Here is a 54,926-nt window from a genome sequence, read left to right as displayed (position 1 = left end):
CGTGCAGGCCGGACCCCGCGATCCCTTTGATGTCCGGGTTGGCACAGACCAGGGCCAGCTTGCGTTCGCCGGCCGCCGCAAAGGTTTCATCGAAGGCATCGCCGGCCGGCAGCCGGTCGCCGAAGCTGGCCAGCAGCATGAAATCGGCCTCGCCGACATCGTCGACGAAGGCAATATCGAGCCCTTCCAGCAGCGCGCGGTCGGCGGCTCCGCCGAGGGCCAGGCAGCGCAGCGGGGCGCCGTTGCCGCCCTGGCCGAGCAGATCCTGCGGGGCCTCCGCCAGCGCTTCCCGCGCCACCTCGCCGGAGGTGATGAAGTCGTCATAGAGTTCGGGCGGCAGGCCGATGCGGGCCAGGCGTTCGCTGTTTGGCTGCTTGCGCCGGCCGGAATTCGACAGGATGAGGACCCGCTTGCCGGCCTCGCGCAGCGCGGCCAGACAATCCAGGACCCCGGGATAGAGCTGTTGTCCGTCGTGCAGCACGCCGTACTGGTCGAGCAGATAGGCATCGAAGCGCGATGCCAGGGGCCCAAGCCCCTCGATCAGCCCTGGACTGCCCGTCGACGTCATCGCAAGGCCGCGAAATCCTGGGTCTCTGTCACCAGGGCGCGGCTGTGGCGCGCGATCATCAGCTCTTCGTCGGTGGGGATCACCCAGATGCCGATGCTGCTTTCGCGGGCGTTGATGCGCGCGCTGTTGGCCGCATTGGCTTCGTCGTCCACCACCAGGCCCAGCCATTCCAGGCGCCGGCAGATCTCCTTGCGGACCACCGGCGAGTGCTCGCCGATGCCGGCGGTGAAGACCAGCGCATCGACCCCGCCGAGCGCGGCCACCAGCGAGGCCGCCTGTTGGGCCACACGGTCGCAGAACATGGCAACGCTCTCCCGCCCCTCGGCCGAGTTGCCGTCTAGCAGATCGCGCATGTCGCTGCTGATCCCGGAGAGGCCCAGCAGCCCGGATTCCTTGTAGAGCAGCGCCTCCAGATCGTCCGGGCCCATGCCCTTCTCGCGCATCAGATAGATCAGCACGCCGGGGTCTATGCTGCCGCAACGGGTGCCCATGATCAGGCCGTCGAGGGTCGAAAAGCCCATGGTGCAGAGCTGGCTGCGGCCGTTGCGGAAGGCGCAGAGGCTGGCGCCATTGCCCAGGTGGGCGACGATGGCGCGCCCCGTTGACGCAAAAGCGTCAAATTTCGGCAAAGTCCAGGCGATAAATTCGTAGGAAAGCCCGTGAAAGCCATAGCGCCGCAGTCCCTCCTGCGCCATGGCCCTTGGCAATCCATAGAGTTGATCGCGGTTGGGAATGGTCCGGTGGAAGGCGGTATCAAAGCAGGCCACCTGCGGCAGGCGGGCGTCGCGCTCCGACAGCGCCTTGATGGCGGCCAGGTTGTGCGGTTGGTGCAGGGGCGCCAGCGGAACCAGCGCTTCCAAGGCGGCCATCACCCCGGCGTTGACGAGCTGCGGCGCATCGAAGGCGGTGCCGCCGTGGACCACGCGGTGGCCCGCAACCGCCAGTTCGACATGCGGCAGGGATTCGCCGATCCAATCCAGCAGGACGTCATAGAAGAAGCTGTGGCCGAGGCCGGCGCCGTCGGCCCAGGTTTGACCGCAGTCGCCGGGAGCTCCGGCGATCTCGGCCTTCAGGCGCGGACTCCTGCCGATCCCTTCGATCACGCCCTTGGCGAGCGGACGCTCCTCTGCCGCCTGCGCCACGTCGTAGAGCGAGAACTTGATGCTGGACGAGCCCGCGTTCAGCACCAGGGTCGCTTTGGTTCTGTCAGTCAAACGTATGTACCTACCCGTCGGCGCGCTGCCGGCCCGGAACCCGAAATTGGCCCCTGCCGGACTCTCCCAAAGCCGCGCGCCCCCAGGCGGCGGCACCCCAGCGCCTCCCTTGGTAATAAAGCCTCTGATCGGGACTTGCCATATTTTGATAATTTTACGATTATCAAAATATGGACGAGCAAGCGGCAACCCAAGCCTTGGCGGCCCTCGCGCAACCGACCCGTTTGGCGGTTTTTCGCCTGCTGGTGCGCGCCGGACCGGGGGGGCTACCGGCTGGTGGCGTGGCGGAACAGCTTGGGGTCCAGCCGGCGACGCTCTCCTTTCACCTGGCGCAGCTCGAGCGGGCCGGGCTCTTGGACTCGCGGCGGCGCAGCCGGCAGATTCTCTATGCCGCGCGTTTTTCGACCATGCGCGCGCTGGTGGCCTTCCTGCTGGAGGACTGCTGCAACGGGCACCCGGAGATCTGCGCCGGGCTGCTGGGAGATCTGGTGGCCGATGAGCCGCCGCCTGAAGACGCCCCGGCCGAAGACACCCCGGCCGCCTGACGGGGTGCCCGAAGGGCTGCCGGGGCGCGAGACGAACAGGAAGTGGGGTTGGCGACGCGTCAACGGCGTTGCGACGAATTGAATCGAGAGGAACGGCAACCATGTCCGACAAGACCTACAACGTGCTCTTTCTCTGCACCGGAAACTCGGCCCGCAGCATCATGGCCGAGGCCATCGTCGACCGGGTCGCTCCCGGCAAGTTCAAGGGCTACAGCGCCGGCAGCTTTCCGACCGGCCAGGTGAATCCCTATGCCGTGGACCTGTTGAAAAGCTTCAACCATCCGGTCGACCACCTGGCGAGCAAGTCCTGGGACGTCTTCGCCGAGGAAGGCGCGCCGGCGATGGACTTCGTCTTCACTGTCTGTGACAACGCCGCCGGCGAGGTCTGCCCGGTCTGGCCCGGCATGCCCATGCGCGCCCATTGGCCGTTTCAGGACCCCGCGGCCTTCGACGGCCCGGAGGCGGAAAAGCGCCAGGTCTTCGCCGACGTCTACGGCCAGATCTACAATCGGGTCAGCATCTTCGTGAACCTGCCCATCACGGCGCTGGACAAGCTCAGCCTGCAGAAGCGCCTCGACGAGATGGGCACAGATCTCCCGGCCTCGGCCTGAGTTCACGAGGCCCTGCCGATGACCTTCTGTCTGCCCCGCCGCCTGGTTGCCGAAGCCCTCGGTACGGCCCTGCTGCTGGCCGTGGTCGTGGGCTCCGGCATCATGGGCGAGAGCCTGGCCGGCGGAAACACCGCCATCGCCCTGCTGGGCAACACCATCGCCACCGGGGCGATCCTGGTGGTGCTGATCCTGATCTTCGGCCCGATTTCGGGCGCGCACTTCAATCCGGCGGTGACGCTGGCCTTCGTCATGCGCGGCGAGTTGGAAAAGCGCATCGCTCTGTTCTATGTGCTGGTCCAGGTGGCCGGTGGCCTCGCCGGCATGCTGGTGGCCCATGCCATGTTCGCGGAGCCGCTGCTGCAGGTCTCCGAGAAGCTGCGCACGGGGCCCGCCCAGTGGTTCGCCGAGTCGGTCGCCACCTTCGGCCTGGTGGCGACGATCCTCGGCTGCGTCCGCTTTCGGGCCGAGGCCGTACCCTTCGCCGTCGGGCTCTACATTACCGCCGGCTACTGGTTCACGGCGTCGACCTCCTTCGCCAACCCGGCGGTGACCATTGCCCGTAGCTTCACCGACACCTTCTCCGGCATCCGCCCGCTGGACGCCCCGGCCTTCATCATCGCGCAGTTGGTCGGTGCCGCGGCGGCGACCCTGCTGTTCGGCTGGTTGCTGGTGCCGAAGAAGACGGCAGCCGCCCAGACGGCAGATCCGGCGGCCGAACAGGCGGCGGAGTAGACAGGAGTTCTGGTTTGCCCGACGCTTGCGCTCTAGGATGAAATCTCGTCCCGGTTTGAGCGCGAGAGGCACCCATGAAGGTCGACGGCACGCCCTACAGAACCATCTGGCTGAACGACGACGGTTGGTCGGTGGAGATCATCGACCAGACCAAGATGCCGCACCGCTTCGAGACCGTCACCATGAAGACGGTTGCCGACGCGGCCCATGCCATCAAGGCGATGCTGGTGCGCGGCGCACCCCTGATCGGCGCGACGGCGGCCTACGGGGTCTGCCTTGCCCTGCGGGACGACGACAGCGACGCCGCCATCGACCGGGCCTACGACCTCTTGATCGCCACCCGGCCGACGGCGGTCAACCTGCGCTGGGCCCTGGATGAGATGCGCGAGGCCCTGCGCAACCGACCGCGCGGCGAGCGCCTGGCGGCGGCCTACAAGCGGGCGGCGGAGATCTGCGACGAGGACGTGGAGATCTGCCAGTCCATCGGCCGTCACGGGTTGAAGCTCATCTCCGAGATCGCCGCCAAGAAGCCGGCGGGGGAGCCGGTGAACATCCTCACCCACTGCAACGCCGGCTGGCTGGCCACCGTCGACTGGGGCACCGCGACGGCACCTATGTACATGGCCTTCGAGGAGGGCATTCCGATCCACGTCTGGGCCGACGAGACCCGCCCGCGCAATCAGGGCGCCTCGCTCACCGCCTGGGAACTCGGCCACCACGGCGTGCCCCACACGGTGATCGCCGACAACGTCGGCGGCCACCTGATGCAGCACGGCCAGGTCGACCTCTGCATCGTCGGCACCGACCGCACCACCGCCTCCGGCGACGTCTGCAACAAGATCGGCACCTACCTGAAGGCCCTGGCCGCCCACGACAACGGCGTGCCGTTCTACGTGGCGCTGCCTTCGCCCACCATCGACTGGACGGTGCACGACGGGGTGGCGGAGATTCCCATCGAACAGCGCGGCGGAGAGGAGGTCTCCCAGATGACCGGCCGCACCGCCTCCGGCGCCATCGAGACCGTGACCATCACGCCGGACGGCAGCCCGGTGGCCAACTACGCCTTCGACGTGACGCCGCGGCGCTATGTGACCGGCCTGATCACCGAACGCGGCGTCGCCAAGGCCTCCCCCGAAGGGCTGGCGGAACTTTTCCCCGAGCGGGCCGGCTGACGCCGCAGCGCTCTCAGATCCAGACGTCGTTGTCGGCGGTGCGCTCGCCGTCTTCGTGGCCGGTGTTCTTCACGCCGCGCGGCTCGATGATCATCACCTTGGTTTCCTGCTCGGCGTAAGGCTTGTGTTCGAGCCCCTTGGGGACCACGAACATCTCCCCTGCGCCGATGGTGACGGCACCGTCGCGGAAGTCGATGCGCAGCTCGCCTTCGAGGACGATGAAGGTCTCGTCGGTGTCCTGGTGATCGTGCCAGATGAAGTCGCCTTGCAGCTTCACCACCTTGAACTGGTAGTCGTTCATCTCGGCGACGACCTTCGGCTGCCACTGCTCGCTGAACAGGGCGAACTTCTGGGCGAAGTTGATCGCTTGATAGCTCATCGGGCCTCTCTCGGATCGGGGGACGGGCAGCGTGCACCGAAGTCTATCCGGCCGCGGCGCCGGCGCAACGCCCGTCCGCCGCCTACTACGAGGGGCCGCTCCTGCGGAAGGAGGCCGCGTCGACGGATCGCACCCTCTGCGCAGTCTCAGGGAAAGTTGTCGCTTGCCGCGGGTCGCTTGATCGCGCTCACTGGGGGGCTATCTGCGGGTTTCTCGCCGGGATCTGGTTCCTCTTCCGGCGCCACCAGCTTGCGGTAGAGGTGCCAGGTGGTATGGCCGAGGATCGGCAGGGCCACGAAGAGGCCGATGAAGAAGGGCCCGATGGCGATCAACAGCAGGATCATGATGACGAAGGCCCAGCCGATCATCGGCAGCGGGTTGGAGACCACGGCCCGCACCGAGGTGATCATGGCGGTGACGAAGTCGATCTCCCGCTCCAGCAGGATGGGAAAAGAAACCACGGTGAGCGAAAACAGCACCAGCGCCATGGCGGCACCAATCACATGGCCGACGGCAAGGAAGGTGAGCCCCTCCGGGGTACCGAGGACCACGGCCACGAACTCGTTGATGGAGGTCGGTGCGCGCAGGCCGATGAACAGCGCGATCAGGATGCGCACCTGATACATCCAGACCACCAGCACGAAGAGCGAGACGAAGGCCATCCAGCCCATCTCGCGCTTGCGCTGCGCCACCACGACGCCGAGGATGCTGTTCCAGTCCAGCATCTCGCCGCTTTCCCGGCGCCGGCTGACCTCATAGAGCCCGACGGCGACAAAGGGCCCGATCAGGGCGAAGCCGACGGCCAGCGGATAGGAGATGTAGCCCATATCCAGGGCCGAGGCGGCCAGCACGATGAGCATGCCGCCCACCGCATAGACGCCGCCGAAGAACAGCCCGAAGGAGGGCGCGGCGCGAAAGTCCTGCAGGCCCTTTTCCAGGGCGTCGACCACGTCGCCGACGCGAATGGTCTGGACCCGCGGCGGCCGCTTGGGCAGGTCGCTGGGCCTATCCAGGGCCTGGTCGGCCGTGGTGGGGTCGTTTTCCGGGCTCATGCCTGATCCCTTAGCGCAGTGGCGATGCTTTTCCTTTGATCTGGATCATGGAAGGATGCCCGAGTGGTGGACTTGACGCGGGCTTGGATCGCCTATGATGACTCTTACCATGTCTGCGGAAACCCTGCTGGCCTTTGTCGCCGCCATGTTCCTGCTCTCGCTGACCCCGGGGCCGGGGGTCCTGGCGGTGGTGGCGCGTGCACTCACCCACGGCTTTGCCGCCGGCCTAGCGGCCACTGCCGGCCTGGTGGTTGGGGATATCCTGTTCCTGGTGCTCGCCATCGCGGGCCTGAGCGCGCTTGCCGCGGTGCTGGGCGAGTTCTTCCTGGTGGTGAAGATCCTGGGCGCGGCCTATCTGATCTGGCTCGGCGTGAAGCTCTGGCGCAGCAAGGCGCAGCTCCCCGCCAAGGCGGCGCAGGCAGAGCCTGGCAATGGGCAACGGCGCCACGGCCGCTCCTTCGCCGTCGGCTTCCTGGTGACCATCGGCAACCCGAAGGCCATCCTGTTCTACGGGGCTTTCGTGCCGACCTTCATCGATGTGACCGTACTCGGCTTGGCTGATGTTGCCGTGCTCGCTGCCGTGGTGACGCTTGTCTTGTTCTTGGTTCTGGGAGCCTATGCCTTCGTCGCTGCGCGGGCCGGCCGGGCGATCAGGAGCGTACGGGCGATGGCCTGGCTGAACCGGGTCGGCGGCGGTCTTTTGGTGGGAGCCGGCGTTGCGGTTGCAACGCGGTAAAGAACTCGTTGTGGTCGCAACGCGGTAATCGCGCCTGCGGCGCGCCATCGCAAAAGGGAGGAAATGATGGCTTTTGCGGGGATCAACTATCTGGCGGTGGTGGTGGCCATGATCGCCAGCTATGTCTTCGGCTCCCTCTACTACATGGCGCTCAGCAAGCCCTGGATGGCGGCGGTCGGCAAGGCCGAGGCTGAGCTGAAGGCGAACATGAGCGCCGTGCCCTTCGTCACCGCGGCCATCGCCCAACTGGTGATGGCCTTCATGCTGGCCGGCATGATGGGACACCTGGGGGCCGAGGCTGTCAGTCTTTACGGCGGCCTCACCACCGCCTTCTGGGTCTGGATCGGCTTCGTGCTCACCACCCTGGTGGTGAACCACGGCTTCCAGGGCGCCAAGCGCATGCTCACCGTGATCGACGGCGGCCACTGGCTCGGTGTTCTGCTGATCCAGGGCGTGGTGATCGGCCTGTTCGGGATTTAGGGCTTTCGTCCGCCGTCTACCAAAAAAATCCCCCTCACCCAGCTCCGCCTAAGCGCGATCTTTCGATCCCGCTAAGGCTGCGCAGCCCTCTCCCACCAGGGGAGAGGGATTCTCTCCGTGCCGCGATTTGGTTTCCCTCTCCCCTCGTGGGAGAGGGAGGGGCCCGCGTGAGCGGGAGGGTGAGGGGGATGGCTCGCTTGGTGTGAGCGGAGGACGCGCCGGTCAGTCTACGAACATGGGGCCGGGGTTGCTGTAGAGGTCCTCGTAGTGGACGAGGCTCTGCTCACCCTGCAGGGGGCAGGGCGTGCCGTCGCGGAAGGCCCACTCGCCACGGTCGCAGTTGGCCGCGGTGACATAGCCGTTGATGTAGAAGCGCCGGTCCATGGTGGAGCGGTTGGGGCCGGAGCCATGCAGGGTGTGCACGTGCCAGAAGGCGAGGTCGCCGGGCGCCATATCCAGCACCAGCGTCTTCTCCGCATCGGCCCCCAGGCGCGCGAGATCGCCGGTGTCGAGGGCCTGGTTCATGGCGCGCTTGTCGCGTTCGTAGGGCAGCTCGCCGAGGCGGTGGCTGCCGGGGCAGACGATCATGGCGCCGTTCTCTTCGTGCTGCGGGTCGACGGCGATGCCGGTCTGGATGTAGGAGGTGGCGAGGTCGCGGTAGGCGGTGCGGGGATGGCGCGAGCGCGAGTCCTGATGGAAGCCGAACTCGGCATCGGCGCCCGGCGGCTTCCAGTGCATCTGGTTGATGATCTGCTTCAGGTCGCCGCCGATGAGCGGTTCGAGGATCGCCAGCAGGCGTGGGTCGCGGCGCACCCGCTCCAGGGTCTCGTCGATCCAGCCGGGCCACTGGACATAGCGCAGGATGCGCCCCTTGCGCGGGTCGTCGGCGAGGCAGAAGAAGGTGTTGCGGTCGCGCCAGTTCCGTCCGCCGGCCAGTGCGCGCGCCTGCAGCCGGTCGAAGGCGGCGGCCATCTCCGCCACCTCCGCGGCATCGAAGACGCCACGCACGACGGCATAGCCTTCGTCCCAGAACTGCGCGGCGTGGTCCTGGCCCATCTGCCCTCCGGCTGACCCAGCGAATCGGGGCTCCTTCGGACCCTGCTTACCATGAAAGCTTTGCGGAATCCTTGCCGAAGGCACCCGAAAACGGGCCGGTTCCGTCAATACATGAAACACTCTAGGTTAGGCACCCCGCCAATCGCGGGACCGCTACCAGAGAGGGGAATAGATCATCATGGTTGCCTTTTGGATCGCCCACGTCACCGTCACGGACGAAGAGGTCTACGGCGAATATGCGAAACGCGCCACCAAGGCGGTGCAGGGCCACGGCGGGCGCTTTCTGGCCCGCGGCGGACGCCACGTCACCAAAGAGGGAACCGACCATGCCCGCAACGTGGTGGCGGAATTCCCGAGCTTCGAGGCCGCCGTCGGCTGCTACGAGTCGCCGGAGTATCAGGAAGCGCTTACCTACGCCCTGCGGTCCTCCGAACGCCACCTCTCCATTGTCGAGGGCGCCTGAAGGCCTGACTACCCGGCGTCGGCCTGCGCGGCGGCGGCGGCGGCCGCGGCCTTGCCGCCTGTGGCGAGGTTCTGTTCCGCGCCGGGCCGGCGCCGTTCGAAGGGGGCGAGGGCGGAGAGCTTCAGCCAGTCCGGCAGCGCCCGGGTCAGGGCCCGCGGGCCCTCAACGCGGATCCTGCCGCGGGCGATCTCGTCCTTCAGCGAGCGGAAGCCGCGCCAGGCTTCGATGAAGAGGCGCAGATCGGCCGTGACCGTCACGTCGACCTCATGGCCGGGGTGCTTCAGGCACATCTCCACCTGGCCGTCCGTGTTGACCAGCCAGAAGCGGCGGTTGTCCTTGGTGGCGCCGGTGAATGCAAACTCCAGCACCGTGCGGCCCGGCGGCATGGCCTCGGTGTTGAGGCGGGTGTGCATGCTCCACAGCAGGAAGCCGGGGTCGAGGTCGTCGGTGGTCATGTCGCGCGCCCAGCGCTGGCCCCAGACCGCAAGATCCATGATCACGGACTCCAGCTCCCAGCCGGCTTCGGTCGGCAGGTATTCGTAGCCGCGTCCGCCGGGCAGGGGGCGCCGCTCGGCCATGCCGGCGGCCTCGAGCTGGGCGAGGCGCTGGGACAGCAGGGTGGCGGACATGCGCGGCACGCCGCGGTGAATCTCGTTGAAGCGGCGGCAGCCGTCGATCAGGCGGCTCAGCACCAGAATCGACCAACGCTCCCCCAACACCTCGCAGGCCAGCGCAAGGGGACAGTACTGACCGTAACCACGGGGCATGGCGGTCTCCTTTCGGTGCGGCTGAGGGCAGGATGCGCCGCTGGCCGCCCAGCGTCCACTCCAGATTTAGGAGTAGTCTGCGGCGCCCGAAGCCGTCAGGTTTCCGCCGCCGCCTTCAGGAACGGAGTGCTGCCCGATGAGCCAGCTCCAACGTCAAGCCCGTCCCGCCGCCCAGCCCTTGGACCCCGCGGCCCTTGAAGCATTTGCCGGGCGTCTGCGCGGTCGCCTGATCGACCGCCACACGCCGGACTACGAGGAGGCCCGCGTCCTTTGGAACGCCATGATCGAGCGCCGGCCGGCCCTTATCGCGCGCTGCGCGGGGGTGGCCGACGTGATCGAGGCTGTGCGCTTCGCCCGCGACCAGGGGCTGGCCCTGGCAGTGCGCGGCGGCGGCCACAACATCGCCGGCTCGGCACTCTGCGCGGACGGGCTGGTGATCGATCTTTCGGCCATGCGCGCGGTGCGGGTCGATCCCGCCGCCCGGCGCGCCTGGGTTCAGGGCGGCGCCCTGCTGGGCGACCTCGACCACGAGACCCAGGCCTTCGGCCTGGCGGCACCCGGCGGCGTGATCTCCCACACCGGCGTGGCCGGCCTCACTCTGGGCGGCGGATTCGGCTGGCTGTCGCGCCAGCACGGCCTGGCGGCCGACAATCTGGTTTCTGTTGAGATCGTAACGGCGGAAGGCGCACTCCTGCGGGTGAGCGCCGAGGAGCATCCGGATCTCTTCTGGGCGCTGCGCGGCGGCAGCGGCAATTTCGGTGTCGCCGTCACCTTCGAGTTCCGGCTCCATCCGGTCGGGCCCGAGGTGCTGTTCGGGCCGACCCTCTATCCGCTCGACCAGGCCGCCGCCGTGCTGCGGAACTATGCCGAGGTGGCACCCGAACTGCCGCGCGCGGCCTGCGCCTGGGCCACTCTGATCACCGCCCCGCCGCTGCCCGTACTCGCGCCGCGATATCACGGCACCAAGATGCTCTCGGTCATGCAGTGCTACGCCGGCGATCTGTCGGAAGGGCAGGCCGCCCTGGCGCCGCTGCGGGACTTTGGGGAGCCCGCCGGCGACGGCGTGATGGTGCGGCGCTTCACCGAGGCGCAGGCGCTGCTCGACCCGATCTACGCGCACGGCTGGCGCAACTACTGGACCTCGGCCAACTTCCGCGCCTTGAGCGGACGCGCCATCGACCGCTTCGTCGATTTGGCCGAACGCATGCCGACGGACCAGTCTGATGTCACCATCTCCCACGTCGGCGGCGCCATCAACGACGTAGCCCCGGAGGCCACGGCCTATCCCCACCGCGACGCGAATTTCGTGCTCAGCCCGGGCGCGCGCTGGATGGAGCCGTCGGACGACGTGGGCTGCCTCGCCTGGATCGATAGATGCCGCGAGGTGCTGGCGGAGGAGTCCAGCGGCGGCGCCTACGTGAACTTCATCGCCGAGCAGCGGGGCCGCGAAGAGGAAGCCTACGGCGCGAACTACCGCCGCCTCGCAGAGGTGAAGCGCCGCTACGACCCCGGCAACCTCTTCCGCCACAATCAGAACGTGGCGCCTGGAGCGGATCATGTTTAGACAGAAACACTTTGGTGTTTGCGCCTAAACATGTGAATCCGCTCTACACTTGAGAATGAGAGCAGAGTCACCAGGCTCGGTGGATCGCTTCCGCGATTCCACCGAACCTGGATCTGCTCTAGGGACGGCTCGTCAGCAGCTTGATCCCGGCAAAGAGGAAGAAGGCGCCGAGAACGCCTTGGATCCAGCGGCGCGCCCTGCCATAGAGCCGCACCATCACCGCGGTGGAGAACGCAAGGGCGTAGAGACAGTGGATCAGCACCGACAGCAGGCTGGTGCCGGCGACGATCACGAAGCCGACCCAAAGCGGCGCATCGGCCTGAAGGCCGAGGGAAATGATGGCGATCCAGGCGAGGGCCGCCTTGGGGTTGGTCATCTGGACCGTGAAGCCGCGCAGGAAGTAGTCCAGCGGGCGGCGCCGGGCGCCGGCCATCTCGGTCGCATGGATGTCGTGGGCCGAGGCGGCGGCACGGAAGGACTTGTAGGCCAGCCAAAGGAGGTAGAGCCCGCCGACGATCTTGATGACGGTGAGCGCGGCGGCATAGGCGGCGAGCAGCGCCGAGAGCCCTGCGACGGTCAGCAGGGCCCAGCAGAACGAGCCGGTGGCGACGCCAAGCGCCAGCGCCGTCCCGGATCTCCGGCCGACCGCCATCGACGTGCCGAGGACGGCCAGAACGTTGGGGCCGGGGCTCATGATGGACAGCAGAAAGGCCGAATAGGCCAGGAGAATACCGGGAAGGTAGGGTGAGATCTCTGCCATCTGTGCTGCCTTCTGCAAATCCGCCACCGAGACGCGCTAGGCATAACAAAGCCGTGCTGACACCGTCCTGTCAGGAGGGATGCATGCGGATCGGGTATGCGGAATTCAAGAAGACTCGCCGAACGCCTCTTGTTCCCGTCTCCAACGAAGAGGCCGACTCGAAATACTCGATGAGCCGATTGCGAACGCTCTGTCGAAGCAGCGTCTCGCCGATGCCGTCAGGCCTCTCGTTGCGGGCGGTTCATTCGTCACGAACGATCGGAACGCTGTGAATCTTGGAGAAGGCGGACAGCGTCACCAGGGCCGAAACCGCGTATTCCGCCCAAGCCTTGACCGCATCTTCGACAGGTGGAGCCTTCTCCATAGCCCAAGGCTCCTTGCTTGAGCTGAGCCGGCCTCCGTCTTCCCGCGCCAGTATCTTCCCCGTCGCCGGCGGACCAAGGCGTACGATTTCCAACGCCTGGTCTGGCGCCAAGGAGAGGCTCTCACTGACGAGGCCGATGGCCTCTTCCAAGGCGGCAGTCGTCGTGACCACCAGGCTCCTTCCGATCGGATCGTCTTCGGAGGTTATGCGCGGCTCGCGGCCCGGCACCGTCATATGAGCCTCAAAGATCGCCATCGGCCCCATGTAGTATCCGCGCTCGCTGGCTTCTGATATGGCGGGATCCGACCATGGGTCTTGAGGCAACTTCTGAGGTCGCTCGAGGTCTTCCCGGTGCAGATAGGCCGTCCAGAGAACCAGCGCCGCGAATCCATCCTGGGTGAGCTGAATCGTCTCGTATGGACCAGTGAAGGATTCCTCCCAGCTCGGGTGTGGTTCCAGATGAAGCTTCGGCGCCAATCGGCTTGCAAAGTCCCGGACAGCGGATCGCGCATCGTCATCGCTGAGCGATAGCGGGTCCATCCCGCCCTCGAAGACCAGCTCGTAGGGCATGCCGAGCTCTCGGCTGGCAACGGCCGCCGCCGTCTCCCAGCGGCGGGTGTAATACCGCTCAAGAGGCCCCGCATAGAGATCGAGCATGGATGGTCTACGCAGGCGCGCTGCCGCGCATTGCCCGGGCCGCTGCCGTGACGTCCTCGATCTTCGTGTAGGTCGCGGTGTTGACCATCATGTCGCGGGCGAGGGTCAGGCAGCGGGTTTCACAGGCGGCGCGCAGGTCCGGGTCTTCGATCCACTCCAGGTCGATGTTGTGGGCGAGGCCGAGGATGCGGCGGGTCATCTTGGCGGCGGCAAAGCCCAGGCTGTCGGCGAACAGGCGGTCCAGGTAGGCCGCCCGCTCCGCTTCCAGGGCCTCGGCGCTGGCACCGTCGGCGAAGAGCGGGGCGGGATAGGCATCGCCCCCGGCCCCCCCTGATTGAACCCCTTGGCGCCAGAGCGCCAGGAACTTTTCGCGGAACCCGGTCCAGACGCCTTCCACCGTCTCCAGCACCCAGGCCTGGTAGTCTTCGCGCGGGTCCTCCGGCGTCGCGTGGCCGTCCTGGCTGAAGTAGTTGATCAGCAGGTTGGCGATGATGGCGCCGATGTCGAAGCCCATGGGGCCGTAGAAGGCGAACTCCGGGTCGATCACCCGGGTGTCCTCCTGCGTCACCATGACTGAGCCGGTGTGCAGGTCGCCGTGGATCAGCGCCTGAGTGTCGGAGAGGAACTTCACCTTGAGGCGGGAGATGGCGACCTTCAGCGCCGCGTCCTCGCGAAAGGCCCGGGCGATGCCGTCGAGCTGCGGGCTCGTCCAGCGGTTGTTCTCGGCGATCATGTAGGGCTCGGTGAAGATCAGGTCCTCGGTGATCTTGCAGAGCGCGGAGTTGCCGCAGAAGGCGGCGACCGCAGCTTTCTTTTCGGCAGCCGGCTGGGCGAGATCGGAGGTGAAGAAGAGGGTGCGGGCCATGAAGTCGGTGATGGCCTCCACGAAGCGCGGATAGCGGATCGCCTTGATCATGCCCTGGCGCATGATGATGTGCGGTTGCAACAACTCCATGACGATGAGCGCCAGGGTCTCGTCGTAGTGCAGCACCTCCGGCACCAGCCCCGGCGCGTGCTTGGCTTCGGTGGTGAGCGCCATGTGCTCGAAGTGGGCGCGGCTCAAGGGGAGCGGCCAGCTTTCGCCGATGAGGCGTACATAAGGCAATGCTTGTTTGACGGCGACGCCGCCGGCCGGGCCCTCGACGATGAACACCAGGTTGAGGTTGCCGTCGCCGACTTCGCGCACCTGCCAGTCGGATTCGCCGCCGCCAAGCCGCGCCGCGACGGCGGGAAGGCCGGCGAGATAACCCGGCAGGCTGGTCTCGTTTTTCGGTGCGTAGCCCTCCGGTACCGTAAGCCCGCTGGCGTCCATCGATCCTCCCCTTTCGGCTCTGCAACAACGCCGGCCCAGGCTTGGTACCTTGACTCGGCTATGGCGAGCGCAAATGATACCAAGCGCGTGCCGGAGTGCCAGACCGGCCAGGGAAAGCGAACCAGAACAAGGCGTTGGGGAGGACACTGAGGATGCAGGCCTCTGCAGCCTCGGCCACAAGGGGGGTCGTGCGGAGCATTGCGACAATCGATTGTGCGCGGGCGCTTCTGGGGTCGCTTCAGAGGGTGCTGCTGAGCGTCGCGCGGCCGCGTTTCGGGGTGTCCGCTTGATGGTCGACGGCACCGCGCCGGGAGACCTGGCTGGCGAGCCGGCGGCGGCGGAGCGGCCGCGTCTGGACCGCGCCGACCCCGCCACCTATCCGGAGTGGTTCCGCAACAAGAAGCCCCGCGCCAACCTGATCGTTGCGCGCTGGGTGCCCATCGCCCTGGTGGGTCTGCCGGTGCTGGTGCTGTTCTGCATCGTCGTCTACCCGACGGTGTGGATGTTCTATCACGCCCTCCACGACACCAACATGATGCGGCTGTTCCAGGGGAACTGGAACTTCATCGGGTTGGAGAACTTCGCCACCGTCCTCGAGTCCGCGCGCTTTGGCGATTCCATCGTCCACCTGGGGATCTATCTCACCTTCGGGGCCTGTTTGCAGGTGATCCTCGGCAGCATTCTGGCGCTGATCCTCTACGAGCTGGTGAAGAGCAACTTCTTGCGGGTGGTCTTTCTGGTGGCCATGGTGCTGCCGATGATGCTGCCGCCCTCCATCGTCGGGGTCTTGTGGAAGTTCCTGCTCACCCCGTCGAACGGCGCGATCAATCAGGCGCTTCTGAACCTCGGGCTCATCGACCAGCACATCGAATGGTTCAACGCCGGGCTTTCGCTCTGGACCATCATCATCGCCGATGTCTGGAACTGGACCGCGCTGCCGCTGTTGATCGTCTACTCCGGGCGGGTCTCGCTGCCGCCGGCGGTCTATGAGGCCGCGCGGGTGGACGGCGCCGGCGCCTGGACCACCCTCAGGCGCATCACCCTGCCGATGCTGAAGGAGGTGATCGCCATCGCCTTCATCGTCCGCTTCATGGACGCCTTCAAGTTCGTCGACCTGGTCTTCATCATGACCTCCGGCGGGCCCGCCCAGTCCTCCGAGTTGCCGGCCTACATCGCCTTCCAGCGCGGCATCCGCGAGTTCGCCATCGGCGAGGCGGCGGCCTATGCCATTCTCATCTTTGCCGTCTCGGCGGTGCTCATCATCCTCTTCCTGAAGTACCTGAAAAAGGTGCTGAAGGCGCAGGGATTCGCATGAGGGGGGGGTGCATGAGCGGGTTTCGCGTGAGGACGGGCGGATGAGCAAGGCCAACTACCGCCTGGTGAAGTTCCTGTTCCTGGCCCTCATGGGGCTCTGGCTGCTGATCACGCTGTTTCCCTTCTATTGGCAGATCATCACCGCCTTCAAGTCGGCCGCCGAGACCAACCGCACCATCCCGACCTTCTGGCCGGAGGTCTGGCATCCGCAGAACTTCGTCTCGGTCTTCGCCGAGGCCTCCAACTTCGATGCCCTGGTGGACAGCTTCATCATCGCCACCGGCAACACCCTGGCGTCCCTGTTGCTCGGCACCCTGGCGGGTTACGCCTTCGCCCGCTTCCCCCGTCAGGCCGGCGGCGAAAACCTGGCCTTCTGGGTGCTCTCCAACCGCATGTTCCCGCCGGTGGCCGTGGTGCTGCCGATGTTCTTCCTCTTCGACGCCACGCCCTGGGGCACCGACAGCCACCTCTCCCTGATCATTCTCTACCTGGTCTTCAACATGCCGTTGGCGACCTGGCTGATGATGGTCTTCTTCCGCGACACGCCGCGCGAGCTGGAGGAGGCGGCCTACCTCGACGGCTACACCCCCTTGCGCGCCTTCTTCAAGGTAACCTTGCCGCTGGTGCTGCCGGGAATGATCTCGGTGGCCATGCTGTGCTGGATCTTCGCCTGGAACGAATACCTCTTCGCCAACCTGCTGGTGGGCACCGACGTGCGCACCTTCACCATCGTCATCCCCACCTTCACCCACGGCAGCCAGACGCTGTGGAACCTGCAGATGGCCTTCAGCCTGATCGCCATGCTGCCGCCGGTGATCCTGTTTATCCTCCTGCGCCGCTACATGGTGCGCGGCCTCTCCCTCGGCGTTGTGAAAGGCTGACGCGATGTCGAGACTGGAGATCGAGGGACTCTGCAAGGGCTGGGATTTCCCGGTCATCGACCGCCTCGACCTGACGGTGGAGGAGGGGGAGTTCTTCGTGATCGTCGGGCCCAGCGGCATCGGCAAGACCACGCTGCTGCGCCTGGTCGCGGGGCTCGAGCGGCCCGATGCCGGGCGCATCAAGGTGGGCGGGCGCGACCTGACGGATCTGCCACCCTACCGGCGCAAGGTCGCCATGACCTTCGAGAGCTATGCCCTCTATCCGCACCTCACGGTCTTCGAAAACATCGCCAGCCCGCTGCGGGCGCGCCGCCTGCCCAAGAGCCGGATCACCGAGACGGTGGTCTCCGTCGCGCAGTTGCTGCGCATCGAACAGCTCCTCAGCCGCCGCCCGGGGGAGATTTCCGGCGGCCAGAAGCAGCGCACGGCGCTCGGCCGCACCCTGGTGGCGCAGCCCGATGTCTTCCTGCTGGACGAGCCCATCAGCCACCTCGATGCCAAGATCCGCCACGAGCTGCGCCTGCAGTTCCACACCCTGGAGGAGCTGCGCAAGGTGGCGACCCTCTATGTCACCCACGACTATGCGGAAGCCCTGTCCCTGGGCGACCGTATCGGCGTCATGGGCGCCGGCGGCCTCTTGCAGGTGGGGACGGCGCGGGAGATCTTTCAGCAGCCGCAGCACCTTTTCGTCGCCCAGCATCTCGGCCAGCCGAGCATCAATGTGGTGCCGGCGGCGCTCAGTTCCGTGGACGGCGCGCTGCAGTTCGCAGCCGAGGGGGCGGAGCTCAAGCTGCCGGTCGCCGAACCCCACGGGCAGGCGCTGGCGGGGCGCAGCAGCGAGCGCATCACCGTGGGCATCCGCCCGCAGCACGTGAAGGTCATCCGCGACGGCGAAGTGACGACTGACACGACGGGCGGCGCGGCGGTGGTCGACGCCACCGTGGCGATCTACGAGGCCTTGGGGGCTAACGGCATCCTGGTGGCGGAGACCGGCGGCGTGCGGCTGACGGCGCTCACCGCCCCCGATGCCGTCTTCCAGCACGGCGAGGCGGTGCGTCTGGCACTGCGCAACGACGCCTTCCTCTACTTCGATGCCGCCAGCGGCCGCAACGTGATGGTGGCCTAGATCATGGCGCGGGTGTCCCTCAGAGACGTCAACAAGATCTACCGCTCGCGGCACGACGAGGTGCACGCGGTGAGCGACCTGAACCTCACCATCAACGATGGCGAGTTCGTGGCGATCCTCGGCCCCTCGGGCTGCGGCAAGACCTCAACCCTGCGCATGATCGTCGGTTTGGAGGAGATCACCTCCGGCGAGATCTACTTCGACGACGTTCTGGTCAACAAGCTGGACTCCCAGGCGCGCAACGTCGCCATGGCCTTCGAGACCTATGCGCTCTACCCCAATTTCACCGTCGAGGAGAACCTGGCCTTCCCCCTGGAGGTACGCGGCCTGCCCCAGCCCGAGCGCAGGAAGCGGGCGCGGGAGATCGCCGAGCTGCTGCGCATCGACGATATTCTGAACCAGAAGCCGACGGCGCTTTCCGGCGGCCAGCAGCAGCGCGTCAGTCTGGGCCGGGCGCTGATCCGCGATCCGGCGGTCTTCATTCTCGACGAGGTGATGAGCCACATCGACGCGCATCTGAAGTTCCAGATGCTCTTCGACCTGAAGTCCATCCACCAGGAACTGAAGAAGACCATGGTCTATGTGACCCACGACCAGGTGGAGGCCCTGGCCTTGGCCGACCGGGTGGCGGTGATGAGCAATGCCGAACTGCAGCAGGTGGGCAGCCGCAACGACCTCTATCACACCCCCTCAAACGTCTTCGTCGCGGATTTCATCGGCGAGCCGCCGACCAACTTCTTCGATGCCGAACTATTCACCGGGGACAACGGGACCGTGCTCAGGGTTCCGGACTCCGACATCGTGTTTCAACTCGACCAGGGCCATGCCCAGCGCATCGCGCGCTGGAACGAGCGGGAGCTGAAGGTCGGCATCCGCCCGCAGTCGCTGCATCTCGGCGGTGACTCCGCGCGTCCCGCGCTGGAGGCCGAGGTGGCCATCAACGAGTATCTCGGCGAGCTTTCGATCCTGACCCTTGCCAGCGGTGGGCGCAGCTTCCGCGCGCTCGTCGATGCCGACACCGCCGCCCAGCGCGGCGACCGCTTGCGCATGCATTATGCGCTGGACGATGTCATGGTGTTCTCTGCGAAAACGGAGCTGATCATTCTATAACGCGTAACCAATAAGCGCGCTTTCCGGGGCGCAAAACCGTCCGGCCTCATTTGCAGGTTCGGCCAATCCAAGAGGGAGGAAGAAGCGATGGGTCTCTTTAGCGGATTTACACGGCGGAAGTTCCTGCAAGGCGCGGCGGCCGGTGCCGCAGCGGCCGGCGGCATGACCCCGGGCCTGTCCCTCGGCGCCACGGCGGTGCCGCCGGGCAAGAAGCTCTTCAAGGATATCGAGCTCACCTACTTCCAGGATTCCAACTGGCTGCACTCGCCGCTCTGGCTGTCGCCGCACCTGATGAAGGAGGCCGGCGTCGGCATCAAGAGCCGCGAGATGTACGACGGCGGCGATGCGGTGGCCAAGATCCTGCCGCAGCTTCTTTCGCGCCGCCCGCGCTTCGACTGGGTGCAGTTCCCCAGCCTGTTCTTCGGCGCCTTCGCCGAGACCGGACAGCTCGAACCGCTCGACGACTATCTGGCGCAGTACGAAGGCAGCCAGGACTACCTCGACTGGGTGATGCCGGCCTACCGCGAGTTCTATACCAAGTGGAGCGGCAAGACCTACGGCGTGATGCTGGACGGCGACATCCACATCCTCCACTACCGCAAGAGCTACTTCGAGGACTTCGCCCTGCGTAACAAGTTCTCCAAGCGCTTCCAGCGCGAGCTCGAGGTGCCGAAGACCTGGCTCGACTTCGTTGACGCCACCCAGTTCTTCACCGAGGAGCTGAGCAGCGAAGGCATCTACGGCACCTCCATGGTGGTCAACCCGCCGAACTTCGGCTGGGGCTTCTGGATGGACATCGCCGCCTCGGCAGGGGTGAACTACTTCGATGAGAACATGAACCCCACCATCAACCAGGGCAAGGCGGCGGAGAGCCTGGACATCTACAAGGAGATCATCAAGTTCGGCCCGCCGGGCGCCGAGGCCATGGACATCGGCACGACCATCCAGCGCTGGCAGTCCGGCTCCGATGTCATGTCGGTCTGGTGGATCGACCTCTCCGAGTTCACCGTCCAGCAGCAGGGTCCGGAGCTGGCGGAAGACCAGCGCGGCGCCATCGTGCCGGGTTGGCTGAACGACGACGGCTCCATCACCAACCGCGCCATCTCGCTGTGGTGCCGCACGGCGGCGATCCCCAAGAACATCCCGCAGGATGTGAAGGACGCGGCCTTCTACTTCATCTACCGCATGTCCCATCCCGACTATTCCAACGAGATGGTGGCGGACGAGTACTGCGGCTCCGATCCCTATGGCAAGACCCACTACGGCGATGCCGCCGCGCAGCTCTATCTGCAGGCCAACCCGCAGCGCGGCACCGACAACGAACTCTGGTCCACCAACGCCGGCATCTTCAAGAACTTCGAAACGGCGAAGAACCACCTCGATGCCGGACTGGCCAACGTCGAGGTCGGCTATCCGCAGTTCTTCTGGGAAGGCACGCCGGAGTACGCCGATGCCCTGGGGCGCAACATCTCCAAGGCGGTCTCCGGCGAGCTGACCAGCCAGCAGGCGCTGGACGAAGCGGCCGAGGAATGGGCGAAGATCGCCCAGAAGCTCGGCCTCGACAGCCAGAAGGCCCAGTACAAGAACTTCATCGATGGGGCGCGAGCGCTCGGCTACAAGATCTGATCCTGCCCATCGCGGAAGCGAGCACCACCCCCACCCCATCCCTCCCCCGTCGAGGGGGAGGGGGTACCAAATCAGGGCCCCGGGGTTCTCCTTTCCCTCCCCCCTTGCGGGGGAGGGTTAGGGTGGGGGGTCTTTGGTTTGCCTTTCACGGCAGACCTTTGGCCGCTGAGGCTCCCTACGGAGTACGAGTACTATGAAGAAGATTCTGAACGATCCCTTCAGCTATGTGGACGAGATGTTGGAGGGGCTCTGTGCGGCCCATCCCGAATTCTATGCCCAGCCGGAGCCGCGGGTGATCGCCCGCGCGGGCGGTGCCACCCAGGGCAAGGTGGGCATCGTCACCGGCGGCGGGTCCGGCCACCTGCCGATCTTCACCGGCTATGTCGGCAAGGGCCTGTTGGATGCCGCGGCCATCGGCGACGTTTTCGCCTCGCCCTCGGTGGAGCAGATGGCGGCGGCCATGCGCAGGGCGAACGGCGGCGCGGGAGTCCTGCGGCTCTACGGCAACTACGGCGGCGACGTGATGAACTTCGACATGGCCGGCGAGATGCTGGAGATGGAAGACATCGCCTCGTCCACCGTTCTGCTTGCCGATGACATTGTCTCGGCACCGCCGGAAGAGGCCGCCAAGCGCCGCGGCGTCGCCGGCATGGTCTATGCCTTCAAGTGCGCCGGCGCCAAGGCCGAAGAGAAGGCCGACCTGGCCGAAGTCACCCGGGTCGCGCAGAAGACCGCCGATGCCTGCCGCTCCATCGGCATGGCGCTCACCCCCTGCACCGTGCCCCAGGCCGGCAAGCCCACCTTCGAGATCGGCGAGGACGAGATGGAGATGGGCATGGGCATCCACGGTGAGCCGGGGATCTGGCGCGACAAGCTGAAGCCGGCCGATGCCATCACCGACGAGATGATCGACCGCCTGCTGGCCGACATGCCGTTGGGCAAGGGCGCGCGGATTTCCCTGCTGGTGAACAGCCTGGGCGCCACGCCGCCTGAGGAGCTTTACATCATGTATCGCCGCGCCAAGGCACGGCTGGAGGACAAGGGCGTCACCATCGTCATGCCGCTGGTCGGGCGCTACGCCACCTCCATGGAGATGACCGGCGCGACCGTCACCTGGTGCCACCTGGACGACGAGCTGGAAGCCCTGTTGAAGGCGCCGGCGGCCTGCGCCTTCTGGCAGGTCTGATCAGGCGATGGCCGCGCTCACCTCCGCAGGCCTTAAGGCCGCCCTGCCGGGTCTCGCGGCCCATCTGGAGGCGCAGGCGGCTTTCCTGAACGAGGCCGATGCCAAGCTCGGCGACGGCGATCTCGGGGTCACCATGCAGCGCGGCGGGCGCGGCCTCCTGGAGATCCAGGACGATCTGCCGGCGGATGTCGGCATGGCCTTCATGCGCTGTGCCCAGGCCTTCACCAAGATCTCCGGTTCCAGCTACGGCACCTTGCTGGCCACCGGACTGATGGCGGCGGCCAAGGCCTGCAAGGGAAGGGAGGCGGTGCCCTGGTCCGAGGTCTCGCCGCTGCTCGGTGGCGCGCTGGAGGCGATGATGGCCCGCGGCAAGGGCGCCCTGGGCGAGAAGACGGTGCTCGATGTACTGGAGGCGGTGCGTCAGGCAACCGAAGGGCTGGAAGAACCCAAAGACTTGCTGGAGGCGGCCCTGGGCTCGACCGACACCACCCTGGAGCGCATGCGTGACGCGCCGGCGCGCCAGGGCCGGGCGCGGATGTTCGGCGAGAAATCGGTCGGCTTGGACGATCCGGGTATGCTGGCGTTCCGCGCCCTGCTGGAGGGGTTGAAGTCATGACTTCGAAGGGTCCCTATGTCATCGGTGTCGACGGCGGCACGGAGTCTCTCCGCGCCGGCGTGTTCGATCTGAAGGGCGAGCCCCTGGCCTTCGCGGCCACGCCCTACCGCACCGAGTTTCCCCATCCCGGCTGGGCCGAGCAGAACCCGAAGGACTGGTGGGCCGCCATCGGCAGCTCGGTGCGCCAGGCAGTGCAGGAGGCGGGCGTTTCGCCCCAGGAAGTCTGTGCGCTCTGCGTCGACACCACCTCCTGCAGCGTGGTGGCCCTGGATGCTTCCGGCGAGCCGCTGCGCCCGGCGCTCATCTGGATGGACGTGCGCTCCTCCCAGGAAGCCGGCGATGTGGTCGCCAGCGGCGATCCGGCGCTCAAGATCAACGGCGGCGGGGCCGGGCCGGTCTCGGCGGAGTGGATGCTGCCCAAGGCGCTCTGGCTGCAGCGCAACGACGCGGAGACCTTCGCGCGGGCGGCCCACATCTGCGAGTACCAGGACTACCTGAACCTGCACCTGACCGGGCGGCTGGTGGCCAGCGTCAACAACGTCTCGATCCGCTGGCATTACCTGGCCCGCGACGGCGGCTATCAGGCGGGCCTGCTGGAGAAACTCGGGCTGGGCACGCTCCTGGACAAATGGCCCAACGAGGTTTTGCCGCTGGGCGCGGTGATCGGCGGCCTCACCGACAAGGCGGCCGACCACCTGGGGCTGCCGGCCGGACTGCCGGTGGCCCAGGGCGGGGCCGATGCCTTCATCGGCATGATCGGCCTGGGGGTGGTGCGGCCGGGCTCTCTGGCCTTCATCACCGGTTCCTCCCACCTGCAACTGGGTCTCGCCGAGGCGGCCTTCCACGGCAAGGGCATCTGGGGCACCTATGCCGACGGGCTGCTGCCCGGCCTGCACCTGGTCGAGGGCGGGCAGGTCTCCTCAGGCTCCGTGGTCAAGTGGTTCCGCGATCTGCTGGGCGTCTCCTACGACGTGCTGAACGAGGAAGCCCGGGCGCTGCCGCCGGGCTCGGAGGGCCTCATCGTGCAGGACCATTTCCAGGGCAACCGCACGCCCCACACCGACCCGCTGTCCCGCGGCGGGCTGGCGGGGCTCACCCTGAGGCACGGCCGCGGCCATATCTTCCGCGCCATCATCGAAGGCATCGCCTTCGGCAGCGAGCTGATCCTGGAGGGCATGCGCGGTCACGGCTTCGAGGCGAAGAACGTGGTCATCGCCGGCGGCGCCACCCGCTCCGACCTCTGGCTGCAGATCCACGCCGACGTCTCCAACCTGCCGCTGGGTCTGACCAAGGTGCCCGATGCCCCCTCGCTGGGCTCGGCGATCCTGGCGGCGGTGGCGGCGGGCCACTATCCGGATATCGCCACGGCCGCCGATGCCATGGTGACGGTCGAGCGGGTCGTCGAACCCAACCGGGAGGCTCATGAGGCCTACCGGCCTTACTATGAAGCCTACAAGCGGGCCTATCCGGCCCTGACCTCGGTGACGCAGCCGCTGACGGCGCTCAACCAGGGCTAGGCACCGACGCTCGAAGGGAGGGCGAACAGACTATGCTGAAGAACATCGATCCGATCCTCAGTCCCGACCTGCTGCAGGTGCTGGCCGCCATGGGCCACGGCGACGACATTGTGGTGGTCGACGCGAACTTCCCCGCGGACTCGGTGGCCCGCCAGACCGTGACCGGCCGTCTGATCCGGCTGGACGGCGTCGACGTGGTGCAGGCCGTCGGCGCGATCCTCACGGTCTTTCCCCTGGACAGCTTCGTCGAGGCGCCGGTGCGCCGCATGGAGGTCGTCGGCGATCCCGATGAGGTGCCGGAGGTGCAGCAGGAGGTGCAGCGCGAGATCGACGATGCCGAGGGCCAGGCCCTGCCCATGGACTCCATCGAGCGTTTCGCCTTCTACGAGGAGGCCAAGAAGTCCTATGCCGTCGTCGCGACCACGGAGGGCCGTGCCTACGGCTGCTTCCTGCTCAAGAAGGGCGTGATCTTCTTCTGAACCGCGGCGCCGGATCAGGTAGCCGTTTGCGACACGGCAGCCGCTGTCCAGCGCTGGGCATAGTCCTGCAGGCCGGGGAGGTCGAGGGGCGCCACCCGCCGGCGCTTCAGGGGCGGCGTCGACTTTCGCTCCCGCCAGCGCCACAGCAGGGCCGCGCCCAGGGCGGTGCCTTCCGGCTCTTCCGACAGCCAGACCTCTTGTTGCGGCCGGAGGCTGGCGATGATCTCGGCGAACAGCGGGGCGGAGGCAAGGCCGCCGTCGAGGAACAGGGGGCCCTTGTTGCCGCCGATCAGGTCCACCGAGGCCAGGCACAACAGGGCGCCATAGAGGCTGGCCAGGGCGCTGCGCTGGCCGGGATTGGCGGGCGCGGGTCCTTCGATCCGGCCCCTGCCGCCGGCGCCGGGAAAGGGCCCGCCGGAATCGGTGAAGGAGGGCAGGGCGCAGGTCCCCTGGCCCAGCAGCGCCTCCAGGTCCGCCCGGCCGGGTGCTGCCCGGCTTTCCGCCTCGCCGGCGATCAGGTCCGCCTCGCGGCCAGCCATGGCGCGGCAGCAGGCCACCGGAGCGCCCTCCAGGTCGCTGTTGGCGACAGTGTCGTAGGCCTCCCGCAGCCCGACCAGGGGAAAGCCGGGATTGAAGCCGATGAGCCAGGTCCCGGTGGACAGCAGGGTGAAGTCGGTCAGCCCGGCGGCCTTGTAGCGCAGGTAGTTGGCGTTGCTGTCGTGGATGCCGCAGAGCACCCGGCAGTCCGGCGCCAGGCCGGTGGCTGCGGCCACCGCCGGTGTCACGGGGCCCAGCGGCTCCCAGGCAGGGCGCAGGGGGGCGAAGCGCCGGTTCCAGCCGCGGCTGCGCGCGAGACTTGAGAATCCGGTCTTCTGGGGGTCCCAGAGGTGGGTCTGGGCGCCGAGGGAGGTGACCTCGCTGGCCGCCACCCCCGAGAGGCGCCAGGCCCAGTACTGGGCGAAGGGCAGAATGGCCTCCGAGGCTTGGAAGGCCTCGGGAAAGGCGGTTTCCTGCCAGAGAAGCTGGCGCGCCAGGGTGAGCCCGCCGGGGTTGGTGGGGGCATAGACCTCCCCATAGGGCGGCGCGATCCCGGCGTAGGCCGCCTTCACGTCCGCCGGCGGGTCGGCCTCGTAGTCCAGCACCGGCAGCGCCAGCCCGTCGCCGGCGATCAGCGCGGCGGAGGAGCCGAAGGCCGTGGGCACGAGGGCCCGGATATCGTGCTCGGCGGCGGCCTGCCGCAGGGCGCCGAGCAGCCAGGCCCAGATCCCGGCGCAGTCGATGTGCGGGTAGGGCGGGCCCGGGCGGGTGCTGCTGGCGGCACGGGAGAGCCCAAGAATCTCGCCATTCTCGCCGACGATCAGCAGTTTGACGTGGGTCTTGCCGACATCGACGACGGCGACGCTTCCCGCTTCGCTCATGCTTCCCCTGTCCTGCCACCCGGCGGCGCGCCATGAGGTGCCGAAAGCCGCGCTCTCCGCCCCGGGTATGGTTGAACCGCCCCCCGCTGGCGGATAGAGTCCCGCCAGCTTAACTCAGCCAAGTGACGGGGCACCATGGCCAGACCACAGCACCTCAGCCTGCGCAAGGCGATCATCGCCGCCTGCCTGAAGATGAACGACCTGGGGATCAACCAGGGCACCTCCGGCAATATCTCGGCGCGGATCGAAGGGGGCTTCCTCATCACCCCGTCCGGCATCCCTTACGAGAAAATGAAGCCGGAACAGATCGTCGAGATGGATCTGGGCGGCGGCTACTTCGGCGACTTCCTGCCGTCCAGCGAATGGCGGATGCACTACGACATCTACCTCAACAAGCCGGAAGCCGGTGCCGTGGTCCACACCCATGCCATCTACTGCACGGCGCTGTCCTGTCTGCACGAGCGCATCCCGGCCTTTCACTACATGATCGGCGTGGCCGGCGGCACCAACATCCGCTGCGCCGACTATGCCACCTTCGGCACCCAGGAGCTCTCCGGCAACATGCTGAAGGCGCTGCAGAACCGCAGCGCCTGCCTGCTGGCCAACCACGGCATGATCTGTTTCGCCAAGGACCTGGACAAGAGCCTCTGGCTGGCCGGCGAGGTGGAGACCCTGGCCCAGCAGTACTGGGTGGCGCGGCAGATGGGCAAGCCGGCGATCCTCAACAAGCGCGAGATGACGAACATCCTGGCCCGCTTCAAGAGCTACGGTAAACAAGCCAAGGATCTGGCCGAGGGCGAGGCGCTGGCGGTCGAGCCGCCGCCGCGCCGCGACACGCCGGGAGGCGCACAGCCGTCGGCCAAGGCGAAAACCGACGACAAGAAGCAGGGCCGCCGCACCAAGAAGGTGGCGCTGGTGCGCGAACGCGCCGCGCGCAAGCCGGTGGAGCGGAAGGTCGCGAAGAAATCCAAAGAGCCCTCGGCATGATCACCGTCTTCGGCTCCCTCAGCGCCGATCTGGTCACCCAGGTCAAGCACCTGCCGGCGCCGGGCGAGACGGTCACCGGCCCCAGCTACACCGTGGTCCCCGGCGGCAAGGGGGCGAACCAGGCCCTGGCGGCGGCCCGTGCCGGCGCGCCGGTGCGCTTCGTCGGCTCGGTCGGCGGCGACGGCTTCAAGGACCTGGCACTCAGCGGCATGCGCGAGGGCGGGGTCGACCTCGGCGCCGTGCGGGAGAGCCCGGAGCAGACGGCCTGCGCCTTCATCGCCGTAGACGCCCAGGGCGAGAACCTGATCTTCGTCGCCAGCGGCGCCAACCTGGAGTCCCGGGCCGAGCAGCTCGGCGCGGCCGGCCTGACGGAGGGCGACGTCCTGCTGCTGCAGATGGAAATCACCCACGCGGAGAACTGGAAGGCGGTGGACCTCGCGGCGGCGGCAGGGGCCAAGGTGGTGCTTAATCTGGCGCCGGCCGGCCCGATCCCCGAAGAGTCCTTGCGTAAGCTCGACGTGCTGGTGGTGAACGAGACCGAAGCCGGCCAGTTGGGGGCCCAGTTGGGCCTGCTGCCGGACGATCCGGAAGCCATCGCCGCCGAGATCGCCACGCAGTTCGCCCTCGACTGCATCGTGACGCTGGGGCCTGCAGGCGCCCGCTCCTTCGGGCCCTCGGGCAGCTTCTCCGTCCCGGCGCTCGCCATCGACGTGGTCGACACCACGGCGGCGGGCGACGCCTTCGTCGGCGCCTTCGCCGCGGGCCTGGAGCGCGGGCTCGCCATGGAAGAGGCGCTGCAGATAGGTGCCGTCGCCGGCAGTCTCGCCTGCCGGGCCGTGGGCGCCCAGCCCAGCCTGCCCAGCGGCGCGGAGATCGAGGCCCAGCGCGCCAAGCTCTCGCAACCGGCCTGAACGGGGCGGCGCGCCATAGCGGGCCGCTCACTTTGGATCGGAGTCCTTTTCCCGGTCCAGCGCGCTGGGTTTGAAATAGAGCCAGACCAGCAAGCCGATGAAAGCGAAGACTTCGATATTCAGGAGGGTATCGAGGAGATTGCTCATGACCGGTCCAATCGCTCCGACTTCAGTGCCTTCAGCAGACAAATGACAAGCAGCAACACCACGAAGACGAAAGGCAGGGCGCCCAGGGCTATGATCGATTTAACGGCGTCGATGCTGTCGGAAAGGATCATCACCAATCCCAGGGCGCCCAGGATTGCGCCCCAGGTCAGCTTGACCCGCACAGCGGGGTTGAGGTCGCCACCCGTCGAGAACATGCCGAGCACGAATGCGGCGCTCACCACGCTGGTGACAATGAACAAGAAGGCCGCCGCCACGACGGCGGAGACGGTGAGCAGTGGCCAAGGGAAGACATCGAGCACGAAGAAGGTCACGCCGCTGACGTTGTTCCGCACGACCTCCAGAATCGGCAGCTCGGTCTTGAGTGCGCCGTAGATGCCGACGCTGCCGAAGACCCCGAACCAGAGCATGGAGAACGCTGTCGGCACCAGAATCACGCCGCAGAGAAACTCCCGGATCGTCCGCCCCCGTGAGATGCGTGCAATGAAAACGCCGACGAAGGGCGCCCAGGCAAGCCACCAGACCATGTAGGTCAGCGTCCAGGACTGGAACCACTCGCCGACCTGCTCGTCCATGAAGGTAAAGGTGCGGAAGCCATGCACGAGGGCGCCGCTCAGATACTCGCCCGCCGCCTGCAGCACTCCACCCATGATGAAATGCGTGGGGCCGGCCAGCAGCACGAAGACCATCAGTCCGGAAGCGATGGCCATCGCCGTGTTGGAGAGGACCGCCATGCCGCGGCTCAGGTCCACCATCAAGGGCGGCGTATAGGCCAGGCAGAGCACGGCGAAAATCACCAGCGCCAGTTCCATGCCCGAAGTCTGAAGCCCGAGCAGGGCATCGACCCCTTCCTTGATCTGGAAAACCCCCATGGCGACGGACCCGCCGAGGCCGATGGCGATGGCAACGATCGCGAGCAGGTCGCTCAGCCAGCCGACGCTGCGTGTCAGGGCATTGGCGCCGAAGACCTTGATGATCGGCGCACTCACCAGGCTGGGGCAGCCGAGACGAAACCCGAAGTAGGCGATCACCAGACTGGTAAGCGCATAGATCGCCCAGGCGTGGAGGCCCCAGTGGAAATTGGTCACGAAGAGAGCGTCGGCCGCGGCCCCTCTGGGCCCTCTGACCTCCTCGATGAGAAGATAGTGGGTGAGCGGCTCGGCCGTGGCCCAGTACAGCAGGCCGACGCCCATGCCGGCGGCAAACAGCATGGTCAGCCACGACAGGGTCGAGAATTCGGGCTCATCTTCGTCTTTGCCGAGCTTGATGCGGCCATAGCGCGAAAGCGCCAGAACGACGCTGACGATCAGCATGAAACTGACTGTGCCCATGATGAACCAGGCGCGGCTGGTGAACTGGACTTTCACGAGGCCTGCCGCCACAGCGGCCAGCCCGGCCGTATCCACGATGCCCCAGGCGGCGATCGCTCCGGTGATGACGAGGGCGACGACGAGCAGCGGGTTTCTCAGCACGGATTTCTCTCCCACGGCTTGTCCGCTTCGGGGGCCAGCGATAACCGCCCGCCGGCAAGGTGGCAAGAACGGCCTTCCGGCGGTATACGCCAGGAGCCAGTGGCGCGAAGCATGCCTCAGCCCGTGCGCCTGGTTGGGTCGGGCTCGGCGGCTTGGCGCTCCTTGCCTTCCAGGGTCTCCAGCACGTCGGCGTAGGTCTCGAGGGCCGTTTCGCCCTTGGGGGAGAGGGCGTAGATCCCCCGCTCGACCCTTTGGAACCAGCCGTAGACGTCGCGCTGCAGGATCTTCTGCGCTTGCGCGACTTCGGTGATCCGCGCCACCTCGGCGGCCTTGGTGGCGCCCCGGCGGTTGAGCAGTGCCGCACAGGCCAGTGCCGCCTGGCGATAGGCAGTGACGATGGGCCGGCGGTTGGTGCCGCCGGTGTTAGGATCGCCGACTCGCTGGGCGAACTCCTTCAAAAGCAGTGCTTGGCGCTTGCGGTTGGGCCGCGGTGTGTAGGGCAGAGGGTCGAGCAGCGGTTCGACCAACGACCGATCGCTATGCACCATCAGCAGGCCGAGGCCGATGCGTCGGCAGAGCGTCAGGATGGCACGCCGGTCGTGCCGCCAGGCCGCCGCCCGGGCCGGTGCGGGAAAGGCGAGATAGACCTGGTCGCTCACGGCCAAGCGGTCCACCCCCTGCAGCAGCAGGGCGAGGGTGAAACCGGTCTTCAGCTCGACGATCACCGGCGGCTCGTCGCCACGCCGCGCCACCAAGTCGCAGCCGCGCACCTCCGCCTTCACGCTGTAGCCCTGGCCTTCCAGGAAGGCCTTGACCGGCGGATAGAGATCCTCTTCGCGACTCCTGCTCACAGCGCGGGAGTCTATCGCCGGGGACGGGGCTAGGCCAGCGCGCGCCGGTTCCAGGGCATGAGGCCGAGCAGCCGGGCCATGGCGCAGGTGCCGGAGAGCCCGGCGAAGGTGAGGCCGGCGCCGACGAAGCCGGAGAGCAGGAAGAGCCAGGGCGAGACCGTGAAGCCGAGCACCACGCCCAGCAGCACCATCAGACCGGCGGTGATCTGCACCTGACGCTGCATGGAAATCGGCATCTTGCGGTTCACCACCGTTTCCAGGCCGGCGGCCTTCCAGGCGGCGAGCCCGCCATCGAGGCGGCACACCGTGGCGAAACCACTGGCCAGGATGCGCGGTGCCGCCTCGGCCGTGCGGGCACCGCTGGCGCAATGGAAGACGGCAATCTTCTCGCGCTCGCCCGGGAAGTCGGCGGCGTCGAAGCCCGAGAGTGGCAGATGGTGGGCGCCGGGAATGTGCTCGCGGGCGAACTCGTCGCTTTCGCGGATGTCGATGAGGACGGCTTCGCCGCGATCCAGCAGGGTCTTTGCGGCCTCGGCGCCGATGGTCTTGACGGATGACATGGTGGGGGACTCCTCAGGGCTTGCCGGTGGACGGTCCGGCGCAGAACAGGTCGTAGAGCAGGGCGATCACCGCTCGGGCCTCGCGGCCGGCGAGGCGATAGTGGATCGAGCGGCCGTCCCGCCGCGCTGCCACCAGCCCGTCCTTGCGCAACAGGGCGAGCTGTTGCGAGACGGCGGCCTGCCGCAGGCCCAGATCCTGCGCCAGCCGGCCGACGGTCTTTTCCTGTTCGGCGAGCTGGCAGAGGATCATCAGCCGGTTCTCGCTGGACAGCGCCTTCATCAGATCGGCGGCCCGGGTCGCCGCGTCCTGCATCTCAGAAACATTCATAGTTGCAGATATATGAATATTTATGCTAAGCGTCAAGTGCGGAGACGCGCGATCCGTGCGCACCCGGGCGCTTTCGAGGGATTGTCTGAGACGGGGGCGTCGGGCTAGGAAGGGAACCAGCTCGGTATCAGGGGAGAACGCATGGCACAGCCGGACGTGACGGCCTTTTTCGACGAGGCGACCTTCACCGCCAGCTACCTGGTGGCCGATCCCGAGAGCAGGCGCGCGGCGGTCATCGACTCGGTGCTGGACTACGACCCCAAGTCCGGCCGCAGCACCACCATGTCAGCCGACCGCATCGTCGCCGCGGTGAAGGAGGCCGGGCTGGGCGTCGACTGGATCCTGGAGACCCATGTCCATGCCGACCATCTCTCCGCCGCGCCCTATCTGAAAGAACGCCTGGGCGGGCGCATCGGTATCGGCGCCAAGGTCTGCCGGGTGCAGGAGGCCTTCAAGGCGGTCTACAACCTGAACGCCGAGTTCGCCGCCGACGGCAGCCAGTTCGACCATCTGTTCCGCGACGACGAGAGCTTCGCCATCGGCGGGCTCGAGGCCCGGGTCCTGGAAACGCCCGGCCATACGCCGGCCTGCATCACCTATCTGCTGGGCGATGCCGCCTTCGTCGGCGATACCCTCTTCATGCCGGACTACGGCTCGGCGCGCACCGACTTCCCCGGCGGCGACGCGCGCCAGCTCTATCACTCGGTGAAGCGCATCCTGGCGCTGCCCGCCGAGACGCGGCTGTTCCTCTGTCACGACTACAAGGCGCCGGGGCGCGACGTCTTCGCCTGGGAAACCACGGTCGCCGCCCAGCGCGCCGGGAACCTGCATATCCGCGACGGCATCAGCGAGGAGGATTTCGTGACCCTGCGCGAGGGGCGCGACGCCGGGCTCTCCATGCCGGTGCTGATGCTGCCGGCGGTGCAGGTGAACATGCGCGCCGGCCACTTCCCCCCGCCGGAAGACAACGGCATCTCCTACCTGAAGATCCCGGTGAATGGGATTTAGAGCTTCAGTTGAGCCAAGCGCTATTAGGGGCCATACGAGCGCTGTATTCCAAGTAACCGCCGTGTGTATCAACTTGGAATGAGAGCAGGGAGGCGGGGTCTTTTGACCCTTTCCGCGCCACAACTTTGCACGGAAGAACCCACATTTTCTCGACCTTAGACAAATTTCCCTGACTCATCAATCCGCGAAGCGATCTTCATCATGAAACCACGCACTATGTAGAAGATGTTTTCCGCTTCTTCTTCGGTGTAGGTCTTTTCAACATGCATAGTGGCATTGCGCCATGGATTCTTGACGGCATCCAGACTCGCAACAGCTTCCTCGTAAAAGGCTTTATCAGCTTTTCGGCGCCATCTTTGGCGCGCAACAATAGCTTCATGGATTTTCCTGATTATGGCGCCCCAGTTTTTCTCTGCAGGTTTCGTGGGGTCCGGAATCCTTAGTCCGTTTGCAACCGCCCGAACGCCGACTTCCATCGTCCGCATTAAATGGAATACGCAAGCGGTTGATCGCCCTAGAGCCAGGCACTTCCCTGCCTCTTCGATCTCTTGATAGGCTGACGGATAGAATGATGCGACAGCATTTCCAAACAATGGTTCTTCTGGTTCGTAAAACCGCCCCCTGCTAGATTCCAGAACGAAACAAGGAGTCAATTCCAGTTCGTCTCGCATTCTGAGGAAAAGGTCGTCAGAAAGTTCCTTGAAGTCGCTATACTTAAATTTGTCGTTTGTTCCTAGATTTCCCTGTATTCTGCTGAGCGCTCTCATTGATGCCTTTAAATCGCAGATCTCCAAATACTCTTGCAAACGATCACACGCTTCCAAGTAGATTTTCTTTGAATGTTCGGAAACGGCCGCATCTTCATCAATCCTCTCATGGAATGCCAAACGGGCCAAATAGAGAGTATTAGAAAGTAGCAGACCTGAGTTTAGCTCAAGCATTTTTGGAAAACTCCACAATCAACCAAGCAGGTGCGCCACAGTACACTTCATTGGATTGGTTGCACCAAGTATCCTGGACCCAAAAAAAGGGGCCGGTGCTGGGCCGGCCCCTGTAAGGCAGTCGTTGTGTTTCGACCTCAGAAGTCCATGTCGCCCATGCCCGGGGCGCCGGCCGGCATGGCCGGCTTCTTCTCGGGCTTTTCGGCCACCATGGCCTCCGTGGTGATCAGCAGGCCGGCCACCGAGGCGGCGTCCTGCAGGGCGGCGCGGACGACCTTGGTCGGGTCGATCACGCCGTCCTTCACCAGGTTGGTGTACTTATCGGTCTGGGCGTTGTAGCCCCACTGGGCGTCCTTCTGCTCGAGGATCTTGCCGACCACGATGGAGCCGTCGGTGCCGGCGTTCTCGGCGATCTGGCGGACCGGCGATTCGAGTGCCTTGCGCACGATGCGGATGCCGACCTTCTGGTCCTCGTTCTCCGTTTCGAGCTTCGCCAGCTTGCCCGTCGCCCGCAGCAGGGCGACGCCACCGCCCGGCACGATGCCTTCCTGGACCGCGGCGCGGGTGGCATGAAGCGCGTCGTCGACGCGGTCCTTGCGCTCCTTCACCTCGACCTCGGTGGCGCCGCCGACGCGGATCACCGCCACGCCGCCGGAGAGCTTGGCCAGGCGCTCCTGCAGCTTCTCGCGGTCGTAGTCCGAGGTGGTCTCCTCGATCTGCGCCTTGATCTGGCTGCAGCGGGCCTGGATGTCGCCCTTCTTGCCGGAGCCGTCGACCACCGTGGTCTCATCCTTGGTGATGATGACCCGCTTGGCGCGGCCCAGCATGTCCAGGGTGACGTTCTCCAGCTTGATGCCGACGTCCTCGGAAATGGCGGTGCCGCCGGTCAGGATCGCGATGTCCTGCAGCATGGCCTTGCGCCGGTCGCCGAAGCCCGGCGCCTTCACCGCCGCCACCTTCAGGCCGCCGCGCAGGCGGTTGACCACCAGGGTGGCCAGGGCCTCGCCCTCGACGTCCTCGGCCACCACCAGCAGCGGCTTGCCGGACTGCACCACGGCTTCCAGCAGCGGCAGCATGGCCTGCAGGCCGGAGAGCTTGCTCTCGTGGATCAGGATGTAGGGGTCTTCCAGGACCGCCTGCATCTTGTCGGCATCGGTGACGAAGTAGGGCGAGAGGTAGCCGCGGTCGAACTGCATGCCCTCGACGACCTCAAGTTCGGTCTCCAGGGACTTGGCTTCCTCGACGGTGATCACACCCTCGTTGCCGACCCGCTGCATGGCCTCGGCCAGCATCTCGCCGACCTCGCCATCGCCGTTGGCGGAGATGGTGCCGACCTGGGCGATCTCCTCGTTGGAGCCGATCTTGCGGGAGCGCTTGCGCAGTTCCTCGACCACGGACTGGACCGCGGTGTCGATGCCGCGCTTCAGGTCCATGGGGTTCATGCCGGCGGCCACCGACTTCACGCCCTCGCGGACGATGGCCTGGGCCAGCACGGTGGCGGTGGTGGTGCCGTCGCCGGCGATGTCGCTGGTCTTGGACGCCACCTCGCGCACCATCTGCGCGCCCATGTTCTCGAACTTGTCCTTCAGTTCGATGTCCTTGGCGACGGTGACGCCGTCCTTGGTGACCCGCGGGGCGCCGAAGGACTTGTCGAGCACGACGTTGCGGCCTTTCGGGCCCAGGGTGACCCTGACCGCATCCGCCAGGATGTCGACGCCGTTGAGCATGCGCTCGCGGGCGTCGGCGGAGAATTTGACTTCTTTCGCAGCCATTGGTGCCTTCTCCTCGTTGGGTTAGGCCGGGTTAGGCGGCTTTCTTGGCGGACTTGGTGTTCTCAAGCACGCCCATGATGTCGGATTCCTTCATGATCAACAGGTCTTCGCCGTCGATCTTCACCTCGGTGCCGGACCACTTGCCGAACAGCACCTTGTCGCCCGCCTTGACGTCCAATTCGACGATCTCGCCCTTTTCGTTGCGGGCGCCGGGGCCGACGGCCAGGACTTCGCCCTGGCTGGGCTTTTCCTTGGCGGTGTCGGGAATGATGATGCCGCCGGCGGTCTTCTCGTCTTCGTCGAGGCGCCGAACCACGACACGGTCATGCAAAGGTCTGAATTTCATGGGTATTTCCCCTGTTGCTCTCTGCCTGTCGGGTGCTAGCACTCTCTAGAGAGGAGTGCTAAATCGACCACAATTTGGGGAAATTCCGGCGATCTTGCAAGACTCTTCGCGTGATTTTTTCGCGGCCCCCGCGGCAACTCTGCTCCCGGGCGGCAGGCCCGGGGCTCGCGCCGGGCTGCTGCGCCCATGCCGGCGGCTTCAGGCGGGGATGATGGCGCCCTTAATGGTGATCACGCGCCCGGCGAGGCGATGGCCCGCGGCGGCGGCCTCCGGTCCGCCGGCGCCGCTCAGGCGGGCGGCCAGGTAAGCGCCGTTGAAGGAGTCGCCGGCGGCGGTGGTGTCAACCGGCCGCTCCACGGTCTCGCCACCAACCCAGTGCTGGCGCCCTTCCAGGCTCGCCAGGCAGGGCGCGCTGCCGCATTTCACCACCACCTCACCGACGCCCAGGCCGTGCAGGCGCTCTGCGGTCGCCTCGGGGGAAGGGTCGTCGAACAGCGCCGCCTCGTCCTCATGGGTCGGCAGGGCGATGTCGGCCAAGGCCGCCGTGCTCTGCACGGCCTCCTGCGCCACGGCGCGGTCGCGCCAGAGGCGGGGTCGGTAGTTGGTGTCGAAGGCGATCCGGCTGCCGCTCTGGCGCAGCCTCTCCAGCAGCTCGTGGAGCCGCGCGCGGCTGTCGGCGTCCAGGATGCCCAGGGTGATGCCGGAGAGGTAGATCAGGTCGAAGCCCGCGAGCGAATCGGCAAGGCCGGCTGCCGCGCCTTCCTCCAGCATCGCGCGGGCCGCCGCGGCGCTGCGCCAGTAGTGGAAGGTCCGTTCGCCCTGTGCGTCGGTGCGGATGATGTAGAGCCCCGGCAGCCTGTCGGGCAGGCGGGCGACGAGATCGGTCCGCAGGCCTTCACTCTGCCAGGCCGCGATCATCTCGTCGCTGAAGGGGTCTTCGCCCAGGGCGGTGACATAGGAGACCGCGCCGGCGCCGCCGGGCAGCGAACGGGCGAGATAGACGGCGGTGTTCAGGGTATCCCCGCCGAAGGTGCGCGTCATGGCGGCGGCTGACTGGCCTGGCCCGTCGGTGGGTTTATCGGCCGCGCTTTCCGAAAGTTCGATCATGCACTCGCCAAGGCATGCAATGCGCAGCAACGCTCGGCCTCCCATCCCACCAGCGGTATCCGGTACGCTGGCCTAGGCAATAGCCATTGGGACGGGACAGGGCAAGTTCCGCGCGCTAGCGGACGTTGAGGACCGAGGTCTCGGAGCGGCCCATGACGCCGAAGGCGACGCTGCCGACGAGAAAGCGTTTGAGCCGCGATTTGCCGGAATCCGACACGACGATGAGGCCGTAGTCCTTGCCGGCCTCGACGATCTGGCCGATGGGGTCGCCCACGCCCACCATGGTGTTGGCGACCGGAATCGTCATCTCCTCCAGCATGGACTTTGTCTGGGCGAGGGTTTCCTCGATTCTGGGGCGGGCTTCCATGTCCGGCGCGACGGAGAACAGGGTGATGGGCATGCCGCAATGCTGGGCGAGAACCGCGTCCCGGCGCACCGCATCCAGGGACTGCTCGGAGCCGTCGGTGCAGATCAGGTGGCCGCGGCCGTTCTTGCGCGGCCGCGCGACCATCACCGAGCAGGGCGACAGCATGGCGACCTTCTGCACCAGGCCGGCATTCCAGAAGGAACTGAGCTCCCCCTGCCAACGGCTCGGCTCGCCCAGGATCATCAGGTTGTAGGGGCCAAGCTCGTACTGATCGAGGATGCCGCTGGCCGCATCCGGCGCGACTTTCAGCTTCAGCACGATGGCACGCCCGCTTTCGTGCCGGTACTCGGTCTTGATGTCGCCGAGAGGATCGCCCCAGACCGCCCGCGAACTGGTCATGGCGTTCCAGTCCCGTGCCATCCCTTCTTCCTTGATCAGAATTTCGAAGCCCTTCTTGAGGTAGCGCACCCCCGGCAGGTCGAGACCCCACTCCAGGATGTTCTCCCGCGCCACGCGGACCTGCAATCCGCCGGTCCTCAAGCCCTGATCGATGGGCCGTACGTAACAGAGGATGATGTCGCAGTCGTCGCTATGGCCAATCTGGGCGGCGAAGCGCAGGCCCTCGTAGGACTCCTCCGAGCCGTCGATGCAGACCAGGATGCGGAACCGCCTGCTGCGCCATTCCTGCAGTTCCTCGAGTTCTGCGGGGGTCGGCTGGCCGGCGCGGTTGGGGCGGATACGCATGACGGCCCGCCCTTCAGGTTTCCAGCAACGGCCAGTAGAACGACGCCGCTGCCAGCATGACGACCACGGACACGATCACCATGCGCCAGCCGACGGTGAGGAAGTCGGTCGTCTTCAGATAGCCGGAGGCATAGACGATGGTGCAGGCGGGCGTGCCCACAACCGTTAAGTAGGCGAAAGCCGAGGACACGGCGGTGATGAAGCCGATGACGATGGGGCTTTCGCCGGCGGCCGAGGCGAGGTTGAGGACGATGGGCCCGAGCACCGCCACCGCCGCGCCGTTCGACATGGTGTTGGTCACCCCGGTGGTGAGCGCGGAGACGGCGACCCAGAGGCCGATGCCCTGGTCGGCGCCGATCGGCGTCAGCAGGGTGAGGAAGGATTCCGCCACCCAGGTCGCCGCGCCGGTGATCTTCATCTCCACGCCCAGCGAGATCGCCGCCGCATAGAGCAGCACGACGCCCCAGTTGACGCCGGAATTGAGATCCTCCCACTTCACCAGACCGGCGATCAGAAAGGCGCAGGCCCCCAGGATCGCCACAGTGCCCATGCCGATGTCCACCGAAAGGAAGATCCAGGCCCAGAGGATGATGATGAAGAACACCAGGGAGACCCAGTCGCCGGGCTTCATCGGGCCCTCTTCGCGCACCTGGGTCCGCAGCTTGGCCACTGCCCGCGAGAGGTCGCGGTATTCCGGCCGGAAGGTGAACAGCAGCACCAGGGTGACCAGCGGCAACTGCAGCAGGAACATGGGATAGGCGAAGGTCATCCAGCGCAGGTAGTCGATCAGGAAGCGCGCGCTGTCCGGATCGGTCGGATCGTAGAAGAACTCCTTCCAGTAGCCGATCATGATGGCATTGCGGGCGCCGCCGGAGGGCGTGCCGATCCCGGCCACCGAGGCGCCGTAGCAGATGGAGAAGAGCAGGACGGCCGCCAGGTTGCGCACCTTCTTGGGATCGTCGGAGGTGAGGGAAATGAGGATCATGCCCACCGGCAGCATCATGGCCGCCACCGTGTGCTCACCGATGAAGGAGGCGAGAAGCCCGGAGACCACCGAGATGCCGAAGCAGATCCGCGATGTCTTGGTGCCGGTGAAGCGCACGATCAGCCAGGCGATGCGTTTGTCCAGCTTCTGCTTGACTACCGCCACGGCGAGCATCAGCGAGCCCATGATGAAGAGCACGGAGTCCGTCATCAGACTCTTGGCCACCTTGGTGGAATCAATGCCCAGCAGCAGGATCTGACCGACCACGATCAGCAGGGCGACGGTGGGCAGGGGCACCGGCTCGGTGACGAAAAGAATGGTGGCGACCACCGACATGGTGAGCACGATCATGCCGTCGCGGCTGAGCCCATCCGGCAGCGGCAGGGTCAGCATGAAGGCGCCCAGCGCCATGGCGATGAAGAACCAGCGCTTCTCCCAGAAATAGTAGAGATTGATCTGGGTGTGGATGACCATCACCCGCTGGTATCCCCGGCGGCGCACGCGCAACAGCCACGCGCCAGCCGCGGGATGAGCCCGCAGACTATCCGTCACCAGACTGATATCAGCCACTCCTGTCCCCCAGTCCCCACGACGCCGTGACAGCGAGCCGAGAACTCCCGGGAATGGCATAGGACGAAAATCTCTCCCGAGATTCCCGGGATGGCCCCTAAAGCCGTAAGAAAACGGTAACACGACCCGGTCGCCATTGGCGAATCCGGCGTCAAAGGCTGCTGCTTCGATGCTGTGCCCGACGGCGCCTCCCATCGGGCGCCCGGTGGGGCGACGCGGCTTTACCCGGATACGGTACGTGGCCTTGGGGAGCGGGCCTCAGGCAGCGCGGGATTCTCGTCGCGGCAGAGGCCTCAGGCGGGCGCGGCCCCGGCCGATGGCGCTGCGCACATCGTCTTCCGACAAGCCGTCACGACGCAGCACCGATTGGACGACCGGATCCTGCAGGAGGTCGTCGATCGCCGGTTCCCCGTAAATCCAGGCGGTGGCGGGGCCGGTTCTCTCGGTTGCTGCGAAGGGATGGCTCATGAAGATTGCCTTTTCATCGGTGGGCGTCTGTAGGTGAGACGGCTGACTGGCACGAAGCTTCCCTCTCTGCCTCCCCGGACATATTGGCTCATGGGTATGAGAATGATCTGATCTATTTGTGACATTTAGATCATGTTGGCAAGTTGTTACGCCGTTCAACTGAGAGAATAGGCGAGCAACCGGCGATGGATTTCCGGGACCGAATAGTTGCGCGGCTCTGGGGGCGATGCAGGGACCGCTCCAGAGCCCGACGCGCGCCCGACGCGGGATTGTCACACGCCAGACAAATCTCTCTAACAATGCCGGACTAACGTTTCCAGCGTCGCCGAGACCACTGGCAGCGATGCCGGGTCGGCGCTGTACCGGGCCAGGGGCTGGCGTCGCCAGCGATCAGCAAGGCCCGGCTGCCGACCGCCGGTGGGCCGATGGTCCGCGCGACAGACGAATTCCGATGTCCGGTTCACCCCCCAGACCGGAATGTCCCCCGCGCGGTTCGCCGCACGGGTACCCGGATCCCAAGCTTTCTTGAGATCCCTTGCCTCACAGTGGTTTAGATCCCTAGCCAACTTGCCGGGCCTTGCGCCCGGCAATTTTTTCGTGGTGCTGGGCCCGGCGGACCGGGCCCTGGCGGTGGCCCGGGAGGCGGACTCCGGGGGCCTTTGGCGGCGACACTTTGAACTGGCGCTTCCGCGCGATCATGGTAGCGTAGCCTTCTAAACGCAGTGGTTGCCGGGGTTTCTTCGGCTGCCTGCTGCGTTGCGGAATGAAGCGAACAACAAGAACTCAGGCGAGGCATCTTCATGTTACGCACACTCACGGCCGCGGCTGCGGCCCTGTTGGTTTTCCCCTTTCTTGCGACGACCGCCGTTACCGCTGCGGAGCTGAAGCCTGCGGTGGTTTTCGACATGGGCGGCAAGTTCGACAAATCGTTCAACGAAGGCGTCTTCAACGGCGTCGAGAAGTTCAAGAAGGAGACCGGGGTCTCCTACCGCGAGTTCGAAGTCACCAACGAAACTCAGCGCGAGCAGGCCCTGCGGCGCATGGCGCAGCGCGGCGCCGACCCGATCATCGGCGTCGGCTTCGCCCAGGCGCCGGCCCTGGAAAAGGTCGCCAAGGAATTTCCGAACACCCGCTTCACCATCATCGATTCGGTGGTCGACCTGCCCAACGTGCGCTCGGTGGTCTTCAAGGAGCATGAGGGCTCCTTCCTGGTCGGCATGATCGCGGCCCTGAAATCCGAAACCGGCAAGGTGGGCTTCGTCGGCGGCATGGACATTCCGCTGATCCGCAAGTTCGCCTGCGGTTACGAGCAGGGTGCCAGGCACGTGAACGGCTCCGCCGAGGTGCTGCAGAACATGACCGGCACCACACCGGCGGCCTGGAACGATCCGACCCGCGGGTCGGAGCTTGCCAAGAGCCAGTTCGACCGCGGCGTCGATGTCGTCTATGCGGCGGCCGGCGGCACCGGCGTCGGCGTCTATCAGATGGCCAAGGACAGCGGCAAGTTCGCCATCGGCGTCGATTCCAACCAGAACCACCTGCAGCCCGGCACCATGCTGACCTCCATGCTGAAGCGCGTGGACGTCGCCGCCTACAAGGCCTTCAAGGATGCCCACGACGGGTCCTGGAGCCCTGGCGTGCAGGTTCTCGGTCTGGCCGAGGAGGGTGTCGGCTGGGCGCTGGACGAGCACAACAAGGACCTGGTGACCGATGAGATGAGGGCGAAGGTGGCCGCCGCTTCCGCCGAGATCGTCTCGGGGTCGCTGACCGTTCACGACTACATGAGCGACAATAGCTGCTCCTACTAGGGGCCAATTCTGGCTAGTCGCCGTGCCGGAATCCCGGGTTCGGTCCCAGCCTTGGCCCAGCCATAGGCCTTGGCTGCGATCCTGACCCCGGGGCCCGGCCGGTGCAGGATCCTTCCTTGTCTGAGCCGCAACAGAATCTGCAAGACGGGGCCGATCGGCCAGGCGCGGGAGTCACTGCGCCGCCGGCCATCGAGCTGCGCGACATCAACAAGTCCTTCGGGCCGGTCCACGCCAACAAGAACGTCAATCTGAGCGTTCGGCCGGGCGACATTCACGGCACCATCGGCGAGAACGGCGCCGGCAAGTCGACGCTGATGAGCATCCTCTACGGCTTCTACGAGGCCGACAGCGGTGAGATCCTGATCGGCGGCAAGCCGACGTCGATCCGCTCCTCCCGTGATGCCATTGCCGCCGGGATCGGCATGGTCCACCAGCACTTCATGCTGGTGGACAACATGTCCGTCGTCGAGAACATCATGCTGGGCGCCGAGTCCGGGGCCATCCTGGCCTCCAGCGTCGCCGCGGCGCGGGCCGAACTGGAGCGGCTGGAACGCGAGTACAATCTCGACGTCGATCCCGATGCCCTGGCGGGCGACCTGCCGGTGGGCCAGCAGCAGCGCGTCGAGATCCTGAAAGCGCTCTACCGCGGCGCCGATATCCTGATCCTCGACGAGCCCACCGGCGTGCTGACGCCCCAGGAAACCGATCAGCTCTTCCGAATTCTGGACTCGCTGCGTCAGGAAGGCGTCACCGTCATCCTGATCACCCACAAGCTGCGGGAGATCATGGCGGTGACCGACCATGTTTCGGTCATGCGCCAGGGCGAGATCATTGCCGACCGGGTGACGGCCGAGACCAACAAGGAAGAGCTGGCGGAGCTGATGGTGGGCCGCAAGGTCCTGCTCTCCCTGGACAAGGCGGCCCCCCGGGTGGGCGAGACGGTGCTGCGGGTGGAGAACCTCTCCTTCGTCGACCGCGCCGGGGTGGCCCGCGTCGACAAGGTGAGCTTCTCCGTGCATGCCGGGGAGATCGTCGGCATCGCCGGGGTCTCGGGCAACGGCCAGAGCGAACTCTTGGAGCTGCTTTCAGGGATCCGCCCGGTGACCTCCGGCCAGTTCTCCATGATGGGCGAGGACTTCTCTACCGAGCATCCCCTGGACCCCGCCACCATGCGCGACGTCAAAGCGGCCCACGTCCCCGAAGACCGCCTGCGCACCGGGCTGGTCAAGGCCTTCGCCGCCGACGAGTCGGCGATCCTCGGCTACCACCGCAGCGCCGCCTACAATTCGGCGGTGTTCCTGGACCGCGGCGCCATCGAGCGCGACTGCGGCCAGAAGATGTCAGACTTCGATGTGCGGCCGCAGAACCCCGCCCTCAAGACGGCCAACTTCTCCGGCGGCAACCAGCAGAAAATCGTGCTGGCGCGGGAGATCTCCCGCGGCCCGCGCCTGTTGCTGGTGGGCCAGCCGACCCGCGGCGTCGACATCGGCGCCATCGAGTTCATTCACCGCAACATCATTGCCATGCGCGATTCCGGCTCGGCAGTGCTGCTGGTCTCGGTGGAGCTCGACGAGATCATGTCCTTGAGCGACCGCATCCTGGTGATGTTCGAGGGCCGAATCGTCGGCGAGGTCGCGGCCGATCAGGCCGACGAGCGGCTGCTCGGCCTGATGATGGCCAACGCCGCGCCGGAACAGGCGGGGGCCGCCGGCTCATGAGCAGCGCGCCGGGCAGAATCCCCCGCTGGGTCGACGTGGCTCTGATTCCGTTGGTCAACATCGCCCTGGCCTTCATCGTCTCCGGCGTCATCCTCTGGACCATCGACGTCGATCCCTTCGCCGCCGTGGAGATCATTCTCTTCGGCGCCTTCGGCTACGACGAGGCCATCGGCTACACCCTCTACTACACGACGAACTTCGTGTTCACCGGCCTTGCGGTGGCCGTCGCCTTTCACGCCGGCCTCTTCAACATCGGCGGCGAGGGCCAGGCCTACATCGGCGGCCTCGGCGTGGGCCTCGGCATCCTGCTGGTGGATTCCAGCCTGCCGTTCATCCTGATCCTGCCCTTCTCGATCCTCGCGGCGGCCGCCTTCGGTGCCGCCTGGGCGGCGATCCCCGCCTATCTGCAGGCCTATCGCGGCAGCCACATCGTCATCACCACCATCATGTTCAACTTCATCGCCGCGGCGCTGATGGTCTATCTGATGGTGAACGTCCTGATCCAGCCCGGCTCCATGTCGCCGGAGAGCCGGGAGTTCGCCGAGCAGGCGCACCTGCCCTTCATGCACGAGGTCTTCGGCTGGTTCGGTATGCAGGTGACGCCCTCGCCGTTGAACCTCTCCGTGGTCTGGGCGGCGATCTGCTGTTTCCTGGTCTGGGCCTTCATCTGGCGCACCCGCTGGGGCTACGAGATCCGCACCGTCGGCGCCAACGAGACGGCGGCCATCTATGCCGGGATCGATCCGCGCCGCATCGTCATGCTGGCGATGTGCGTCTCCGGCGCGCTGGCCGGTTTCGTCGGCATCAATGAGATAATGGGCGTGCATCACCGCCTGCTGCTGAACTTCACCGCCGGCTACGGCTTCACCGGCATTGCGGTGTCGCTGATGGGGCGCAACCACCCGGTGGGGATCGTGCTGGCCAGCCTGCTGTTCGGCATGCTCTACCAGGGTGGCGCCGAACTTGCCTTCGAGGAGCCGAAGGTGACCCGCGAGCTGGTGGTCACCATCCAGGGACTGGTGATCCTCTTCTCCGGTGCTCTGGCCTTCATGATGAAGGGGCCCATCGAGCGCGCCTACCTGCGCATCGCCGGCGGCTTCCAGCGCCCGGCGGGGCAGGAGGGCTGAGCCGTGGCAGAGCTGCTGTTCAACCTGCTGCTCGCCATCGACGCCACCTTCCGTGTGGCCACGCCACTGGTGCTCTGCGCCATGGCGGGTCTCTTCGCCGAACGCTCCGGCGTCATCGACATCGGGCTGGAGGGCAAGATGCTGGCGGCGGCCTTCGCCGCGGCCTCCGTCGCCGCCGTCACCGGTTCGGCCTGGCTGGCGCTGGGCGCCGGCATGCTGGTCTCGGTGGCGCTGGCGCTGCTGCACGGCTTTGCCTGCATCACCCACCGCGGCAACCAGGTCGTCAGCGGCGTGGCCATCAACATCCTGGTCTCCGGCCTCACCGTGGTGCTGGGCATCGCCTGGTTCGCCCGCGGCGGCCAGACTCCCTCGGTTACGAACGAGGCGCGTTTCACGCCGATCACCTGGCCCGGCGCCGAACTGCTGGCCGAGGTGCCGATCATCGGCTCGCTCTACAGCGAGCTGCTCAGTGGCCACAACCTGTTGGTCTATGTCGCATTCCTGATCGTGCCGCTGACGTGGTGGGTGGTCTACCGCACCCGCTTCGGCCTGCGCCTGCGCGCGGTGGGGGAGAACCCCAATGCCGTCGACACCGCCGGCATCTCGGTGAGCGCCCTGCGCTACAGCGCGATGCTCTGCTGCGGCGCGCTCTGCGGCATCGCTGGGACCTATCTTTCCATCGCCCAGAACGCCGCCTTCGTGCGCGACATGACGGCGGGGCAGGGCTACATCGCCCTGGCTGCCATGATCTTCGGCAAGTGGCGCCCGGTGCCGGCCATGCTGGCCTGCTTGATGTTCGGCTTCCTCGATGCCGTTGCCATCCGCCTTCAGGGCGTCGAGGTTCCGGTCATCGGGCCGATCCCGGTGCAGCTGATCCAGGCGCTGCCCTATGTGCTGACGGTGGTGCTGCTGGCCGGCTTCATCGGCCGGGCCATCGCCCCCAAGGCCAGCGGTATCCCCTACGTGAAGGAGCGCTAGGGTGACCGAGGGGGAGGGGCCGGAGGATCTGATAGCGGCGGCCATTGCCGCGATGGACAAGGCCTATGCGCCCTATTCGCAGTTTCCCGTCGGCGCCGCGCTGCGCGGGGCGAGCGGCACCATCTATTCCGGCTGCAACGTCGAAAACGCCGCCTATCCGCAAGGCTGGTGCGCCGAGGTCTCCGCCATCTCCGCGATGGTGATGGCCGGCGAAGACCGCATCCGCGAGGTTGCCGTGGCCGGCAAGGGCGAGGCCTTGGTCACGCCCTGCGGCGGCTGCCGCCAGGGCCTCAGGGAGTTTGCCGGCGAGGATCTGGTGATCCACATCTGCGGGCCGGAGGGGCTGCGCCGGACCGTTACCCTGGGCGAATTGCTGCCGCTGTCCTTTGGGCCCGAGAACCTGACCTGAGACGACCGCGCCGGGCAAGGCGCGTCTGACCGAAGTGGGGGACACTGATGTTCGAGCAAGCGGCCACCACCGCCGCCCTCATCCGCGAGCGGACGGCTCTGGCGCCGCGCGTGGCGCTGGTGCTGGGCTCTGGCCTCGGCGCGGTGGCCGACGCGGTCGCCGGCGCGCAGGCGATCCCCTACGAAGACCTGCCCGGCTTTCCGCGTCCCTCGGTCGCCGGCCACGGGGGCAAGCTGGTGCTTGGCAGTGTCGCCGGCCTGCCGGTGGCCGTGCTGCAGGGACGGGCCCACTACTACGAAGGCGGCCGCGCCGACGGCATGAACCTGGCGCTGGCAACGCTGAAGGCGCTTGGCTGTCAGAACTTGGTGCTGACCAACGCCGCCGGCTCGCTGCATTCGGAAGTGGGGCCGGGCCGTCTGATGCTGATCGCCGACCACATCAACTTCGCTGGCGTCTCGCCGCTCTTCGGCGTGCAAGGTAACGAGCGCTTCGTCGATCTGGTGGACGCTTATGACCCCGAGGAGCGGACCAGGATCAAGACCTTGGCGGAAGGTCTGGGGGTTCCCCTCGCCGAGGGTGTCTATGTCTGGTTCTGCGGCCCGCACTTCGAAACCCCGGCGGAGATCAGGGCGGCGCGCGCACTTGGGGGCGATGCCGTGGGCATGTCGACGGTGCCGGAGGCCATCGTCGCGCGCATGCTGGGGCTGAAGGTGACCGCGGTCTCGATGATCACCAACCTGGCCGCCGGCATGTCGGACCAGGCAATCTCCCATGAACAGACCATGCGCGCCGCCACCGCGGCGGCGGCCGACATGACCCGTCTGCTGACGGCTTATCTCAAGGAGCTTGGCGATGGCTGAGAACGACAGCGCTCGAAAGGCCGTCGCGGCGCGGGCCCTTGGGCTGCTCGACCTGACGAGTCTCAACGATGATGACGACGAAGCGGCTGTGGATGCCCTCTGCGCGCGGGCGCGCACGGACTTCGGCCCGGTGGCCGCCGTCTGCATCTGGCCGCGTTTCGTCGCCCGCGCCAAGGACGCCTTGCAGGACAGCGGCATCAAGGTCGCCGCCGTGGCGAACTTTCCCGAAGGCGGCGACGACATCGACGCAGCGCTCCGCGATACCCGCGAGATTGTCGACGCCGGCGGCGACGAAGTCGATCTGGTGATGCCCTATCGCCGTTGGCTTGCCGGTGACACGCCCCTGGCCTGTGAGATGGTAGCCGCCTGCAAGGAGGCCTGCGGCAGCCAGGCGTCGCTGAAGGTGATCCTGGAGACCGGGGAACTGAAGGATCCGGCGGTCATCTACGACGCCGCGACGGCCGTGATCGTCGCCGGCGCCGACTTCGTCAAGACGTCCACCGGGAAGATCGCCGTATCGGCGACCCTGGAGGCGGCCGAAGCCATGCTGAAGGCGATCAAGGACCACGGCGCCGACGCCGGCTTCAAGGCCGCCGGCGGCATTCGCGACACGGCGGCTGCGGGCGCCTATCTGGCGCTGGCCGACCGCATCATGGGTGCCAACTGGGCCGATGCCCGGCGCTTTCGCTTTGGCGCCTCCGGCCTGTTGAACGATCTGCTGGCCGTGCTGGGCGGCGAGGCACCGCCGCCGGCGGCAAAGCAGGGCTACTGATGGTCTTCCTGCCCCAGGAGGTGATCCGCTGCAAGCGCGACGGCGAGAGCCTGACCGAGACGCAAATCGCCGACTTCGTTGCGGGCATCGCCGACCAGAGTATCGGCGAGGGCCAGGTGGCGGCCTTTGCCATGGCGGTTTTCCTGAAGGGCATGAGCCGGCAGGAGGCGGTGGCGCTGACCCGCGCCATGACCCGCTCCGGCCAGCAACTGAGCTGGGACGCCCTGGACCTCCCCGGCCCCTGCCTCGACAAGCATTCCACCGGCGGCGTCGGCGATAAGGTGAGCCTGATCCTGGGCCCGCTGTTGGCCGCCTGTGGGGCCTTCGTGCCGATGATCTCCGGCCGCGGCCTCGGCCACACCGGCGGCACCCTCGACAAGCTGGATTCCATTCCCGGCTACGACACCGCGCCGGACGTCGAAGTCTTTCGCCGCGCGGTGAAGGACGCCGGCTGCGCTATCATTGGGCAGACGGGGGACCTGGCGCCGGCGGACCGGCGGCTCTATGCCATCCGCGACGTCACCGCGACGGTGGAGTCCATTCCCCTGATCACCGCCTCCATCTTGTCGAAGAAACTGGCTGCCGGCCTGCAGGGCCTGGTGATGGACGTGAAGACCGGCAGCGGCGCCTTCGCCGCCAGGGAAGAGGACGCGCGGGCATTGGCCGAGAGCATCGTCGCCGTCGCCGGCGGCGCCGGCCTACCCACCACCGCCCTGATCACCGACATGAGCCAGCCGCTGGGAACGACAGCCGGCAACGCCCTGGAAGTCGCCGAGGCCGTGGAGGTTCTGAAAGTATCCGGCGCCGATCCGGGCCTGTTGGAAGTCGTGTTGATGCTGGCCGCCGAGATGCTGCTGCTGGGCGGTCTCGCTGCCGGTCCTGAGGACGCGGCCGAACTGGCAGTGACGGCGCTGACCTCCGGGCGCGCGGCGGAAAGGTTCGGGGCCATGGTGGCAGCCCTGGGCGGTCCCACCGATTTCGTCGAGCGCGCTGCGGACTATCTCCCTGAGGCGCCGGTGCAGCGCCCGGTGCCGGCTCCGTCGGCGGGGCAGCTTGTTGCCTGCGATACCCGCGCCGTCGGCCTGGCGGTGGTGGAACTGGGGGGCGGGCGCCGGCGGGTGGAGGACCGGATTGATTATACCGTCGGATTCAGCGATCTCGTGGCCTTGGGCAGCGCGGTGAACGCCGGCGATCCTCTGGGGGTGGTCCATGCGGCCAACGCCGAGGCCGCCGAGGCGGCAAGCCGATGCTTGCAGGACGCCTTTGTGATCGGTCAGACTGAGGACGGCGACGATCCGCTCATGACGCCGATTGTCCGCCAACGCATTGCCGCAGAAGATATCTGAGCGGAAGACATCTAAGGGATCGCCCGGGGCCGGGCATGCTTGATACGGCAGAAACCTTGAAACGCAGGGGTGGGACGCGGGAACCGGCGCGCTTTGCCGCGCCGCCGGAGGGCCGCCTGACCCCGGAGATGCAGACGGCCTTCAGGCGTGACGGCTTCCTGCTTCTGGAGGACATGGTCCCGCCGGAGGCCTGCGATGCCCTCATGGCCCGCGCCGAGGTGCTGGTCGAAGGCTTCGATCCCAGCGGCATCGCCTCGATCTTCTCGACCCGCGGCCAAGTGCATGGGCGCGACCGCTACTTCCAGGACTCCGGCGACAAGATCCGCTTCTTCTTCGAGGAGGAAGCCTTCGACGAGTCCGGCGAACTGCGCCAGGCCAAGGCGCTCTCCATCAACAAGATCGGCCATGCCCAGCACGATCTGGACCCGGTGTTCGCCGCGTTCTCGCGCAGCGAAGCCCTCGGCGCGGTTGCCGCCGGCATCGGCATCGCCGAACCGCTGTTGCTGCAGTCCATGTACATCTTCAAGCAGCCGCGCATCGGCGGGGAGGTGGGCTGGCATCAGGACTCCACCTTCCTCTACACCGAGCCGCTTTCGGTGATCGGCTTCTGGTTCGCCCTGGAGGACGCGACCCTGGAGAACGGCTGCCTCTGGGCCCTGCCGGGTGCCCATGAAGGCCCCTTGCGGCAGCGCTGGCGGCGTGAGTGCGAGGCGTTGATGATGGATCAGTTGGACGCGACGCCCTGGCCCGAGGAGACGGCGGTGCCCCTGGAGGCGCGCAAGGGCAGTCTCGTTTTGCTGCACGGCAAGCTGCCCCACGGCAGCCTGCCCAACCGCTCGGCGCGCTCGCGCCACGCCTATACGCTTCACGTGATCGACGGCGCCTGCCGCTATCCGGCTGACAACTGGCTGCAACGCGATGCCGGGCTGCCCCTGCGCGGCTTTGCCGCCAGGGGTGTCCAGACGCCGTATTAGTTTGTTGGGTGCGCGGGGTCTTCGGCTGCGCCCCGCCTGCCGCATAACGCTCACTAGCGATGGAGAAGATTATGACGAACATGCGAATCTTCGGACGAGGCATCGGGCATTGCGCCTGGCTTCTCGCAACAGCGCTGATGGTGGTGGCCCTTGCGCTCGCCGCGCCGGCTGGGGCCGAGCCGGTCAAGCTGACCCTGCTCCATGTCAACGACCTGGACCGCCTCGAAGAGTCGAAAGGCAGAGGCGGGATGGCCCGGGTCATGACCCTGGTGAAACAGGAACGGGCGGGCGCCGACCAAGCGCTCTTCATCCATGGCGGCGATACCATCTCGCCCTCCCTGTTGTCCGGCTTCGACAAGGGCGCCCACATGATCGACCTCCTCAACGAGGGCGAACTGGACCTCATGGTGCTGGGCAACCACGAGTTCGACTTCGGTCCCATGGTGGCGCAGGAGCGGGTGGGCGAAGCGCGTTTCCCCGTGCTCGGCAGCAACACCAGGGACAGCGACGGCGAACCTCTGGACGGAACGGTCACCACCTGGACCACCGAAGTCGGGCCCTACAAGGTCGGCTTTTTCGGCCTGACGACGCCGGAAACCGCGGACATCTCCAGTCCCGGAACCGTCACCTTCGAACCGCTGCTGGAGACCGCCCGCGCGCTGTCCCAGCAGTTGCGCGACGAGGGCGCCCATCTGGTCGTGGCCCTGGGGCACACCGGAATCCAGGAGGATCTGCTGCTGATGCGGGCCGACAGCGGCATCGACATCCTGCTCTCCGGCCACGACCACCTGCTGGTCACCTACTACGACGGCACCCGCGCCTTCGTCGAGGCCGGAGCGCAAGGCGACTACATGATGGTGGTCGAGGTCACCATGGATACGGTGGAAAGCCGCGGGCGCCAGCGCTTCGTCTGGCATCCGGCCTTTCGCATTCACGACAGTGCGACGGTCGAACCGGACCCGGCCATGGCCGCCAAGGTGCAGGTCTACCTCGACCAACTCAGCAAGGAACTGGATGTGCCCATCGGCAAGTCCCTGACTCCGCTGGACAGTCGCCGTGCCGTTGTGCGTGGCGAGGAGAACGCCATCGGCAACCTCATTGCCGATGCCATGCGCGAGGGTGTGGAGGCCGACGTGGCGCTCACCAACGGCGGCGGCATCCGCGGCGACAAGACCTATGCGGCGGGCATCACCCTGACGCGCCGGGACATCCAGACCGAGCTGCCCTTCGGCAACAAGACGGTGAAGCTCTCGCTGACCGGCGCGCAACTGCACGAGGCCCTGGAGAACGGCTTCAGCAAGGTGGAGGAGGGGGCCGGCCGCTTCCCCAGCATCTCCGGCATGACCGTGACCTGGAGTCGCGCCGCACCGCCGGGCCAGCGGGTGAAATCGATCACCATCGGCGGCCAGCCCATCGACCTTGCCGCGACCTACACCCTGGCCACCAACGACTTCGTGGCCCGCGGCGGTGACGGCTATGCGGTCTTCAAGGGGGCGCCGATGCTGATCGATGCCGCCGCGGCGCGCTTCATGGCCACCATGGTGATGGACTTCGTCGCCGCCGCCGGCGAGATCTCGCCCAAGGCCGAAGGCCGGGTGACGGCGGTGGATTGAGGGGTTTCATGATCGACACCCTCGCCTTCGATGCCGACGATACCCTCTGGCACAACGAGCATCTCTTTCAGGATACGCAGGAGAAGCTGGCGGGGATCGTCGGGCGCTACCGAGGCGGGGAGGACACCATCGAAGCCCTTTATGCCATGGAGATGCGCAACCTGGCGCTCTTCGGTTACGGCATCAAGGGCTTCACCCTCTCTATGGTCGAAGCCGCCATCGAGTTGACCGAGTCCCGCATCACCTCGGCGGAGATCCACGAGATCGTTCAGCTCGGCAAGACCATGATGACGGCGCCGGTGGACTTGCTGGAGGGTGTGGAGGAGGTGCTGCAAGCGGTTGCCGGCCGCTACCGCACCATCCTCATTACCAAGGGCGACATGGTAGACCAGACCAGCAAGATCGAACGCTCCGGCCTTGCCGGCCACTTCGATCAGGTGGAGATCGTGCCGCGCAAGGACGCCGCTGCCTACCGCCAGGTCTTCGAACGCCACGCCATCGATGCGGCGCGCACCGTCATGGTGGGCAACTCCATGCCCTCGGACATTCTGCCGGTGTTGGCGCTCGGCGGTTTTGCCGTCCACGTGCCCTACGCCATCCTCTGGGCCCACGAGGCCCACGACGAGGACCCGGTGAGCGAGCGATTTCACCGCCTGGAGCACCTCGGCGACCTGCCGGCGCTGCTGGATACCTTGAGGGTCGCCCCGGCCCATTCATAATCACTTCAGCTATTTCTGCTAGACCGGTCCGGTCGGACCGACCTTGGGGGATCTGAGACCATGCTTGCTGTGATGGGCGCGTTGGAGGAGGAGATCAGCCTGCTGCGCGATGGGATGACCGGGCTCACCGATGCCTGGCACGCCGGCATTCCGGTGGCGCGAGGCGAATTCAAGGGCAACGAAATCGCCCTGGCCCAGTGCGGCATCGGCAAGGTGAACGCCGCCATCTGCACCCAGATGATGATCGATCTCTACAAGCCCGATGCCCTGGTTTTCAGCGGCGTGGCCGGCGGGCTGCTGCCCAACATGCAAATCGGCGACCTGGTGATCGCCAGCCACCTCATCCAGTTCGACATCGACCTCACGGCCTTCGGCCGGCGCCACGGCGAACTGCCCGATGCCGACCGCATGATCCAGTCAGACCCGGGCCTGGTGGAGAAGACCGCCGAGGCCTTCGACACCGCCTTCGAGAATGCGGAGGCCGAGCCGAATTTGATGATCGGCACCGTGGTCTCCGGCGACCGCTTCGTCGAGGACTCCAAGACCCTGCGCTGGCTGCAGCGGGAGTTCGGTGCCTTGGCCACCGAGATGGAGGGGGCGGCGGTGGGCTATACCTGCCAGCTCAACAAGCTGCCCTTTGTCGTGGTGCGCGGGCTCTCCGACACCGCCAACGAGTCCGCGCCCGACGACTTCAAGTCCAACCTGAAAACCGTCTGCCAGAATTCCTACCAGTTGATGAACCACTTGATCCCCGTCTTGGGGTAAGGATCACTGTTCGGGCGGCGGCTGGGTCGAGAGCCAGTAGTCGTCGCCGGCAAACCAGAGATCCTTGGCATCGGCCGGCGGGTTGCCCAGATGCAGGGAATGGACCGGGACCTCCGCATTGCCGAGATTGGCCAGGGCCTGACGTAGCCGCTGGCCTTCCGCCTGCCGGCGGGCGCCCTCGCAAGGAAAGAAACCGCAACTTCCGAGGGAGCTGGCGGCGAAGCCCAGGACCGTGTTCACCACCAGCAGGAAAAAGCCCCAGCCGTTCTGGGCGGTCAGGGGAACCAGGAGCCGGCCGCCGGGGTTCAGCCGCTCAAGCCAGGCCTTGGGCGGATAGGTGGCGCCGGCGAAGGCGACGATGACGTCGAAGGTGGCGCTGCCCTGGATCGCCACGCCGTTGCCTTGGTAGGCGGATGCCTGCGGCCAGGGGGCCAGGTTCTCGGCGGCGCGCCCGGCCAGTTCCGAATCCAATTCCACGGCATCGACCCGCCCTTCGGGGCCGACGATATCGGCCAGCACCGCCGTGTAGTAACCGGCGCCGACGCCGACCTGGAGGACGCGTTCGCCCGGCGCGAGGGAGAGCTGGTCGAAGATGTAGGCCCAGAGCGAGGGCCGCCCGTTGTTCAGGTCCCGCGCCTCGTCGATGACCACCAGGACGTCGTGATAGAGATGGCGCGGGTCGCCGTCGCGGGTGGCGAAGGCGGGCGCGCCCCGGCGGTGCCCGAAGACATGCCAGGGCCCGGGGCCGCAGAACTGCTCCCGCGGCACCCGGGCGAAGGCCTCCACCACGGCCTCGTTGTGGACCACCGGGCCGACCGCCCGCAGATCCTCCGCATACCAGCGGCGCGCCTCGTCCAGACTCTGCTCCATAAACTCGATGTCCTCCTGGCCGCCAGTGTAACAGCCTTGCGGCGCGCCTGAGCCAGAGATTGAAGCGGCCCGCGGCAGATCACCGACGTTGGCCTTCCATGCCCGGCGTGCTATGCGGCGGCATGCTCGCCAGCCTGCCGGACCTCTCCCACCTCGCTTTCCTGTTGCTCGGCGCCCTGGCGGCGGGTTTCGTGACCGGATTTGCCGGCTTCGGCACCGGCCTGGTGGCCTCGGGGTTCTGGTTCCACGTGCTGCCGGCGGGCGTGGTGCCGCCGCTGGTGGTGATGGCCTCGGTCACCGCGCAGTTGGTCAGCCTCACCAGCCTCAGACCCAGCTTCGACTGGCCCCGCGCCGCGCCCTACCTGATCGGCGGCGCTCTGGGCGTTCCCCTTGGCGTGCTGGCCCTGGCGCAGGCCTCGCCCGACGCCCTGCGCCTCTCCGTCGGTCTCTTCCTGATGTTCTACGCCAGCCTGCAGTTCAGCGGCCTGACGCGGCTCAGCATCGGCGCCTGGGGCGGCCGGCCCTCCGAAGCCGCGGTGGGGGTCGGCGGCGGGGTGCTCGGCGGCTTCGCCGGGCTGTCGGGGCCGCTGCCGCTGATCTGGCTGCAACTGCGCGGCGGCCCCTCCGTCGGCCAGCGCGCCGTCTATCAGCCCTTCAACCTCATCGTACTGGCCCTGGCCTCCGCCGGCATGGCGGTCGCCGGACAGGTCAACGGCCTAGTGCTGAGCGCCTTGCTGTTCTCGGTGCCCGCCACGGTCTTCGGTGCCTGGCTGGGTACCCGTCTCTACCGCCGCGCCAGCGAGGCGACCTTCCGCAGAGTGGTGCTGGGCCTGCTGCTGCTGTCCGGTTCCATGCTGGTGGTGCAGGCTCTGGAGTGAGAGAATGACCGGCGGTTGATCAGGGGAGGATTGGGATGCTGCACAAGGGAGGATGCCACTGCGGCGCGGTGACCGTCGAGTTTACCAGCGAGATCCCGCCGGCCGAGATGGAGGTGCGCGCCTGTCTCTGCAGCTTCTGCCGCAAGCACAACTCCCGTGCGCTCTCCGACCCGGCCGGGAGTGTGCGCGTGACGATCAGGGACCCCTCGGTGGTGCAGTGCTACCGCTTCGGCCTGGCGACCGCCGACTACCTGCTTTGCGGGCGCTGCGGGGTCTACGTCTCGGCGGTGATGGAGGAGGCGGGCAAACACTATGCCATCGTCATCGTCGGCGCGCTGGACGAGGCCGAACGCTTCGACCGTCCACCCATGGGCATGGACTACTCCGCCGAGGACGAGGCGGCCCGCCGCGCCCGCCGCCGCGCCAGGTGGACGCCGGCGGAGATCATCACGCTTTAGCAGGCGGCTGCTTTTAGTGGCGAAGCCGCTTAGCCAAGCACGCCAGGAGCGGCGACTGTCAGGCCAATACCCTCTCTGTACACGAAGTATCTTCATGATGACCAAAACCAAGCTAGCAGCTCTTCTTTTGACCTGTGCCACGGTATCGATCGTCATGACGGGTGAAGCTTCAGCCACTGACGCGCGAGAAGGCGAGTGGGTCCAATACGTCCAAAAGCCGAACGGCGATGTCTATTATTTTGATCCCTCAAGAGTGGAAAGAAACGACAGTTTTCGCAGAGTTTGGAGTGGGATCAGGTACAAGACGTCAGTCATGGGGGCGTCGAGCTATCTCAGCCTGTTGG

At 66.6% G+C, this 54,926-nt stretch carries 57 protein-coding genes (2 of these 57 only partly in view); 35 read left to right on the top strand and 22 right to left on the bottom strand.

Translation table 11 applies throughout. The features are described from left to right. Both Q0996_RS13815 and Q0996_RS13810 read right to left on the bottom strand, forming a co-directional pair. On the bottom strand, positions 1 to 568 hold the 5' portion of the coding sequence (locus tag Q0996_RS13815) for a TIGR01459 family HAD-type hydrolase (RefSeq protein WP_299620598.1). Its footprint begins 329 nt before the window's first position; 568 of the gene's 897 nt are visible here — the first part of the coding sequence; its start codon is at positions 566 to 568; its stop codon lies off the left edge, out of view. Continuing rightward, positions 565 to 1,782 carry an acetate/propionate family kinase gene (locus Q0996_RS13810; protein ID WP_299620596.1) on the bottom strand — a complete coding sequence of 406 codons (1,218 nt, stop codon included), beginning with the start codon at positions 1,780 to 1,782 and terminating at the stop codon, positions 565 to 567. The genes Q0996_RS13815 and Q0996_RS13810 overlap by 4 nt, the downstream gene beginning before the upstream one ends. A 170-nt stretch (positions 1,783 to 1,952) precedes the next feature. Between Q0996_RS13810 and Q0996_RS13805 the strand changes: the two genes are divergently transcribed. The 4 genes from Q0996_RS13805 (at position 1,953) to mtnA (ending at position 4,842) form a co-directional block, all read left to right on the top strand. After that, positions 1,953 to 2,327: a helix-turn-helix transcriptional regulator gene (locus Q0996_RS13805; RefSeq protein WP_299620594.1), complete on the top strand. Its 375-nt coding sequence runs from the start codon at positions 1,953 to 1,955 to the stop codon at positions 2,325 to 2,327. 101 nt (positions 2,328 to 2,428) lie between these two features. After that, complete coding sequence (locus Q0996_RS13800; RefSeq protein ID WP_299620593.1) at positions 2,429 to 2,938, top strand: arsenate reductase ArsC; 510 nt, start codon at positions 2,429 to 2,431, stop codon at positions 2,936 to 2,938. A gap of 18 nt (positions 2,939 to 2,956) precedes the next feature. Next, on the top strand, positions 2,957 to 3,670 hold the full coding sequence (locus Q0996_RS13795) for an MIP/aquaporin family protein (protein ID WP_299620592.1): 714 nt from the start codon (positions 2,957 to 2,959) through the stop codon (positions 3,668 to 3,670). Between the two features lie 74 nt (positions 3,671 to 3,744). Further along, entirely contained in the window at positions 3,745 to 4,842 is a 1,098-nt protein-coding gene (gene mtnA, locus Q0996_RS13790) for an S-methyl-5-thioribose-1-phosphate isomerase (RefSeq protein ID WP_299620591.1), read from the top strand. 13 nt (positions 4,843 to 4,855) lie between these two features. Here mtnA and Q0996_RS13785 read toward each other — a convergent pair whose 3' ends face one another. After that, positions 4,856 to 5,221 (bottom strand): cupin domain-containing protein, encoded by a 366-nt coding sequence (locus Q0996_RS13785; RefSeq protein ID WP_299620590.1) that lies wholly within the window; start codon positions 5,219 to 5,221, stop codon positions 4,856 to 4,858. Between the two features lie 146 nt (positions 5,222 to 5,367). After that, on the bottom strand, positions 5,368 to 6,273 hold the full coding sequence (locus tag Q0996_RS13780) for a DUF2189 domain-containing protein (protein ID WP_299620588.1): 906 nt from the start codon (positions 6,271 to 6,273) through the stop codon (positions 5,368 to 5,370). Between the two features lie 109 nt (positions 6,274 to 6,382). Here Q0996_RS13780 and Q0996_RS13775 point away from each other — a divergent pair, with 109 nt between their 5' ends. Next, complete coding sequence (locus Q0996_RS13775; protein ID WP_299620585.1) at positions 6,383 to 7,009, top strand: LysE family translocator; 627 nt, start codon at positions 6,383 to 6,385, stop codon at positions 7,007 to 7,009. A gap of 66 nt (positions 7,010 to 7,075) precedes the next feature. After that, on the top strand, positions 7,076 to 7,489 hold the full coding sequence (locus tag Q0996_RS13770) for a DUF1761 domain-containing protein (RefSeq protein ID WP_299620582.1): 414 nt from the start codon (positions 7,076 to 7,078) through the stop codon (positions 7,487 to 7,489). A 222-nt stretch (positions 7,490 to 7,711) separates the two neighbouring features. Here Q0996_RS13770 and Q0996_RS13765 read toward each other — a convergent pair whose 3' ends face one another. Continuing rightward, complete coding sequence (locus Q0996_RS13765) at positions 7,712 to 8,545, bottom strand: phytanoyl-CoA dioxygenase family protein (RefSeq protein ID WP_299620579.1); 834 nt, start codon at positions 8,543 to 8,545, stop codon at positions 7,712 to 7,714. Positions 8,546 to 8,723: 178 nt separating this feature from the next. On the opposite strand from Q0996_RS13765, the gene Q0996_RS13760 reads away from it, so the two are divergent. Then, entirely contained in the window at positions 8,724 to 9,008 is a 285-nt protein-coding gene (locus tag Q0996_RS13760; protein ID WP_299620576.1) for a DUF1330 domain-containing protein, read from the top strand. A gap of 8 nt (positions 9,009 to 9,016) precedes the next feature. On the opposite strand, the gene Q0996_RS13755 is transcribed toward Q0996_RS13760, so the two are convergent. Continuing rightward, positions 9,017 to 9,775, bottom strand: a complete 759-nt coding sequence (locus tag Q0996_RS13755; RefSeq protein ID WP_299620574.1) for a helix-turn-helix domain-containing protein — start codon at positions 9,773 to 9,775, stop codon at positions 9,017 to 9,019. Positions 9,776 to 9,911: 136 nt separating this feature from the next. Here Q0996_RS13755 and Q0996_RS13750 point away from each other — a divergent pair, with 136 nt between their 5' ends. Then, positions 9,912 to 11,339, top strand: coding sequence for an FAD-binding oxidoreductase (locus Q0996_RS13750; RefSeq protein ID WP_299620571.1), 1,428 nt, complete (start codon positions 9,912 to 9,914; stop codon positions 11,337 to 11,339). 118 nt (positions 11,340 to 11,457) lie between these two features. Here Q0996_RS13750 and Q0996_RS13745 read toward each other — a convergent pair whose 3' ends face one another. From Q0996_RS13745 to mtnK, 3 genes are all read right to left on the bottom strand, one after another. Then, a complete protein-coding gene (locus tag Q0996_RS13745; RefSeq protein ID WP_299620568.1) occupies positions 11,458 to 12,099 on the bottom strand; it encodes a LysE family translocator in 642 nt (213 codons plus the stop codon). 241 nt (positions 12,100 to 12,340) lie between these two features. Next, positions 12,341 to 13,120 carry a hypothetical protein gene (locus Q0996_RS13740; protein WP_299620565.1) on the bottom strand — a complete coding sequence of 260 codons (780 nt, stop codon included), beginning with the start codon at positions 13,118 to 13,120 and terminating at the stop codon, positions 12,341 to 12,343. A gap of 7 nt (positions 13,121 to 13,127) precedes the next feature. Further along, positions 13,128 to 14,432 (bottom strand): S-methyl-5-thioribose kinase, encoded by a 1,305-nt coding sequence (gene mtnK / locus Q0996_RS13735; RefSeq protein WP_299620562.1) that lies wholly within the window; start codon positions 14,430 to 14,432, stop codon positions 13,128 to 13,130. Positions 14,433 to 14,721: 289 nt separating this feature from the next. Between mtnK and Q0996_RS13730 the strand changes: the two genes are divergently transcribed. The 9 genes from Q0996_RS13730 to Q0996_RS13690 all read left to right on the top strand — a co-directional run bounded on the left by Q0996_RS13730 (position 14,722) and on the right by Q0996_RS13690 (position 24,287). After that, on the top strand, positions 14,722 to 15,747 hold the full coding sequence (locus Q0996_RS13730) for a carbohydrate ABC transporter permease (RefSeq protein WP_299620559.1): 1,026 nt from the start codon (positions 14,722 to 14,724) through the stop codon (positions 15,745 to 15,747). A gap of 40 nt (positions 15,748 to 15,787) precedes the next feature. Continuing rightward, positions 15,788 to 16,627, top strand: coding sequence for a carbohydrate ABC transporter permease (locus Q0996_RS13725; protein WP_299620557.1), 840 nt, complete (start codon positions 15,788 to 15,790; stop codon positions 16,625 to 16,627). Between the two features lie 4 nt (positions 16,628 to 16,631). Next, on the top strand, positions 16,632 to 17,753 hold the full coding sequence (locus Q0996_RS13720; protein WP_299620554.1) for an ABC transporter ATP-binding protein: 1,122 nt from the start codon (positions 16,632 to 16,634) through the stop codon (positions 17,751 to 17,753). Between the two features lie 3 nt (positions 17,754 to 17,756). Then, the gene (locus Q0996_RS13715) at positions 17,757 to 18,863 is read left to right on the top strand and encodes an ABC transporter ATP-binding protein (RefSeq protein ID WP_299620551.1); all 1,107 of its coding nucleotides are present in this window, start codon (positions 17,757 to 17,759) and stop codon (positions 18,861 to 18,863) included. Between the two features lie 87 nt (positions 18,864 to 18,950). Then, a complete protein-coding gene (locus Q0996_RS13710) occupies positions 18,951 to 20,489 on the top strand; it encodes an ABC transporter substrate-binding protein (protein ID WP_299620548.1) in 1,539 nt (512 codons plus the stop codon). Between the two features lie 193 nt (positions 20,490 to 20,682). Beyond that, entirely contained in the window at positions 20,683 to 21,675 is a 993-nt protein-coding gene (locus tag Q0996_RS13705; protein WP_299620546.1) for a dihydroxyacetone kinase subunit DhaK, read from the top strand. Positions 21,676 to 21,682: 7 nt separating this feature from the next. Beyond that, a complete protein-coding gene (locus tag Q0996_RS13700) occupies positions 21,683 to 22,291 on the top strand; it encodes a dihydroxyacetone kinase subunit L (RefSeq protein ID WP_299620543.1) in 609 nt (202 codons plus the stop codon). Beyond that, complete coding sequence (locus tag Q0996_RS13695; protein WP_299620540.1) at positions 22,288 to 23,808, top strand: ribulokinase; 1,521 nt, start codon at positions 22,288 to 22,290, stop codon at positions 23,806 to 23,808. The genes Q0996_RS13700 and Q0996_RS13695 overlap by 4 nt, the downstream gene beginning before the upstream one ends. Before the next feature lie 32 nt (positions 23,809 to 23,840). Then, entirely contained in the window at positions 23,841 to 24,287 is a 447-nt protein-coding gene (locus tag Q0996_RS13690; protein WP_299620537.1) for an RbsD/FucU family protein, read from the top strand. Positions 24,288 to 24,301: 14 nt separating this feature from the next. Here Q0996_RS13690 and Q0996_RS13685 read toward each other — a convergent pair whose 3' ends face one another. Next, positions 24,302 to 25,705 (bottom strand): FGGY-family carbohydrate kinase, encoded by a 1,404-nt coding sequence (locus tag Q0996_RS13685; protein WP_299620535.1) that lies wholly within the window; start codon positions 25,703 to 25,705, stop codon positions 24,302 to 24,304. Between the two features lie 135 nt (positions 25,706 to 25,840). On the opposite strand from Q0996_RS13685, the gene Q0996_RS13680 reads away from it, so the two are divergent. Further along, entirely contained in the window at positions 25,841 to 26,692 is an 852-nt protein-coding gene (locus tag Q0996_RS13680; RefSeq protein ID WP_322096712.1) for a class II aldolase/adducin family protein, read from the top strand. After that, the gene (locus Q0996_RS13675; protein WP_299620532.1) at positions 26,689 to 27,603 is read left to right on the top strand and encodes a ribokinase; all 915 of its coding nucleotides are present in this window, start codon (positions 26,689 to 26,691) and stop codon (positions 27,601 to 27,603) included. Before Q0996_RS13680 ends, Q0996_RS13675 begins: the two co-directional genes overlap by 4 nt. 143 nt (positions 27,604 to 27,746) lie before the next feature. Here Q0996_RS13675 and Q0996_RS13670 read toward each other — a convergent pair whose 3' ends face one another. From Q0996_RS13670 to Q0996_RS13655, 4 genes are all read right to left on the bottom strand, one after another. Next, entirely contained in the window at positions 27,747 to 29,240 is a 1,494-nt protein-coding gene (locus Q0996_RS13670; RefSeq protein ID WP_299620529.1) for a BCCT family transporter, read from the bottom strand. Positions 29,241 to 29,356: 116 nt separating this feature from the next. Continuing rightward, entirely contained in the window at positions 29,357 to 30,091 is a 735-nt protein-coding gene (locus Q0996_RS13665; RefSeq protein WP_299620526.1) for a DUF2161 domain-containing phosphodiesterase, read from the bottom strand. A 29-nt stretch (positions 30,092 to 30,120) separates the two neighbouring features. Continuing rightward, positions 30,121 to 30,651, bottom strand: coding sequence for a rhodanese-like domain-containing protein (locus Q0996_RS13660; RefSeq protein ID WP_299620523.1), 531 nt, complete (start codon positions 30,649 to 30,651; stop codon positions 30,121 to 30,123). 13 nt (positions 30,652 to 30,664) lie between these two features. Next, positions 30,665 to 30,964, bottom strand: coding sequence for a helix-turn-helix transcriptional regulator (locus Q0996_RS13655; protein ID WP_299620520.1), 300 nt, complete (start codon positions 30,962 to 30,964; stop codon positions 30,665 to 30,667). 156 nt (positions 30,965 to 31,120) lie between these two features. Between Q0996_RS13655 and Q0996_RS13650 the strand changes: the two genes are divergently transcribed. Beyond that, complete coding sequence (locus tag Q0996_RS13650) at positions 31,121 to 31,987, top strand: MBL fold metallo-hydrolase (protein ID WP_299620517.1); 867 nt, start codon at positions 31,121 to 31,123, stop codon at positions 31,985 to 31,987. A gap of 155 nt (positions 31,988 to 32,142) precedes the next feature. Here the strand turns inward: Q0996_RS13650 and Q0996_RS13645 are convergent, their stop codons facing one another. The 7 genes from Q0996_RS13645 to Q0996_RS13615 form a co-directional block, all read right to left on the bottom strand. Continuing rightward, the gene (locus tag Q0996_RS13645; RefSeq protein ID WP_299620514.1) at positions 32,143 to 32,928 is read right to left on the bottom strand and encodes a hypothetical protein; all 786 of its coding nucleotides are present in this window, start codon (positions 32,926 to 32,928) and stop codon (positions 32,143 to 32,145) included. 137 nt (positions 32,929 to 33,065) lie between these two features. Then, complete coding sequence (groL, locus tag Q0996_RS13640; RefSeq protein ID WP_299620511.1) at positions 33,066 to 34,700, bottom strand: chaperonin GroEL; 1,635 nt, start codon at positions 34,698 to 34,700, stop codon at positions 33,066 to 33,068. 31 nt (positions 34,701 to 34,731) lie between these two features. Further along, positions 34,732 to 35,046, bottom strand: a complete 315-nt coding sequence (gene groES, locus Q0996_RS13635; protein ID WP_299620508.1) for a co-chaperone GroES — start codon at positions 35,044 to 35,046, stop codon at positions 34,732 to 34,734. Positions 35,047 to 35,244: 198 nt separating this feature from the next. Next, entirely contained in the window at positions 35,245 to 36,198 is a 954-nt protein-coding gene (locus Q0996_RS13630) for a sugar kinase (RefSeq protein WP_322096711.1), read from the bottom strand. 70 nt (positions 36,199 to 36,268) lie between these two features. Beyond that, on the bottom strand, positions 36,269 to 37,264 hold the full coding sequence (locus Q0996_RS13625; protein WP_299620505.1) for a universal stress protein: 996 nt from the start codon (positions 37,262 to 37,264) through the stop codon (positions 36,269 to 36,271). 13 nt (positions 37,265 to 37,277) lie between these two features. Further along, the gene (locus Q0996_RS13620) at positions 37,278 to 38,819 is read right to left on the bottom strand and encodes a DASS family sodium-coupled anion symporter (protein WP_299620503.1); all 1,542 of its coding nucleotides are present in this window, start codon (positions 38,817 to 38,819) and stop codon (positions 37,278 to 37,280) included. Between the two features lie 258 nt (positions 38,820 to 39,077). Next, positions 39,078 to 39,287, bottom strand: coding sequence for a hypothetical protein (locus Q0996_RS13615; protein ID WP_299620500.1), 210 nt, complete (start codon positions 39,285 to 39,287; stop codon positions 39,078 to 39,080). Positions 39,288 to 40,087: 800 nt separating this feature from the next. On the opposite strand from Q0996_RS13615, the gene Q0996_RS13610 reads away from it, so the two are divergent. The 12 genes from Q0996_RS13610 (at position 40,088) to Q0996_RS13555 (ending at position 52,376) form a co-directional block, all read left to right on the top strand. Further along, the gene (locus tag Q0996_RS13610) at positions 40,088 to 41,095 is read left to right on the top strand and encodes a BMP family protein (RefSeq protein ID WP_299620497.1); all 1,008 of its coding nucleotides are present in this window, start codon (positions 40,088 to 40,090) and stop codon (positions 41,093 to 41,095) included. 116 nt (positions 41,096 to 41,211) lie between these two features. Further along, positions 41,212 to 42,813, top strand: coding sequence for an ABC transporter ATP-binding protein (locus Q0996_RS13605; RefSeq protein ID WP_322096710.1), 1,602 nt, complete (start codon positions 41,212 to 41,214; stop codon positions 42,811 to 42,813). Further along, the gene (locus tag Q0996_RS13600) at positions 42,810 to 43,940 is read left to right on the top strand and encodes an ABC transporter permease (protein ID WP_299620494.1); all 1,131 of its coding nucleotides are present in this window, start codon (positions 42,810 to 42,812) and stop codon (positions 43,938 to 43,940) included. Before Q0996_RS13605 ends, Q0996_RS13600 begins: the two co-directional genes overlap by 4 nt. Before the next feature lie 3 nt (positions 43,941 to 43,943). Beyond that, positions 43,944 to 44,918 (top strand): ABC transporter permease, encoded by a 975-nt coding sequence (locus Q0996_RS13595; protein ID WP_322096709.1) that lies wholly within the window; start codon positions 43,944 to 43,946, stop codon positions 44,916 to 44,918. Position 44,919: 1 nt separating this feature from the next. Continuing rightward, on the top strand, positions 44,920 to 45,327 hold the full coding sequence (locus tag Q0996_RS13590; RefSeq protein ID WP_299620491.1) for a cytidine deaminase: 408 nt from the start codon (positions 44,920 to 44,922) through the stop codon (positions 45,325 to 45,327). 47 nt (positions 45,328 to 45,374) lie between these two features. Then, positions 45,375 to 46,187, top strand: coding sequence for a purine-nucleoside phosphorylase (locus Q0996_RS13585; protein ID WP_299620488.1), 813 nt, complete (start codon positions 45,375 to 45,377; stop codon positions 46,185 to 46,187). Continuing rightward, complete coding sequence (deoC, locus tag Q0996_RS13580; protein WP_299620485.1) at positions 46,180 to 46,959, top strand: deoxyribose-phosphate aldolase; 780 nt, start codon at positions 46,180 to 46,182, stop codon at positions 46,957 to 46,959. Before Q0996_RS13585 ends, deoC begins: the two co-directional genes overlap by 8 nt. After that, a complete protein-coding gene (gene deoA, locus Q0996_RS13575; RefSeq protein WP_299620482.1) occupies positions 46,959 to 48,305 on the top strand; it encodes a thymidine phosphorylase in 1,347 nt (448 codons plus the stop codon). The genes deoC and deoA overlap by 1 nt, the downstream gene beginning before the upstream one ends. A 35-nt stretch (positions 48,306 to 48,340) precedes the next feature. Continuing rightward, positions 48,341 to 49,279, top strand: a complete 939-nt coding sequence (locus Q0996_RS13570) for a phytanoyl-CoA dioxygenase family protein (RefSeq protein WP_299620479.1) — start codon at positions 48,341 to 48,343, stop codon at positions 49,277 to 49,279. A gap of 71 nt (positions 49,280 to 49,350) precedes the next feature. Beyond that, on the top strand, positions 49,351 to 50,892 hold the full coding sequence (locus Q0996_RS13565) for a bifunctional UDP-sugar hydrolase/5'-nucleotidase (protein WP_299620476.1): 1,542 nt from the start codon (positions 49,351 to 49,353) through the stop codon (positions 50,890 to 50,892). Between the two features lie 8 nt (positions 50,893 to 50,900). Then, complete coding sequence (locus Q0996_RS13560; protein WP_299620473.1) at positions 50,901 to 51,611, top strand: HAD family hydrolase; 711 nt, start codon at positions 50,901 to 50,903, stop codon at positions 51,609 to 51,611. A 60-nt stretch (positions 51,612 to 51,671) separates the two neighbouring features. Continuing rightward, positions 51,672 to 52,376: a 5'-methylthioadenosine/adenosylhomocysteine nucleosidase gene (locus tag Q0996_RS13555; RefSeq protein ID WP_299620470.1), complete on the top strand. Its 705-nt coding sequence runs from the start codon at positions 51,672 to 51,674 to the stop codon at positions 52,374 to 52,376. Positions 52,377 to 52,379: 3 nt separating this feature from the next. Here Q0996_RS13555 and Q0996_RS13550 read toward each other — a convergent pair whose 3' ends face one another. Beyond that, positions 52,380 to 53,246, bottom strand: a complete 867-nt coding sequence (locus tag Q0996_RS13550; protein ID WP_299620467.1) for a protein-L-isoaspartate O-methyltransferase — start codon at positions 53,244 to 53,246, stop codon at positions 52,380 to 52,382. Positions 53,247 to 53,344: 98 nt separating this feature from the next. Between Q0996_RS13550 and Q0996_RS13545 the strand changes: the two genes are divergently transcribed. From Q0996_RS13545 to Q0996_RS13535, 3 genes are all read left to right on the top strand, one after another. Further along, the gene (locus Q0996_RS13545) at positions 53,345 to 54,124 is read left to right on the top strand and encodes a sulfite exporter TauE/SafE family protein (RefSeq protein ID WP_299620464.1); all 780 of its coding nucleotides are present in this window, start codon (positions 53,345 to 53,347) and stop codon (positions 54,122 to 54,124) included. Positions 54,125 to 54,159: 35 nt separating this feature from the next. Then, a complete protein-coding gene (locus tag Q0996_RS13540) occupies positions 54,160 to 54,582 on the top strand; it encodes a GFA family protein (RefSeq protein ID WP_299620461.1) in 423 nt (140 codons plus the stop codon). A gap of 97 nt (positions 54,583 to 54,679) precedes the next feature. Continuing rightward, a protein-coding gene (locus Q0996_RS13535) for a surface-adhesin E family protein (protein ID WP_299620458.1) crosses the window boundary here: on the top strand, positions 54,680 to 54,926 show its 5' portion. 164 nt of this gene lie beyond the right edge of the window; 247 of the gene's 411 nt are visible here — the first part of the coding sequence; the start codon lies at positions 54,680 to 54,682; its stop codon lies off the right edge, out of view.

This window comes from Pelagibius sp., from assembly GCF_028289705.1.
Classification (GTDB): domain Bacteria; phylum Pseudomonadota; class Alphaproteobacteria; order Kiloniellales; family Kiloniellaceae; genus Pelagibius.
The sequence above is the reverse complement of the archived record's forward strand: the minus strand, read 5'-3'. Positions and strand labels throughout refer to the sequence as shown.

Excerpts from the sequence above, each read along its gene's own strand:
- Q0996_RS13560 (WP_299620473.1), top strand. The coding sequence starts at position 50,901 with ATGATCGACACCCTCGCCTTCGATGCCGACGATACCCTCTGGCACAAC.
- groES (WP_299620508.1), bottom strand. The coding sequence starts at position 35,046 with ATGAAATTCAGACCTTTGCATGACCGTGTCGTGGTTCGGCGCCTCGAC.
- Q0996_RS13610 (WP_299620497.1), top strand. The coding sequence starts at position 40,088 with ATGTTACGCACACTCACGGCCGCGGCTGCGGCCCTGTTGGTTTTCCCC.
- Q0996_RS13760 (WP_299620576.1), top strand. The coding sequence starts at position 8,724 with ATGGTTGCCTTTTGGATCGCCCACGTCACCGTCACGGACGAAGAGGTC.
- deoA (WP_299620482.1), top strand. The coding sequence starts at position 46,959 with ATGGTCTTCCTGCCCCAGGAGGTGATCCGCTGCAAGCGCGACGGCGAG.
- Q0996_RS13730 (WP_299620559.1), top strand. The coding sequence starts at position 14,722 with ATGGTCGACGGCACCGCGCCGGGAGACCTGGCTGGCGAGCCGGCGGCG.
- Q0996_RS13715 (WP_299620551.1), top strand. The coding sequence starts at position 17,757 with ATGGCGCGGGTGTCCCTCAGAGACGTCAACAAGATCTACCGCTCGCGG.
- Q0996_RS13585 (WP_299620488.1), top strand. The coding sequence starts at position 45,375 with ATGTTCGAGCAAGCGGCCACCACCGCCGCCCTCATCCGCGAGCGGACG.
- Q0996_RS13555 (WP_299620470.1), top strand. The coding sequence starts at position 51,672 with ATGCTTGCTGTGATGGGCGCGTTGGAGGAGGAGATCAGCCTGCTGCGC.
- Q0996_RS13755 (WP_299620574.1), bottom strand. The coding sequence starts at position 9,775 with ATGCCCCGTGGTTACGGTCAGTACTGTCCCCTTGCGCTGGCCTGCGAG.
- Q0996_RS13600 (WP_299620494.1), top strand. The coding sequence starts at position 42,810 with ATGAGCAGCGCGCCGGGCAGAATCCCCCGCTGGGTCGACGTGGCTCTG.
- Q0996_RS13775 (WP_299620585.1), top strand. The coding sequence starts at position 6,383 with ATGTCTGCGGAAACCCTGCTGGCCTTTGTCGCCGCCATGTTCCTGCTC.
- deoC (WP_299620485.1), top strand. The coding sequence starts at position 46,180 with ATGGCTGAGAACGACAGCGCTCGAAAGGCCGTCGCGGCGCGGGCCCTT.
- Q0996_RS13680 (WP_322096712.1), top strand. The coding sequence starts at position 25,841 with ATGGCCAGACCACAGCACCTCAGCCTGCGCAAGGCGATCATCGCCGCC.
- Q0996_RS13565 (WP_299620476.1), top strand. The coding sequence starts at position 49,351 with ATGACGAACATGCGAATCTTCGGACGAGGCATCGGGCATTGCGCCTGG.
- Q0996_RS13570 (WP_299620479.1), top strand. The coding sequence starts at position 48,341 with ATGCTTGATACGGCAGAAACCTTGAAACGCAGGGGTGGGACGCGGGAA.
- Q0996_RS13660 (WP_299620523.1), bottom strand. The coding sequence starts at position 30,651 with ATGTCATCCGTCAAGACCATCGGCGCCGAGGCCGCAAAGACCCTGCTG.
- Q0996_RS13800 (WP_299620593.1), top strand. The coding sequence starts at position 2,429 with ATGTCCGACAAGACCTACAACGTGCTCTTTCTCTGCACCGGAAACTCG.
- Q0996_RS13550 (WP_299620467.1), bottom strand. The coding sequence starts at position 53,246 with ATGGAGCAGAGTCTGGACGAGGCGCGCCGCTGGTATGCGGAGGATCTG.
- Q0996_RS13545 (WP_299620464.1), top strand. The coding sequence starts at position 53,345 with ATGCCCGGCGTGCTATGCGGCGGCATGCTCGCCAGCCTGCCGGACCTC.
- Q0996_RS13705 (WP_299620546.1), top strand. The coding sequence starts at position 20,683 with ATGAAGAAGATTCTGAACGATCCCTTCAGCTATGTGGACGAGATGTTG.
- Q0996_RS13540 (WP_299620461.1), top strand. The coding sequence starts at position 54,160 with ATGCTGCACAAGGGAGGATGCCACTGCGGCGCGGTGACCGTCGAGTTT.
- Q0996_RS13750 (WP_299620571.1), top strand. The coding sequence starts at position 9,912 with ATGAGCCAGCTCCAACGTCAAGCCCGTCCCGCCGCCCAGCCCTTGGAC.
- Q0996_RS13655 (WP_299620520.1), bottom strand. The coding sequence starts at position 30,964 with ATGCAGGACGCGGCGACCCGGGCCGCCGATCTGATGAAGGCGCTGTCC.
- Q0996_RS13685 (WP_299620535.1), bottom strand. The coding sequence starts at position 25,705 with ATGAGCGAAGCGGGAAGCGTCGCCGTCGTCGATGTCGGCAAGACCCAC.
- Q0996_RS13720 (WP_299620554.1), top strand. The coding sequence starts at position 16,632 with ATGTCGAGACTGGAGATCGAGGGACTCTGCAAGGGCTGGGATTTCCCG.
- Q0996_RS13780 (WP_299620588.1), bottom strand. The coding sequence starts at position 6,273 with ATGAGCCCGGAAAACGACCCCACCACGGCCGACCAGGCCCTGGATAGG.
- Q0996_RS13725 (WP_299620557.1), top strand. The coding sequence starts at position 15,788 with ATGAGCAAGGCCAACTACCGCCTGGTGAAGTTCCTGTTCCTGGCCCTC.
- Q0996_RS13645 (WP_299620514.1), bottom strand. The coding sequence starts at position 32,928 with ATGCTTGAGCTAAACTCAGGTCTGCTACTTTCTAATACTCTCTATTTG.
- Q0996_RS13615 (WP_299620500.1), bottom strand. The coding sequence starts at position 39,287 with ATGAGCCATCCCTTCGCAGCAACCGAGAGAACCGGCCCCGCCACCGCC.
- Q0996_RS13650 (WP_299620517.1), top strand. The coding sequence starts at position 31,121 with ATGGCACAGCCGGACGTGACGGCCTTTTTCGACGAGGCGACCTTCACC.
- Q0996_RS13740 (WP_299620565.1), bottom strand. The coding sequence starts at position 13,120 with ATGCTCGATCTCTATGCGGGGCCTCTTGAGCGGTATTACACCCGCCGC.
- Q0996_RS13795 (WP_299620592.1), top strand. The coding sequence starts at position 2,957 with ATGACCTTCTGTCTGCCCCGCCGCCTGGTTGCCGAAGCCCTCGGTACG.
- Q0996_RS13785 (WP_299620590.1), bottom strand. The coding sequence starts at position 5,221 with ATGAGCTATCAAGCGATCAACTTCGCCCAGAAGTTCGCCCTGTTCAGC.
- groL (WP_299620511.1), bottom strand. The coding sequence starts at position 34,700 with ATGGCTGCGAAAGAAGTCAAATTCTCCGCCGACGCCCGCGAGCGCATG.
- Q0996_RS13695 (WP_299620540.1), top strand. The coding sequence starts at position 22,288 with ATGACTTCGAAGGGTCCCTATGTCATCGGTGTCGACGGCGGCACGGAG.
- Q0996_RS13625 (WP_299620505.1), bottom strand. The coding sequence starts at position 37,264 with ATGCGTATCCGCCCCAACCGCGCCGGCCAGCCGACCCCCGCAGAACTC.
- Q0996_RS13690 (WP_299620537.1), top strand. The coding sequence starts at position 23,841 with ATGCTGAAGAACATCGATCCGATCCTCAGTCCCGACCTGCTGCAGGTG.
- Q0996_RS13765 (WP_299620579.1), bottom strand. The coding sequence starts at position 8,545 with ATGGGCCAGGACCACGCCGCGCAGTTCTGGGACGAAGGCTATGCCGTC.
- Q0996_RS13710 (WP_299620548.1), top strand. The coding sequence starts at position 18,951 with ATGGGTCTCTTTAGCGGATTTACACGGCGGAAGTTCCTGCAAGGCGCG.
- Q0996_RS13630 (WP_322096711.1), bottom strand. The coding sequence starts at position 36,198 with ATGGGAGGCCGAGCGTTGCTGCGCATTGCATGCCTTGGCGAGTGCATG.
- Q0996_RS13700 (WP_299620543.1), top strand. The coding sequence starts at position 21,683 with ATGGCCGCGCTCACCTCCGCAGGCCTTAAGGCCGCCCTGCCGGGTCTC.
- Q0996_RS13745 (WP_299620568.1), bottom strand. The coding sequence starts at position 12,099 with ATGGCAGAGATCTCACCCTACCTTCCCGGTATTCTCCTGGCCTATTCG.
- Q0996_RS13805 (WP_299620594.1), top strand. The coding sequence starts at position 1,953 with ATGGACGAGCAAGCGGCAACCCAAGCCTTGGCGGCCCTCGCGCAACCG.
- mtnK (WP_299620562.1), bottom strand. The coding sequence starts at position 14,432 with ATGGACGCCAGCGGGCTTACGGTACCGGAGGGCTACGCACCGAAAAAC.
- mtnA (WP_299620591.1), top strand. The coding sequence starts at position 3,745 with ATGAAGGTCGACGGCACGCCCTACAGAACCATCTGGCTGAACGACGAC.
- Q0996_RS13675 (WP_299620532.1), top strand. The coding sequence starts at position 26,689 with ATGATCACCGTCTTCGGCTCCCTCAGCGCCGATCTGGTCACCCAGGTC.
- Q0996_RS13770 (WP_299620582.1), top strand. The coding sequence starts at position 7,076 with ATGGCTTTTGCGGGGATCAACTATCTGGCGGTGGTGGTGGCCATGATC.